This is a genomic window from Parafilimonas terrae (genome assembly GCF_900115755.1).
Lineage (GTDB): Bacteria > Bacteroidota > Bacteroidia > Chitinophagales > Chitinophagaceae > Parafilimonas > Parafilimonas terrae.
Genome location: NZ_FOXQ01000017.1, coordinates 1 through 57,671, shown reverse-complemented (window position 1 = coordinate 57,671; position 57,671 = coordinate 1). Strand labels below are relative to the sequence as shown.

55 protein-coding genes and 1 other RNA gene (1 of these 56 running past the window's edge) are annotated in these 57,671 nt (G+C 39.8%); 35 read left to right on the top strand and 21 right to left on the bottom strand.

Annotation, left to right across the window (positions count from 1 at the left end):
- The 5 genes from BM015_RS19755 to BM015_RS19735 form a co-directional block, all read left to right on the top strand.
- On the top strand, positions 1–116 hold the 3' end of the coding sequence (locus BM015_RS19755; protein WP_090662818.1) for a beta-ketoacyl-[acyl-carrier-protein] synthase family protein. Its footprint begins 1,012 nt before the window's first position; 116 of the gene's 1,128 nt are visible here — the last part of the coding sequence; its start codon lies off the left edge, out of view; it ends in the stop codon at positions 114–116.
- Positions 117–122: 6 nt separating this feature from the next.
- Positions 123–752 (top strand): hypothetical protein, encoded by a 630-nt coding sequence (locus tag BM015_RS19750; RefSeq protein ID WP_090662815.1) that lies wholly within the window; start codon positions 123–125, stop codon positions 750–752.
- 116 nt (positions 753–868) lie between these two features.
- The gene (locus BM015_RS19745) at positions 869–2,065 is read left to right on the top strand and encodes a beta-ketoacyl-[acyl-carrier-protein] synthase family protein (protein ID WP_090662813.1); all 1,197 of its coding nucleotides are present in this window, start codon (positions 869–871) and stop codon (positions 2,063–2,065) included.
- A 1-nt stretch (position 2,066) separates the two neighbouring features.
- Positions 2,067–3,134 (top strand): beta-ketoacyl synthase chain length factor, encoded by a 1,068-nt coding sequence (locus tag BM015_RS19740; RefSeq protein WP_090662811.1) that lies wholly within the window; start codon positions 2,067–2,069, stop codon positions 3,132–3,134.
- A gap of 4 nt (positions 3,135–3,138) precedes the next feature.
- Positions 3,139–3,513 (top strand): ApeI family dehydratase, encoded by a 375-nt coding sequence (locus BM015_RS19735; RefSeq protein WP_090662809.1) that lies wholly within the window; start codon positions 3,139–3,141, stop codon positions 3,511–3,513.
- A 54-nt stretch (positions 3,514–3,567) separates the two neighbouring features.
- On the opposite strand, the gene BM015_RS19730 is transcribed toward BM015_RS19735, so the two are convergent.
- From BM015_RS19730 to BM015_RS19715, 4 genes are all read right to left on the bottom strand, one after another.
- A complete protein-coding gene (locus BM015_RS19730; protein ID WP_090662807.1) occupies positions 3,568–4,797 on the bottom strand; it encodes an RNA polymerase sigma factor in 1,230 nt (409 codons plus the stop codon).
- Positions 4,797–5,144, bottom strand: a complete 348-nt coding sequence (locus tag BM015_RS19725; RefSeq protein WP_090662805.1) for a YciI family protein — start codon at positions 5,142–5,144, stop codon at positions 4,797–4,799. Before BM015_RS19725 ends, BM015_RS19730 begins: the two co-directional genes overlap by 1 nt.
- 192 nt (positions 5,145–5,336) lie before the next feature.
- The gene (locus tag BM015_RS19720) at positions 5,337–5,633 is read right to left on the bottom strand and encodes a hypothetical protein (protein WP_143075929.1); all 297 of its coding nucleotides are present in this window, start codon (positions 5,631–5,633) and stop codon (positions 5,337–5,339) included.
- 1 nt (position 5,634) lies between these two features.
- On the bottom strand, positions 5,635–6,456 hold the full coding sequence (locus BM015_RS19715) for a DUF899 domain-containing protein (protein ID WP_218148575.1): 822 nt from the start codon (positions 6,454–6,456) through the stop codon (positions 5,635–5,637).
- An 82-nt stretch (positions 6,457–6,538) separates the two neighbouring features.
- Here BM015_RS19715 and BM015_RS19710 point away from each other — a divergent pair, with 82 nt between their 5' ends.
- Both BM015_RS19710 and BM015_RS19705 read left to right on the top strand, forming a co-directional pair.
- Positions 6,539–7,129 (top strand): Crp/Fnr family transcriptional regulator, encoded by a 591-nt coding sequence (locus BM015_RS19710; RefSeq protein WP_090662801.1) that lies wholly within the window; start codon positions 6,539–6,541, stop codon positions 7,127–7,129.
- 78 nt (positions 7,130–7,207) lie between these two features.
- On the top strand, positions 7,208–7,843 hold the full coding sequence (locus BM015_RS19705) for a DinB family protein (protein ID WP_090662799.1): 636 nt from the start codon (positions 7,208–7,210) through the stop codon (positions 7,841–7,843).
- Positions 7,844–8,086: 243 nt separating this feature from the next.
- Here BM015_RS19705 and BM015_RS19700 read toward each other — a convergent pair whose 3' ends face one another.
- Positions 8,087–8,617 (bottom strand): hypothetical protein, encoded by a 531-nt coding sequence (locus BM015_RS19700; protein ID WP_143075928.1) that lies wholly within the window; start codon positions 8,615–8,617, stop codon positions 8,087–8,089.
- A 252-nt stretch (positions 8,618–8,869) separates the two neighbouring features.
- Here BM015_RS19700 and BM015_RS19695 point away from each other — a divergent pair, with 252 nt between their 5' ends.
- The 5 genes from BM015_RS19695 (at position 8,870) to BM015_RS19675 (ending at position 13,838) form a co-directional block, all read left to right on the top strand.
- A complete protein-coding gene (locus BM015_RS19695; protein WP_090662795.1) occupies positions 8,870–10,444 on the top strand; it encodes a flexirubin biosynthesis tyrosine ammonia-lyase FlxA in 1,575 nt (524 codons plus the stop codon).
- Positions 10,445–10,538: 94 nt separating this feature from the next.
- Positions 10,539–11,267, top strand: coding sequence for a flexirubin biosynthesis SDR family reductase FlxB (gene fabG, locus BM015_RS19690; protein WP_090662793.1), 729 nt, complete (start codon positions 10,539–10,541; stop codon positions 11,265–11,267).
- 198 nt (positions 11,268–11,465) lie between these two features.
- A complete protein-coding gene (locus BM015_RS19685) occupies positions 11,466–12,683 on the top strand; it encodes a beta-ketoacyl-[acyl-carrier-protein] synthase family protein (RefSeq protein ID WP_090662791.1) in 1,218 nt (405 codons plus the stop codon).
- A 19-nt stretch (positions 12,684–12,702) separates the two neighbouring features.
- Complete coding sequence (locus BM015_RS19680; protein ID WP_218148574.1) at positions 12,703–12,957, top strand: phosphopantetheine-binding protein; 255 nt, start codon at positions 12,703–12,705, stop codon at positions 12,955–12,957.
- Positions 12,957–13,838 carry an LpxL/LpxP family acyltransferase gene (locus BM015_RS19675; protein WP_090662787.1) on the top strand — a complete coding sequence of 294 codons (882 nt, stop codon included), beginning with the start codon at positions 12,957–12,959 and terminating at the stop codon, positions 13,836–13,838. Before BM015_RS19680 ends, BM015_RS19675 begins: the two co-directional genes overlap by 1 nt.
- A gap of 2 nt (positions 13,839–13,840) precedes the next feature.
- Here the strand turns inward: BM015_RS19675 and BM015_RS19670 are convergent, their stop codons facing one another.
- Positions 13,841–14,536, bottom strand: a complete 696-nt coding sequence (locus BM015_RS19670; protein WP_090662785.1) for an SIR2 family NAD-dependent protein deacylase — start codon at positions 14,534–14,536, stop codon at positions 13,841–13,843.
- Positions 14,537–14,789: 253 nt separating this feature from the next.
- Here BM015_RS19670 and BM015_RS19665 point away from each other — a divergent pair, with 253 nt between their 5' ends.
- From BM015_RS19665 to BM015_RS19635, 7 genes are all read left to right on the top strand, one after another.
- Positions 14,790–16,169: an alpha-L-fucosidase gene (locus BM015_RS19665; protein ID WP_090662783.1), complete on the top strand. Its 1,380-nt coding sequence runs from the start codon at positions 14,790–14,792 to the stop codon at positions 16,167–16,169.
- A 29-nt stretch (positions 16,170–16,198) separates the two neighbouring features.
- Complete coding sequence (gene bshB1, locus BM015_RS19660; protein ID WP_245751513.1) at positions 16,199–16,930, top strand: bacillithiol biosynthesis deacetylase BshB1; 732 nt, start codon at positions 16,199–16,201, stop codon at positions 16,928–16,930.
- A gap of 286 nt (positions 16,931–17,216) precedes the next feature.
- Positions 17,217–17,459, top strand: a complete 243-nt coding sequence (locus BM015_RS19655; protein WP_090662779.1) for a hypothetical protein — start codon at positions 17,217–17,219, stop codon at positions 17,457–17,459.
- 183 nt (positions 17,460–17,642) lie between these two features.
- Positions 17,643–18,992 (top strand): Gfo/Idh/MocA family protein, encoded by a 1,350-nt coding sequence (locus BM015_RS19650; protein WP_090662777.1) that lies wholly within the window; start codon positions 17,643–17,645, stop codon positions 18,990–18,992.
- A 771-nt stretch (positions 18,993–19,763) separates the two neighbouring features.
- Entirely contained in the window at positions 19,764–20,174 is a 411-nt protein-coding gene (locus BM015_RS19645) for a cytochrome c maturation protein CcmE domain-containing protein (protein WP_090662775.1), read from the top strand.
- Positions 20,175–20,263: 89 nt separating this feature from the next.
- A complete protein-coding gene (gene ccsA, locus BM015_RS19640; protein ID WP_090662774.1) occupies positions 20,264–22,708 on the top strand; it encodes a cytochrome c biogenesis protein CcsA in 2,445 nt (814 codons plus the stop codon).
- Positions 22,709–22,777: 69 nt separating this feature from the next.
- Positions 22,778–23,446 (top strand): DUF4294 domain-containing protein, encoded by a 669-nt coding sequence (locus tag BM015_RS19635; RefSeq protein WP_090662772.1) that lies wholly within the window; start codon positions 22,778–22,780, stop codon positions 23,444–23,446.
- A 123-nt stretch (positions 23,447–23,569) separates the two neighbouring features.
- Here the strand turns inward: BM015_RS19635 and BM015_RS19630 are convergent, their stop codons facing one another.
- Together BM015_RS19630 and BM015_RS19625 are read right to left on the bottom strand one after the other, a co-directional pair.
- Complete coding sequence (locus BM015_RS19630) at positions 23,570–24,091, bottom strand: thioredoxin family protein (RefSeq protein ID WP_090662771.1); 522 nt, start codon at positions 24,089–24,091, stop codon at positions 23,570–23,572.
- Positions 24,088–24,735: a MerR family transcriptional regulator gene (locus BM015_RS19625; RefSeq protein WP_090662769.1), complete on the bottom strand. Its 648-nt coding sequence runs from the start codon at positions 24,733–24,735 to the stop codon at positions 24,088–24,090. The genes BM015_RS19630 and BM015_RS19625 overlap by 4 nt, the downstream gene beginning before the upstream one ends.
- A gap of 122 nt (positions 24,736–24,857) precedes the next feature.
- Here BM015_RS19625 and BM015_RS19620 point away from each other — a divergent pair, with 122 nt between their 5' ends.
- The 4 genes from BM015_RS19620 (at position 24,858) to rnpB (ending at position 27,224) form a co-directional block, all read left to right on the top strand.
- Positions 24,858–25,700: a 3-hydroxyacyl-CoA dehydrogenase family protein gene (locus BM015_RS19620; RefSeq protein WP_245751516.1), complete on the top strand. Its 843-nt coding sequence runs from the start codon at positions 24,858–24,860 to the stop codon at positions 25,698–25,700.
- 81 nt (positions 25,701–25,781) lie between these two features.
- Positions 25,782–25,958: a hypothetical protein gene (locus BM015_RS21655; RefSeq protein ID WP_177191972.1), complete on the top strand. Its 177-nt coding sequence runs from the start codon at positions 25,782–25,784 to the stop codon at positions 25,956–25,958.
- A gap of 34 nt (positions 25,959–25,992) precedes the next feature.
- On the top strand, positions 25,993–26,751 hold the full coding sequence (locus BM015_RS19610) for a UDP-2,3-diacylglucosamine diphosphatase (RefSeq protein ID WP_090662764.1): 759 nt from the start codon (positions 25,993–25,995) through the stop codon (positions 26,749–26,751).
- 122 nt (positions 26,752–26,873) lie between these two features.
- An RNA gene (gene rnpB, locus BM015_RS19605) (RNase P RNA component class A) lies at positions 26,874–27,224 on the top strand.
- A 145-nt stretch (positions 27,225–27,369) separates the two neighbouring features.
- On the opposite strand, the gene BM015_RS21450 is transcribed toward rnpB, so the two are convergent.
- The 4 genes from BM015_RS21450 to BM015_RS19585 all read right to left on the bottom strand — a co-directional run bounded on the left by BM015_RS21450 (position 27,370) and on the right by BM015_RS19585 (position 31,374).
- Positions 27,370–28,818, bottom strand: a complete 1,449-nt coding sequence (locus BM015_RS21450) for a YitT family protein (protein WP_143075927.1) — start codon at positions 28,816–28,818, stop codon at positions 27,370–27,372.
- 42 nt (positions 28,819–28,860) lie between these two features.
- Positions 28,861–29,901 carry an adenylate/guanylate cyclase domain-containing protein gene (locus BM015_RS19595; protein WP_090662762.1) on the bottom strand — a complete coding sequence of 347 codons (1,041 nt, stop codon included), beginning with the start codon at positions 29,899–29,901 and terminating at the stop codon, positions 28,861–28,863.
- Positions 29,894–30,274: a response regulator gene (locus BM015_RS19590; protein WP_090662760.1), complete on the bottom strand. Its 381-nt coding sequence runs from the start codon at positions 30,272–30,274 to the stop codon at positions 29,894–29,896. Before BM015_RS19590 ends, BM015_RS19595 begins: the two co-directional genes overlap by 8 nt.
- Before the next feature lie 125 nt (positions 30,275–30,399).
- Positions 30,400–31,374 carry an NAD-dependent epimerase/dehydratase family protein gene (locus BM015_RS19585; RefSeq protein WP_090662758.1) on the bottom strand — a complete coding sequence of 325 codons (975 nt, stop codon included), beginning with the start codon at positions 31,372–31,374 and terminating at the stop codon, positions 30,400–30,402.
- Between the two features lie 198 nt (positions 31,375–31,572).
- Here BM015_RS19585 and BM015_RS19580 point away from each other — a divergent pair, with 198 nt between their 5' ends.
- The 5 genes from BM015_RS19580 (at position 31,573) to BM015_RS19560 (ending at position 38,477) form a co-directional block, all read left to right on the top strand.
- Complete coding sequence (locus BM015_RS19580; RefSeq protein WP_090662756.1) at positions 31,573–32,955, top strand: ATP-binding protein; 1,383 nt, start codon at positions 31,573–31,575, stop codon at positions 32,953–32,955.
- A gap of 105 nt (positions 32,956–33,060) precedes the next feature.
- Positions 33,061–35,310, top strand: a complete 2,250-nt coding sequence (locus BM015_RS19575) for a tetratricopeptide repeat protein (protein WP_090662754.1) — start codon at positions 33,061–33,063, stop codon at positions 35,308–35,310.
- A 106-nt stretch (positions 35,311–35,416) separates the two neighbouring features.
- Complete coding sequence (locus BM015_RS19570; protein ID WP_090662752.1) at positions 35,417–36,346, top strand: isoaspartyl peptidase/L-asparaginase family protein; 930 nt, start codon at positions 35,417–35,419, stop codon at positions 36,344–36,346.
- Positions 36,347–36,470: 124 nt separating this feature from the next.
- Entirely contained in the window at positions 36,471–37,835 is a 1,365-nt protein-coding gene (locus tag BM015_RS19565; protein ID WP_090662750.1) for a Gfo/Idh/MocA family protein, read from the top strand.
- A 180-nt stretch (positions 37,836–38,015) separates the two neighbouring features.
- On the top strand, positions 38,016–38,477 hold the full coding sequence (locus BM015_RS19560; RefSeq protein WP_090662747.1) for a lipocalin-like domain-containing protein: 462 nt from the start codon (positions 38,016–38,018) through the stop codon (positions 38,475–38,477).
- On the opposite strand, the gene BM015_RS19555 is transcribed toward BM015_RS19560, so the two are convergent.
- Positions 38,478–39,884, bottom strand: a complete 1,407-nt coding sequence (locus BM015_RS19555; protein ID WP_090662746.1) for an alpha/beta hydrolase family protein — start codon at positions 39,882–39,884, stop codon at positions 38,478–38,480.
- Between the two features lie 179 nt (positions 39,885–40,063).
- Between BM015_RS19555 and BM015_RS19550 the strand changes: the two genes are divergently transcribed.
- The 3 genes from BM015_RS19550 to paaI all read left to right on the top strand — a co-directional run bounded on the left by BM015_RS19550 (position 40,064) and on the right by paaI (position 43,279).
- Positions 40,064–40,591 (top strand): hypothetical protein, encoded by a 528-nt coding sequence (locus BM015_RS19550; RefSeq protein ID WP_218148572.1) that lies wholly within the window; start codon positions 40,064–40,066, stop codon positions 40,589–40,591.
- A 6-nt stretch (positions 40,592–40,597) separates the two neighbouring features.
- Positions 40,598–42,721, top strand: coding sequence for a cation:proton antiporter (locus BM015_RS19545; protein WP_090662742.1), 2,124 nt, complete (start codon positions 40,598–40,600; stop codon positions 42,719–42,721).
- Between the two features lie 141 nt (positions 42,722–42,862).
- Positions 42,863–43,279, top strand: coding sequence for a hydroxyphenylacetyl-CoA thioesterase PaaI (gene paaI / locus BM015_RS19540; protein WP_090662740.1), 417 nt, complete (start codon positions 42,863–42,865; stop codon positions 43,277–43,279).
- Between the two features lie 257 nt (positions 43,280–43,536).
- On the opposite strand, the gene BM015_RS19535 is transcribed toward paaI, so the two are convergent.
- Positions 43,537–45,084, bottom strand: coding sequence for a lipase maturation factor family protein (locus BM015_RS19535; RefSeq protein ID WP_090662738.1), 1,548 nt, complete (start codon positions 45,082–45,084; stop codon positions 43,537–43,539).
- Between the two features lie 95 nt (positions 45,085–45,179).
- Between BM015_RS19535 and BM015_RS19530 the strand changes: the two genes are divergently transcribed.
- Positions 45,180–46,619, top strand: coding sequence for a phytoene desaturase family protein (locus tag BM015_RS19530; RefSeq protein ID WP_090662737.1), 1,440 nt, complete (start codon positions 45,180–45,182; stop codon positions 46,617–46,619).
- Between the two features lie 181 nt (positions 46,620–46,800).
- Here the strand turns inward: BM015_RS19530 and BM015_RS19525 are convergent, their stop codons facing one another.
- The 3 genes from BM015_RS19525 to mrdA form a co-directional block, all read right to left on the bottom strand.
- Positions 46,801–47,409 (bottom strand): IMPACT family protein, encoded by a 609-nt coding sequence (locus tag BM015_RS19525; RefSeq protein WP_090662872.1) that lies wholly within the window; start codon positions 47,407–47,409, stop codon positions 46,801–46,803.
- A gap of 205 nt (positions 47,410–47,614) precedes the next feature.
- Positions 47,615–48,970 carry a rod shape-determining protein RodA gene (rodA, locus tag BM015_RS19520; RefSeq protein ID WP_090662734.1) on the bottom strand — a complete coding sequence of 452 codons (1,356 nt, stop codon included), beginning with the start codon at positions 48,968–48,970 and terminating at the stop codon, positions 47,615–47,617.
- A gap of 2 nt (positions 48,971–48,972) precedes the next feature.
- Positions 48,973–51,057 carry a penicillin-binding protein 2 gene (gene mrdA, locus BM015_RS19515; RefSeq protein WP_090662732.1) on the bottom strand — a complete coding sequence of 695 codons (2,085 nt, stop codon included), beginning with the start codon at positions 51,055–51,057 and terminating at the stop codon, positions 48,973–48,975.
- A gap of 235 nt (positions 51,058–51,292) precedes the next feature.
- Between mrdA and BM015_RS19510 the strand changes: the two genes are divergently transcribed.
- The 3 genes from BM015_RS19510 to BM015_RS19500 all read left to right on the top strand — a co-directional run bounded on the left by BM015_RS19510 (position 51,293) and on the right by BM015_RS19500 (position 53,557).
- Positions 51,293–52,267: a deoxyhypusine synthase family protein gene (locus BM015_RS19510; protein WP_090662730.1), complete on the top strand. Its 975-nt coding sequence runs from the start codon at positions 51,293–51,295 to the stop codon at positions 52,265–52,267.
- Between the two features lie 50 nt (positions 52,268–52,317).
- On the top strand, positions 52,318–52,851 hold the full coding sequence (locus BM015_RS19505; protein WP_090662728.1) for a hypothetical protein: 534 nt from the start codon (positions 52,318–52,320) through the stop codon (positions 52,849–52,851).
- 73 nt (positions 52,852–52,924) lie between these two features.
- Positions 52,925–53,557, top strand: coding sequence for a 4'-phosphopantetheinyl transferase family protein (locus tag BM015_RS19500; protein ID WP_090662726.1), 633 nt, complete (start codon positions 52,925–52,927; stop codon positions 53,555–53,557).
- A gap of 247 nt (positions 53,558–53,804) precedes the next feature.
- On the opposite strand, the gene BM015_RS19495 is transcribed toward BM015_RS19500, so the two are convergent.
- The 4 genes from BM015_RS19495 to BM015_RS19485 form a co-directional block, all read right to left on the bottom strand.
- Complete coding sequence (locus BM015_RS19495; protein WP_090662724.1) at positions 53,805–55,541, bottom strand: APC family permease; 1,737 nt, start codon at positions 55,539–55,541, stop codon at positions 53,805–53,807.
- 52 nt (positions 55,542–55,593) lie between these two features.
- Positions 55,594–55,743 (bottom strand): hypothetical protein, encoded by a 150-nt coding sequence (locus BM015_RS21650; protein ID WP_177191971.1) that lies wholly within the window; start codon positions 55,741–55,743, stop codon positions 55,594–55,596.
- A gap of 167 nt (positions 55,744–55,910) precedes the next feature.
- Positions 55,911–56,312: a hypothetical protein gene (locus BM015_RS19490; protein WP_090662722.1), complete on the bottom strand. Its 402-nt coding sequence runs from the start codon at positions 56,310–56,312 to the stop codon at positions 55,911–55,913.
- Between the two features lie 485 nt (positions 56,313–56,797).
- Positions 56,798–57,671 (bottom strand): hypothetical protein (locus BM015_RS19485; RefSeq protein ID WP_177191970.1); only part of this gene is annotated, 874 nt, incomplete at its 5' end.

Sequence of the window (57,671 nt, the reverse complement as noted above, 5' to 3'; positions counted from 1 at the left end):
GCGTTTCCCAACCCATAAATGTTTGCAAACAAATTATACATAAACAAATTAATACTTGCATTAAAACAGCATCGGGGTTTGGCGGTTGCAATGCGGCTATTATTTTCAGTAAATAATATATTTTGAAAGAACCATTACATATAATATCAAATTGTGTTATTGCTGATGAAAGCGTGATAAAAAACGGTGAAGTATTGTACAGCGATAAGAACGTTGGTCTTTCATCTTTCCTGGTACAGCTTTATAAATTCCTGCATATTGATTATCCAAAATTTTATAAAATGGATAATCTCAGCAAGCTTGGGTGGCTTGCTTCGGAAGTTTTATTAAAAGATGAGAACATTGTAAAACATTATAATCCTGAAGAAATTGGTTTGTTGCTTACAAACGCGAATTCAAGCCTTGAAGCGGATGTAAAATATTTTCAAACAATTGAAATGGCAAGCCCTGCTTTGTTTGTTTATACTTTGCCCAATATTTTAAACGGCGAAATCTGCATTCGCAACAATTTTAAAGGAGAGAATGCCTGTTTTATTTTCGAAACGTTTAATGCAGCCTTTATAAAAGAATATGTTGATGATCTTTTTGCAAACAATAAATTAAAGCTTTGCATTTGTGGCTGGGCTGATGTTATAGGTGAAACGTATAAAGCTGCATTGTTTTTAATTGGTAAGGATGTCGCGGCATCATCGATTGATTTTACAGAAGAAAATATGGATAAGATATTTGAAGGCTTGAATGCTCAATTGTGAAACGAAATGAGTGAGAGGTTTAGCAATACAATTAAATGTATTAAAACAATAATCAATCATTGAGTTTTCACGTTTGACAAATGATTTACAATTGACAAAAGCAGTGATTGAAATAAATGAGTGATAAAATTTACATAGCGGGATTAGGAATTATATCGGCCATCGGAAACAACGTACAGGAATGTTTATACGCATTGAAAACAGGACAGGCCGGTATGGCCAAGGCGGTGTTTTTAAAAACCGTGCATGCCAGCGAAATCCCTGTTGCTGAAGTGAAGCTGAGCAATGATGAGCTTGCTGAAAAAACAGGTTTGTCAAACAAGCTAAGCCGTACCGCATTATTAAGTATGGCTGCCGCAAAAGAAGCTTTAAACGATGCTGCTATTGAAAATATACATGCATTTCGCTGTGGTTTTATATCAGCAACAACTGCCGCAGGCATTGATAAAACAGAAAACTTTTTTACCGATGTTTTAAAAGGTTATGGGAAAGGCAACCTGCATGATGTAGTGTATCATGAATGTGGCAGCATAACACAGTTGGTTGCAGATAAACTTAGCATCAGCGGTTATACAACCACCATAAATACCGCATGCTCATCGTCAGCTAATTCAATTATGCTGGGTGCAAGATTAATAAAAGCGGGCATGCTTGATGTGGCTGTTGCAGGCGGCACAGACGCGTTGGCAAAATTCACCGTTAATGGTTTTAATACGCTAATGATTTTAGATAAAGAATTTTGCAAGCCTTTTGATGAGAACAGGAATGGATTGAATTTGGGTGAGGGTGCAGGTTACGTGGTGCTTGTATCTGAAGCGGTTGCCAATAGTTTAAACAAAAAAATGTATTGCGAGCTGAAAGGATATTCCAATACAAACGATGCCTATCATCAAACAGCTTCATCGCCCGATGGCATGGGTTCCTATCTTGCCATGCAGCAGGCGTTGGCGGCAGCGCATTTAAACACAAATAATATTGACTATATTAACCTGCATGGCACGGGCACTTATAATAACGATATGGCAGAAGGCGCTGCCATACAACGTTTGTTTAAAGCGCCTTACCCAAAAATGAGTTCCACAAAATCTTTTACGGGCCACACATTGGGTGCAAGCGGAGGCATAGAAGCCGTGTTTTCCTCATTGGCAATAAAGCATGGTTTCATCTATCCCAATCTAAGGTTGCAAACACCCATCCCTGAATTTCCCTTTGTTGTTGAAACTGGCTTTTCAACACAGCCTGTGCAGCATGTGCTGTCAAATTCATTTGGTTTTGGCGGCAATTGTTCTTCATTAATTTTTTCAAAACTGTAAAATGAAGAAGATATTTATACGTTCCGCTTCATATATAAGTGCACAGGAAACTTTTAATAACGGTTTATTTACAGGTTCCCCAATTGAATACACGGAAACAATATTGCCTTTTGCAGAGCCATCTTATAAAGACTTCATGAACGCAAGGCAATTGCGCCGCATGAGCAAAGTGGTGCGTACCGGTGTTACCACAGCATTACGTTGTTTGAAAGATGCAGGCATTGAAACTGTTGATGCAATTGTTTCAGGCACCTCTTATGGGTGCATGGAAGATTCCGAAGCTTTTTTGAAGAGTATTGTTTTGCAGAATGAGCAGGCGCTTTCACCAACTTCATTTATTCAATCTACACATAATCTTGTAAGCGCACAAATTGCATTAACATTAAAATGCCATAATTATAATACAACGTATGCGCACCGGGGCTTTTCCTTTGAGCACGCATTAACCGATGCTGTGCTGCTGTTGAATGAGCAAAGCGCTGAAAATGCATTAGCCGGCAGTGCAGATGAAATGACAGGTTTTACCTGGAATGTGTTGCGCAGGTTTGGACTGTTTAAACAACAGGCTGTATCAAATCTTTCTTTATTTAATTCCAATACACGCGGAAGCATAGCAGGCCAGGGAAGTGGATTTTTTTTATTATCCGGCAATCATAATGAAAATGATTATGCGCAGATTGACGGCATAGAACTTATTTATAAAGCCGGTGGTGGTGATGTAAAAAATGAAGTTGCAAGGTTTTTATCGGCGCAAAAAATTAATGCTGGCGATATTGATTTAATTATTACAGGCAGGAATGGAGATATGCTGCAGGATAAGATGTTTGATGATATGCATAATACTGTTTTCGCAAATGTAGCTTCCATAAATTATAAGCATTTGTGCGGAGAATATCCAACATCTTCTTCCTTTGCGTTGTGGCTTGCTGCCAATATTATCAAACAAAAACAATTGCCGCCATGTTTTGAAGAAACAGGTATTGATGCTGAAAAGATAAACCGTATCTTAATTTATAATTGTTATCAATACAGGTATCACTCATTTATTTTAATTTCAAAATGTAACTAACCTGATGCTGAAAAATGCTCTTTATATTATCCAACATATCGAACAGGCAACCAATTCAATTACGGCATTGATTGGACTTAACAGCGCTCATGAGATATTCATGGGCCATTTTCCTGTGAGGGCTGTTTTGCCCGGGGCCTGTATGCTCCAAATAATAAAAGAACTTTTAGAAGAAGCGCTTCATTCCAAACTCCGGCTAATTAAGGCAGATGAAATAAAATTCCTGCGTATAATTGAACCGGAAGCAAATACTGTTATCAGTTTTTCCATTGATTTTGAGCAAGTGGAAGAAAGCGTTTTTAATGTGAATGCCAAAATCCTGAAAGCCGGTGAAGTTTGTTATAAAATGAAAGCATCTTATAAGCCCGCCAATATTTAAAAGCTTATACGAATTACGATCAGCCGCTTTTGAAATTTCTTATCATCAAAGCTTTTAGTCTTCATCAATCCTTCTCATTAATCGTTCAATAAAAATTTTCTCTGCCAGCATATTTGTTTGCGTTGCAGCCAATGCCAGGTATTTTTTTGCATTGAGCTTATCACCTTCCAGCAAATACAATTTTCCCAAAGCGGTATTTAATAAATGGTATTGATGCATAAATGCATTTTGTTCCAGCTTTTTTAAAATAGAAAATGCGTCTTCTTTTTTGCCTGCATAATATAAGGCGATGGCGTAATTCAATTCAATAAAAGGGTTTGAATTAAGTTGTAATAATTTTAAATAAAGCCCTTTGATCGTATTCCAGTCTGTAGATTTAAAACCCGCTGCATTGCAATGCAGGTAAGCAATGGAGGCCTCGTAATGATACGGTGATACAACATTATCTTTTGAATCGTGAAGATGTTTCCATCCCAGCATAATCAAATCCTCGTTCCATAAACGGCGGTCCTGCTCCTCCAGGTCGAGCAAAACCCCATCTGCAGAAAACCTCGATTTTAACCTTGCTGCATTAAACAGCATTAAGGCAAATAATGCCTGCGTTTCTTTATTGGCAAAACTGCTTTCCAATAATATTTTAGTCATTATCAACGCATCTTCACAAAGCTCTTCCCGTATTAATTGTTTGCCCCACGATGATTTATAGCCTTCATTAAAAACCAGGTAAAGAATTTTATGGACGATTGGTAAACGTTGTTCTAATGCCTCCGCTGTTAATTCTTTAAACAATATTTTTTCATCTTTTATTTTTTGCCTCGACCGCACAAGCAGCTTATCAATGCCATCAATGCTCATGGCAAGTATTTTGGCAATGGGTTCAACTTTTAAATTGATGACATATTTAAGTGTAATAACCACCTGCGCCTTTGGCGAAAGTTCAGGATGTGCGCATGCAAATAATAATTTCAGCCCCTGGTCTTTTATAAGCGATTCGGGAAATATGGTTTCATGAATGCTTAGGCTATTCATTGCATCTCCCGGCAAATGTTTTTTTTCTTTCAGCTTGTTAATGGCTTTATTCCTGCAAACCTTAAACAACCATCCTTCCATATTTTCCGGCATGTTACCGTGACTCCATGAAGTTAATGCAGATGAAAAAGTATCCTGCACCACATCTTCTGCAGTTTCCATATGCATGTCGCGAAAACAATACAACAGCATGGCAATCATTTTTCCATATTGCTTTTTATATAACTGGTCAACCTGTTGCTGCAAATTGTACATCAGCTCATCATTGTAGCCGTAAGCATCGGCCTTATTTCAAGTGCCATCGATCCATCCAAAACATAAGGGCATGTTTGTGCAATGGCAATGGCCTGTTCCATATTTTCGGCATGCAATAAAATAAAACCACTTATACATTCCTTTGCTTCAATAAAAGGCCCGTCAGAAAGCACATTGTCTTTTGTAATATAACTCCCGTTTGTTTTAAGCGGGTCGCCGCCTTTATAGTTGCCAGATTCCGCCAAACCTTCACACCATTTTGTCATTTCCTGTATGCGTTGCTGTTGCGCCCCGGTTTCCTTTAATCGTTGCAGGTCTTCCCTTACGATGAACAAAAAGTTTTCCATTGAAATATAGTATTGCTTTTTGGTGATGAATTTTTATGTTATCAGCTATCGTATTTCATGGCATCACGGTTGTGTCATCTATCCCGATTTTAATCGTGGACTCCCTTGTACAACAAATTTTCATGGCAGCTATAAATCCCCGGGTTATCTCAGCATTAATTATAACCTTTTCTGCATCGCAATTTACGTTCATCAGTTATGAAATAAATATTTACTCACCTGTTTAAAAACAAAATATACCAACGATGCAACGCATGCTATAATCAAACCAATTCTCATATAGGTGGCGGTGGTTAAAGATATACCGGCGCCAGTGGCCAGTGCAATATAACCGGCAAGGCAAACCGGGCATTTTGGTATAAGCATAAAAACAAATGCAGGCACAGCCATTTCTATAAAAGCTCTTCCGCGCCGGGCTGCCTTCTTTTTGCCTTGCTTGTTTTCGGTAATTTTTAATGGCGTTATATGCTTGTTACAATTGCATTGCATGTCACTTATGTTTATGTTCTTCATTATGGCAGCAACAGCCGTTTTCCTGTTCAGTTATATAACGCCCTTCTTTATTAACGTGCCCGCCGGCATTATACTTATCATGATGCCGAACCCAGCTTGTAAGGTTTTCGCCTTCTCCTTCATTGCGGCCTAACGGCGCCGTGTCAAGTATCATGTAAGTTGATATTTGATTTTCACCGCCACGCGCAAACGATGAATAGGTATGAAATATATTTCCATCTTCATCTTTAAAAAAAGAGCTGTCGCCCGGAGCTTCTTCACCCATATAAGGCTGCATGTCATAATTGTAATACACTTTGCCATCCACAATGTCCTGCGGTTTGAACGATACATGAAAATCGAAATTGAAATCGTTGTTTAATGATGAAACCCATGGAAATGTCCAGCCCATGCGCTTTTTAAATGCTTCAATTTTTTCAACCGGTGCACGGGAAACAGCCACATAACTTACATCATGATTGTTTAAATGTATTAACGCAGCCTGTGCATGATCGGCGCCGAAAGAGCAGCCCACACAACCTTCTTCCCAACCGGGGTCAAACATAAAATGCTGGATAATTAACTGGCTGCAGCCATCAAACAGGTTTGCCAATGATATTTTGCCATCAATGCTGTCGAACACATAATTTTTGGTCAGTTTTGTCCAGGGCAATGCAAGCCGCTCAGCCCTTAATTTATCATAAGCCCTGGTAAACTCTTTTTCTTTCTGTAATAATTCTTTGCGTGCTTTCAGCCATTCTTCAGGCTTTACAATTTGACGTTTGCTTTTTGCAGCAGGCTGCATAGTTTGTGTTTCCATAATTGTTATTGTTTTGGTTAAAGACAAACGGGGTTTTTAAATCCGTACACATCAAAAGGATTTTATTTTTTATTTTACAACAATGGAAACCATGCTGGCCTTGGATCATTTGAAGAAAATAATCTTAGCCATACAACCTTTGCAGGATAATGTTTGGAATGAATTTGCTTCGATATGGAAACCTTATGAAGCCAAACGCAAAACCCTGCTTACAAAAGCCGGTGAAACAGAACGTTATTTATATTTTGTTTTAGATGGCGTGCAGCGTGGTTTTTATGCGCATGATGATGGCCGCGAAGCAACCATTGTATTTACCTATGCCTTTTCCTTTTCAGGCATTGCAGATTCTTTTTTGCTGCAACAACCCTCGCGGTTTTTTCTGGAAACCCTCACGGCAAGCAGTTTTCTGCGAACCGAATACAAACAGGTGAATAATTTATTGCAGCGTTACCCGGATTTCCAGGCATGCATGTTTAAATCTTTGAGCTTTACGTTTGCAGGAGTTTTGGAAAGGCAGATAGAATTGCAATGTTTTTCTGCTGAAGAAAAATTCAGGGCACTTCTAAAACGCAGCCCGCATGTATTAAATCTTATTCCTCATAAATACCTTGCATCTTATCTTGGCATTGACGCCACCAATTTCAGTAAACTGCTCGGCACAGTACGTTTATAGCTGCTGTTTATAAATTCTTGGTTTTTACCAATATTTTACAACAGCGCAAATGCAAGCTTTGCATCATAAACAAAATATATGAAAACACACAATACACAAGAACTGATTGAACTGCTGGAAGAGCAAACTGAAAGTATTTTAAATATCGCTGTGCAGCAATGGCAAATGATGCCTTCGCCTGTTTTTAAACAACAGCCTTCGCAAGGCTCATGGAGCGCTATGCAATGCCTTGGCCATTTGAATGCTTATGGCCGTTATTACCTGCCTGCAATAGAAAGGGCTATTGATATGGCAAGGTTAAAGCATCAGCCGGCTGCTGAAATATTTACACCGGGATGGCTTGGCAATTATTTTACAAAACTTATGCTGCCCGGAGAAAATGGTACTGCTGTAAAAAAGATGAAGGCGCCAAAAGGTTATACCATAACAAATGAAGGTAACAGTGACGAAATAATTGCCACATTTATAAACCAGCAGGAAACATTATTGCTATTGCTTCAGCAGGCCAGGTATGTTAATTTGAATAAAATAAGGATACCTGTTTCTATTGCGAAGTTTATTAAATTAAAACTGGGCGATGTATTTATGTTTTTGATTGCACATAACCTTCGTCATGTAAAGCAGGCCGAAAGGGCTGTCAATACCGCAATGAATATATTAATAAAAAAGGATGAAAGAGATTTAAACCAGGTGCTTGCAAACGTGGGTTTGTAATTCGGACAATATACCTACTTTAATGTGAGTTCTGGATAAACATATGTGAGGCGTTATGCTATGAAATTGAAAATTTGTTACAAATACAGACATCTTCGAACGTCATTTCGACGATAGGATAAATCTCTTAGCTTTCAACCAGTCTGAATTTCAGAAAATGTCTCGTTTCCCCGACATGACGATACAAATCCCTGCTCAATTCGCAAACATCTTCATCATTGAAATGCTTATCCGAGACTCACGTTACTTTACTATTTTAAGGTAAAATTCCCCATCGGTAATATTGTATTTAATCCCCTTATAATCGCTTGTAAGCAGCTTCCCGGAAAAAGTGCCTTTAATATAAGTATCTGTGCGATCGCTGATAGAAACGGTAGTGCTTGCATCAGGATTAAGTATAGTTGAACCGGATGAATAACCGGTTGTGGTTTCATCTGTATAAGCTAATTGTGCCTGGGGCAGGGAAGCTGTTGATAAATAATCCTGCGTATAAGTTTTGCCGGCAGCCACAGGCGATGGATCGTATATTATCAATATCATGGTTGTTTTTCCATCGCTTGTAAAAGCTTCAAATGTGCCGTTGTATAACCCTATGGAAGAAACATCAGCAAAAAGAGCTTGCGGGGTGTATGTCATTTTAATTTCTTTCCCATCGCGCTTAAATTTCATGTAATAGTCGCCACCGCCGCTAATGCTGCCACTATCTTTCTTACATGCGGAAAAAGAAATAAGCGCAAATGCAAAAAATACAAAGTATGCAAATGTTCTTTTCATCAATAATGCTTTTGATTTCATACAATGCTGCAAATTGCTGCTGATGTTAATAAACCGGAATCAATACTTATTTTTTGCGGCAGTCCATTTATTATCTGCCTTGCTTTCTTTATTATGCGGATTAGCGTTTCATCTTTCGTCATAAAGCATTATTGCCCTGTAGCAGTTGCGCTGCCGTTTAAAAAAATTTGCTATTTGCTTATATTTTATTTGCTTTGTCACAATACATTGTAGCCCAAACTATTTACTGATATGACAGAAGTTGGCGGACGGATTCTTTCTTTAAAAGATTTTTTACAAATTCTTTTTGAAGAAAGTGAAATAGAGTTAAATAAAGAAGCGCTTGAAAAAATTGATAAGAATTTCGAATTTCTAAAGCAATTTTCAACCGAGAAAGTTATTTACGGAATTAACACCGGTTTTGGCCCAATGGCCCAATACAGGATTAGTGACGACAGAACGCTTCAGTTACAGTATAATTTAATAAGAAGCCATAGTTCCGGCAGCGGCAAACCCTTGCCCCCATTGCTTTGCAAGGCAGTAACCATTGCCCGTTTAAATAGTTTAATGCAGGGCTATTCGGGCATACATACAGAAACGGTTGAATTGCTGGCAACGCTTATCAATAAAAATATTGTTCCCTGCATTTACGAACACGGTGGTGTGGGCGCCAGTGGCGACCTGGTGCAGCTTGCCCATCTTGCACTTACTTTAATTGGTGAAGGCGAAGTGTATTTTGAAGATGAAATTCAGCCAACTGCTGAAGTGTTTAACCGCTTCAATATTCAACCACTTAACATTCATATACGCGAAGGGCTTGCTGTGCTAAACGGCACTTCTGCCATGACGGGCATCGGTATGATAAATATTCTCCAGGCCAATAAATTATTGCATTGGATAATTATTTTATCTGCAATAACCAATGAAGTAGTGGGTGCTTATTCCGATCATTTTTCTTATGAACTGAATATTGTAAAGCCGCATAAAGGACAAAACTGGGTAGCGGCTGCAATGCGGGATATTCTCAGCGACAGTAAACTTATCCGCAGCCGCAAAGAGCATTTATATGAATCTGATGCCATAAGACAAAAAGAAATTTTTGAAGATAAAGTGCAGGAATATTATTCACTGCGCTGCGTTACACAAATATTAGGGCCCATCTTCGATACCATTCAGCATGCAGAAAAAATTGTTACGGATGAATTGAATTCCGTGAACGATAACCCTGTTGTTGATCATGAAAACCATAATATTTTTCATGGCGGTAATTTTCATGGCGATTATGTTTCACTTGAAATGGATAAGCTGAAAATAGCGATAACAAAGCTTTCCATGCTTAGCGAACGCCAGTTGAATTATTTACTAAATGATAAACTTAACCAGAAGTTTCCGCCGTTTGTAAACCTTGGTGTGCTTGGTTATAATTTTGGTATGCAGGGCGTGCAGTTTACGGCTGTTTCTACTGTTGCGGAGAACCAAACCCTGTCTTTTCCCATGTATGTGCATAGCATACCTAACAATAATGATAACCAGGATATGGTAAGCATGGGCACAAACGCGGCCTTAATAACCAAAAAAGTAATCGATAATTCTTTCGAGGTTTTAGCTATCCAAATGATGACTGTACTGCAGGCTGTGGATTATCTTGATTGTTCTGCACAGCTCTCTTCAAAAACCAATGCTGTTTATACAGCAATAAGGAAAATATTTCCTAAGTTTATTAACGATATGCCGAGGTATAAAGAGCTTGCAAAAGTTAAGGATTACTTTGAAACATCGGATCCTTTGGCGTTAATAAACGCAGAATTACCGGTGGCCAATAATTAAAATATCTTTGCACGAAATACAGTATTGATGAAACGCCTGTGTAAAATATTTTTCACACAGGCGTTACATCTGACCAGATAAAAACAAAAAACAGATGAAATCTGCATTGGTTACAGGCGGTTCAAGAGGTATTGGAAAAGCTGTTTGCATTAAGCTCGCAGAAATGGGTTATCATGTTATTATTAATTACAGGAGTAATGAGGACGAAGCCCGTAAAACCTTGCAGGCTGTGGAAGAAAAAAATGCAACCGGCGAATTATTGCAATTTGATGTGGCAGACAAGGAAGCTATAAAAAATATATTGGGCGAATGGATTGAAAAGAACACGGATAAATCAATAGAAGTATTGGTAAACAATGCCGGCATAAGGGATGATGCTTTAATGTTCTGGATGAATGATGCTCAGTGGGACAATGTAGTAAATACAAGCCTCGGTGGCTTTTTTTATGTAACGCGTATTGTATTGAACAGCATGCTGCAAAAACGTTATGGGCGCATCATCAATATCGTTTCACTTTCAGGTATAAAAGGCATGCCGGGCCAGGTAAATTATTCTGCTGCTAAAGCAGGTATCATCGGCGCCACAAAAGCCCTGGCGCAGGAAGTTGGCAAAAGAAATATAACCGTTAATGCCATTGCCCCGGGTTTTATTAAAACAGATATGACACAGGATCTCGATGAAAGCCAGCTAAAATCATTAATCCCGGTTAACCGTTTTGGAACACCTGAAGAAGTAGCCTATACAGTTGGTTTCCTGGCTGCGCCCCAGGCCGCTTATATTACGGGCGAAGTAATTTCTGTAAACGGCGGTTTGCACACATAATTTATATTGCAGCCTGAAGGCTGTTTTATTTTTTTATGTGACCGGCAGCAGTATTTCAATTAAACATTTGTTGTGTCACTCCCTTGTACTAAAGTTTTTCATGGCAGCCAAAAAACTTTTACCATAAAGTGCAGCAAATAATTAAATTATATAGAATTATAAACGCACATTAAAACTCCCTTTTAGGGGTTGGGGCTTATGAACAGAGTTGTAATAACAGGTTTGGGTATTTATTCATGTATCGGTAAAAACCTTGATGAAGTAAAAGATTCTTTATTTAAAGGCAGGTCGGGTATTGTGCTCGATCCTGTGCGTAAAGAATTTGGTTACCGTTCCGGCCTCACCGGCTGGGTTGACAAACCAAACCTGAAAGAGTTGCTCGACAGGCGTTCAAGAATAATGTTGCCTGAACAAGGTGAATATGCTTATGTGTCCACGCTCGAAGCTTTAAAAAATGCAAGGCTTGATGAAGATTATATGCATGAACATGAAGTGGGTATTCTGTTTGGCAACGATAGTTCTGCACAGCCTGTTATAGAAGGTGTTGACATTATGCGGCAGAAAAAAGATACCATGATGGTGGGTTCGGCTTCGGTGTTCAAAACCATGAATTCTACCGTTACCATGAACCTCTCAACCATCTTTAAATTGAAGGGTATCAATTTTACGGTAAGTGCCGCCTGCGCCAGCGGATCGCATGCTATCGGCCTTGCTTATCTTTTTATAAAAACAGGTTTGCAGGATTGTGTTATTGCCGGCGGTGCACAGGAGATCAACCATCTTTCCATGGGTAATTTTGATGCACTGGGCGCATTCTCCACGCATGAATCCGAACCCATAAAAGCTTCCCGCCCTTTTGACCGCACCCGCGATGGCCTTGTGCCAAGCGGTGGCGCTGCAACCGTTATTTTAGAAAGCCTTGAATCGGCTCAAAAACGCGGCGCACCTATTTTGGGCGAAGTAATAGGGTATGGGTTTTCATCCAACGGGGAACATATTTCTAACCCAACCGTAAGCGGACCTGTCCGTTCTCTGCAAATGGCCCTGAAAGATGCCGGTTTGCTGGCTGCGGAAATTGATTATATCAATGCGCATGCAACTTCTACACAGGCTGGTGATGCGAGTGAAGCCAGGGCTATTAACGAGGTATTTGGCGATAGCAAACCTTTTGTAAGTTCTACCAAATCCATGACAGGGCATGAGTGCTGGATGGCCGGCGCCAGCGAGATAGTTTATTCAATGCTTATGATGCAAAATAATTTTATTGCACCCAATATTAATTTTGAAAACCCTGATGAAGATTCGGTTAAACTGAATCTTGTAAAAAATACGCTGGAAAAAAATATAAATGTATTTTTGAGCAATTCCTTTGGGTTTGGAGGAACGAATTCATCAATTATTGTAATAAAACACTGAACCTAAGACTGCCATGAACATGAATGGAGAAATAGTAGCGAAGATTAACAGTTTTCTTGCTGAAGAGTTTGAAGTGGAACCGGAGAAAATTGTTGCTGAGGGCAATTTAAAAGAAACACTCGATTTAGATAGCCTCGATTATATAGACCTTGTTGTTGTAATTGAAAACAACTTTCACTTTAAGGTAAAGCCGGGCGATTTCCTGCACATTCATACCTTCAGCGATTTTTATGATTATATAATTTCGCGGGTAAATTCAAAACAGCTTGTATAATGCCATCATGGCAAGGCAGTAGCAAGGGCACCACTTTAGGATACAGCATTTTTGTAACGGTCATTAAAAAATTTGGCGTAAGGCCTGCTTATGCATTGCTTGCAATTGTTGCATTTTATTATTTTCTCTTCTCATTTAAAACATCCAAAATTATTTACGGCTTTTACCGGGAGCGGCTGCATTGCGGGCGCTTAACCTCCCTGCTTAAACTATACAAAAACTATTACCGGCTTGGCCAAACGCTGATTGATAAAATCGCCATCATGTCGGGCGCAGCCGTAAATTTTACTTTTAATTTTGATGGGGAAGAAAACCTGCGCAGCATTACAGCTTTGCAAAAAGGCGGGCTGCTGTTAAGCGCTCATATTGGCAACTGGGAAATTGCCGGTTATTTATTAAAGCGCCTGAATACCCGCATTAATATTGTAATGTTTGATGGCGAACATCAGAAAATAAAAGAATACCTCAAAAGCGTTACCGGCGAAACAACGGCTAAGATCATCGTTATAAAAAATGACCTCTCCCACATTTTCGAAATAAATGAAGCGCTGAAAAACAATGAGCTGGTGTGCATGCATGCCGACCGTTTTGTGGAAGGTAACAAAACCGTTGAAACCGGTTTTTTGGGCAGCCCTGCAAAATTTCCGTTTGGCCCTTTTTTATTGGCGGCAAAATTTAAAGTACCGGTTGCCTTTGTATTTGCATTGAAGGAAACCACGTTTCATTATCATTTTTTCTCCACCGGAGCCAAAGATTATTCAATATATGAGAAGGATGAATCTATTGCCCGCATGTTGAAAGATTTTGCTGAAGCAATGGAAGAAAAAGTGAAGGCTTACCCGGAACAATGGTTTAATTATTATGATTTCTGGAAAGAATAATATTATAGCTGGGCCTTGCTTGCATTCAACAATCGCGTTAATTCAATAACTCCTTCAGTTGCCGGTTTTTCAATAGCTGTAAGATTATACAAGGAAGCATACGGAACATGCTTGTCAACAATAAATTTTGGTATGGCGCGGGGCGCATAATTAATTAAACCGGCGGCGGGATAAACAGCCAGCGATGTGCCTATCACTACAAAAATATCTGCTATGGCAGCAACTTCTGCAGCGCGTTCAATCATGGGCACCGGCTCTTCAAACCAAACAATATGCGGGCGTAATTGTGCGCCGTCTTCAGCCACATCGCCCGGTAAAATATCATTTCTTATTTCATAAATCAATGCTTCATTACGTTCGCTGCGCATCTTAAAAATTTCGCCGTGCAAATGCAAAACATTGGTGCTGCCGGCGCGTTCATGCAAATCATCAATATTCTGTGTGATGATATGCACGTTAAAATCTTTCTCTAATTCCGCAAGGCCTATATGCGCCGCATTCGGCTGTGCATTGGCAACATCGCGGCGGCGCAGGTTATAAAAGTCAAGCACCAGTTGCTGGTTCTTTTTCCAGGCACGCGGCGTGGCCACATCTTCTACGTTATAACCATTCCATAAACCATCGCTGTCGCGGAATGTTTTTAAGCCACTTTCAGCGCTTATGCCGGCGCCTGTAAGCACTACTAAATTCTTCTTCATGTTTATTAATAAATTAATACCGCTTATTAAAATTTAAACACTCAATATTCAATATGCAATACGCAATGTTCAATTGTAATAACGGCAAAAATGAGTATTGAATATTGAGCATTGATTATTTTTTTACTGAACGACATTGAACGAAAGTAAACAACCGGTACGCTTAAATATTTCAAAGTGCGGTTACCAAATTGATAGAGAATAGTTGGTTAATCAATCGTTTTATTATTTTTAGTGCAATTATTTATAACGAATGAAAAAATATTTATTGCTGCTATTACTGGCTTGCCTTGCAACGCAATTCGCTTTTTCACAGGATAAAAAAATTTTCAACGAAACACCGGCACAAAAAGCCGAGCGCCTGAAATGGTGGACAGATGCACGTTTCGGCATGTTTATACACTGGGGCTTATATTCTTTGCCCGCCCGCCACGAATGGGTGAAAAGCCATGAAAGGATTACTGATGCTGCTTATCAGAAATATTTTGACAATTTTAATCCCGATGAATTTGACCCCGTAAAATGGGCAAAGGAAGCAAAAGCCGCAGGCATGAAATATGCCGTGCTCACCACAAAACATCATGAAGGTTTTTGCCTCTTCGATTCAAAATACACGGATTATAAAGCAACCAACACTCCGGCGCACCGCGACCTTGTAAAAGAATTTGTGGATGCTTTTCGTGCGGAAGGAATTAAAATAGGTTTTTATTATTCTTTGCTGGATTGGCATTTTCCCGATTATACAGTAGATGATGTGCACCCGCAACGCCCGCCGGATAGTTTAAAGGGCCAGCAAAAAGATGATGCCTATGCTAAATTGAATAAGGGCCGGGACATGAATAAATACAGGCAATACCTGAAAGACCAGGTAACAGAACTGCTGACTAATTATGGCAAAATAGATATTCTCTGGCTTGACTGGACATGGGGCAAGGATGATAAATATGGTAAACATTCAGATGATTGGGATGCCATAAATTTAATAAAACTGGTACGGAAATTACAGCCCGGTATTATTGTAAATAACCGCCTGGGGCTTGAGAATGAAGGCTATGCCGATGGCGGCGATTTTGTAACGCCCGAACAGGTAAAGCCAAAAGAACTGCTGGCGTATAAAGGAAAATATTGGGAAACCTGCCAGACATTCTCCGGCTCGTGGGGATATTACCGCGACGAAAATACCTGGAAAGACCAGAAACAATTGCTTGACCTGTTAGTAACATCCACAGCCAATGGCGGCAACCTTATTTTAAATGTAGGCCCAACGGCAAGAGGGGAATTTGATTACCGCGCCACAAGGGCGCTGGATAGTTTGGCTTATTGGATGCATGAAAATAATGAGGCCATTCACAACTGCACCTATCCGCCGGATGAATACAATATCCCCGATTCTGCACAGCGGCTTACTTACAATCCTTCAACAAAAAAATTATACCTGCACTTTTTTAATTACCCGGCAAACGGAAAATATGTGCTGCCAAATTATAAAGGCAAAATAACGTATGCGCAATTTTTGAACGATGATTCTGAAGTGCCGTTTACGGTATCGGATAATGGTACAGATTTAATATTAAAGCTTCCTGAAACAAAACCACCTTATGAAGTGCCTGTTGTGGAATTGATATTAAAATAAGCTTTGCTTTTTCTCAATTATTTTTGGCCATGATGAAAACAGATATACTCGCCTTTGGCGTACACCCCGATGATGTGGAACTTGGTTGCTCAGGCACCTTAATTGCTGCCGTGGCGCAAGGAAAGAAAGTAGCGGTTGTTGACCTTACCCGCGGTGAATTAGGCACCCGCGGCACTGCCGAAACCCGGGACATTGAAGCCGCCAATGCTGCCAAAGCCATGGGCATTCATGCAAGGGAAAACCTGGCGATGCCCGATGGGTTTTTTCAGAAAGATGAAGCCAATACCAGGAAGGTAATTGCAGCTATAAGAAAATATAAACCTGAAATTGTTTTATGCAATGCACCTGAAGACAGGCACCCGGATCACGGCAGAAGTTCGGAACTTGTGGCCGATGCTGCTTTTCTCTCCGGCCTGCGGAAAATTAAAACAGAGTATGAAGGCAAAGAACAGGAGCACTGGCGGCCATCATACGTTTTTCACTACATACAGGACCGTTATTTAAAACCTGATTTTTTGTTTGATATTTCTGATACATACGAGCAAAAAATAAAAGCCGTGTTGTGTTATACCACGCAGTTTAATACAACAGATGCCAGTGAGCCTGCAACTTATATTTCCAACCCTGATTTTTTAGACGTTATAAAAGCAAGGGCGCTGATGTTTGGCAAACGCATAGGCGTAAAATATGCGGAAGGATATTTAACCACAAAAATGATAGGCGTAAAAAGTTTTGATGCATTTATACAGCAGGTAACGTAAGAAGTTTGAAAATCTCCGGGGGTTTAAAACATAAGAGGCCGTTGTACAGAAACTATCGCCCCTGCGGGGCTTTTTTGAAAATTGAATTCCTGGTTTTCTGCCAAAGTTTCGCCTCTAACGAGGCTTAAGAGTGCCAGGAGGCATGCAAGTAGTATTTCTATAGAATACGCAAACCCAATTTGCGCAAACGTTTGAAATGCATATCTACATCATTGTGTATTAAATTTGGTAATTCTCAACGATGCCTGCAAAGCTTGATTGATACATTCTCATTTTTCAAAACCAAATGCAGAAGAAAAATTTGTTCAAAGCCGTCTATCTGATTATTGCTATTCTTATTTCGGTTTCCGCACAGGCGCAGCCAAAGCATGTGTTCAGTCATAACCTGGGAAGATATTGGAATGTGGGCCCGCAGCATAGTTTGTACTGCCCGGCATCGTGGCTGAAGAAAGGAGAGAATGAAATGGTGGTGTTTGATTTATTACAGGACGCTTCACCGGATGTGAGCGGGGGCAGGGAGCTGAATTAGTTTATTCGTCAAACGTCAGTCGTGAAACGTGAATGCAGCAGCGTGCGGGGTTTCAGTATAAAACTGGTTCAGCGAAATAAAAAGTATTAAGCATATTACAATCAATAATCAAACTTAAAAGATTTCACGTTTTACTATTCACCATTCATGTAAACAATCATTTCATGCTATAAAACCTTACAAATGGAAAGAAGAAAATTTATTCAAAACACGGCAATGTCCACGGCGGCTTTTGCAATGGCTTCTAAAACTGCATTTGCCGCACCGGCAGACGGTAACGTAAAAATCGGGCTGATAGGCACCGGCCTGCGCGGGGAAAGCCATTTATCGCTGCTGCTGCGCAGGAACGATGTGGATGTGGTGGCCATGTGCGATATAGATGCCAAAATGCTGGACCGGGCAAAAGCCATCGTAAATAAAAGCAACAAGAAAATGCCGGAAATATTTACCGGCAATGTATATGCCTGGAAAGATATGCTCGCCAAAACACAGCTTGACGGTGTGGTAATTGCTACGCCCTGGGAATGGCATAACCCCATGATGCTTGGCGCTATGGATGCCGGCATAAAATATATAGGCTGCGAAGTGGTTATGGGCATTACGCTGGAAGACCACTGGAACCTGGTGCGGGCCGCTGAAAAGCATAATGCGCATGTAATGATGCTGGAAAATGTTTGTTATCGCCGCGATGTAATGGCCGTGCTGAACATGGTGCGCCAGAATATGTTTGGCGAGCTTATTCATTTGCAGGGCGGTTACCAGCACGACCTGCGCGGGATAAAATTAAACGACGGCAAAAACGGCGGTGTGGGCGCTGAATTTGGCGAAAAGGGTTTCAGCGAGGCTAAATGGAGAACAAACCATTCTGTTTTTCGCAACGGCGACATGTATCCCACGCATGGCATCGGCCCCATTGCCAATTATATCAATATTAATCATGGCAACCGCTTTCTTTCTCTATGTTCTTACGCCACTAAAACAAGGGGGCTGCATAATTACATTGTAAAAGTGTGCGGCGAAAACCATCCCAACGCTAAAGTGCGTTTTAAACTGGGCGATATTGTTACCACCATGATCCATTGCAACAATGGTGAAACCATTTTATTGCAGCACGATACCAATTTGCCCCGTCCTTACTCGCTCGGTTTCCGGGTGCAGGGCACAGAAGGTTTATGGATGGATGTAAACCACAGCATTTACATACAAGGCAAGTCGAAAGAAGAAGATGTGTGGGACGATGCAAAAGAATGGCTGGATAAATACGATCATCCGTTGTGGGTTAAGTATAGTAACGATGCGCAAGGCGCCGGTCATGGCGGTATGGACTTTTTTGTGGTGAATGCGTTTATTGAAAGCATTAAACGCAAGAAGCCAACGCCCATTGATGTGTACGATTCGGCCGCATGGAGCGCCATTACGCCCTTAAGTGAACAATCTATTGAGCTGGGCCAGCAAACAGTGGAGTTTCCTGACTTTACCGGCGGCCAATGGATGTATCGCCAGCCGGTTTTTGCTTTGAATGATGTTTATTAATACTCAACTATAGTATAAAGGCTTTTGTTCGGACTTTTTATTGTTAGCAAAGGCAGCTGTCCCGGGTTTGCGGGGCAGCTTTTTTATTTAATAACGGGTGTTTATACCTGATAAATGAATGAAATGGCCGGAAAAAAGAGTAAAATATTAAAGTAAAAGAGGGAAACAATCAGAAAAAAGAGTAGAACAGTGAATAAAGCGAGTAGAATAATCAGAAAAAAGAGTAAAGCATTCAGAATAAAGCATAAATAAGCCGGTTAAAAGAGTAAGATGATGACAAAAACGAGTAAAAAAATGAGAATAAAGCGTAAAGCAATCAATTAAATGGTCAGTTTTTTTGAAAATATGGTCAGAATACTGAATAATGTGGTCAGAATATTCAATTAAATGGTCAAAACATTCAATAATATGGTCAGAATATTTGATAATATGGTCAAAACATTGAATAATATGGTCAGAATACCCGGTGTTATGGTCAAATATTCCGGGCAAATGGTCAAAATAATGAGTTAAAAAGATGAGCTGCTTACGGTTTTATAATCATTTGATTAAACATTGCGCAGGAAACCCGGGCCTGGCAAGGCTTATTGTTCATCCTGTTTGATAACAGCTAAAATATATTTCAAAATATAAACAAGCTCAAAACGGGCAGCCTGTCAACTTATCAACCCGTTCAGCTATTCAACTAATCCACCACATTAAACATTCCTTTACAATCTTTAAAGCCTTCACATGCAGTTTTAGATTAATTTCGCATCGAATTTTTTTTGCATGAAAAAGACGCACATCATAGCGCTGGTGCTTATTGCTGTAGCCATTGCAACGCTTATAAGTTTTATGGGTAATGTTACCACGTATGAAACCATCGCTTCCGCCAAACAGAAACCGGGAAAATTTGTAAACCTTATTGCGAAAATGGATAAAAGCCATCCGCTGAATTACGATCCCGTAAAAAACCCCAATTACTTAACCTTTATGGCTTTAGATACGCTGGGGCATTCCATACAGGTGGTGTATCATAATTCAAAACCCACCGATATGGAAAAAAGTGAAAGGCTGGTGCTGAAAGGCAAGGTAGAAAACGGGGTTTTTGAATGCAAGGAAATCTTGTTGAAATGCCCTTCAAAATATAAAGATGATGCGGAAAACAATTCTAAGAATGTAAGCGCATCAGTACAATAATGAATAAGTTGATTGGTTGAGTAGTTGATAAGAAAGCATAATACACATATCAGCTAAGCAGCAATTCACTAAATGAGCTACAATAAAAAATGAAATACAACGGTGAGCACCTCTTTTATGGTGAGTTAGGACATTTTTTAGCAATACTTTCCCTGATTGCTTCGCTTATAGCCACTATCGCTTATTTTAAAGCTTCACGAAATAAATTACTGGAAGAACAACGCGGCTGGATAAAATTTGCCCGCCTTGCTTTTGCCGTGGAAACGGTGAGCGTGCTTGGCATTTTCGTGCTCATGTACCTTATTATTGCTAATCACTACCACGAATATTATTATGCCTGGAACCATTCATCGCGCAGCCTGGAAAAGCAATATTTATTTGCCAGTTTCTGGGAAGGACAGGAAGGGAGTTTTATGCTTTGGAACACCTGGCATTGCCTGCTGGGCTGGATTTTAATATGGCGCAGCAAAAAATGGGAAGCCCCGGTAATGACGGTGGTGAGCTTTGCCCAGTTTTGCATTGCCACCATGCTGCTGGGCATTTATGTGGGCAGTTTGAAAATTGGCAGCAACCCGTTTGCCTTGTTAAGGCATGAATTAGATGCGCCAATGCTTGTAAGCAATCCCGATTACCTGCAGTTTCCAAAGGTTTTTGAAGGCAACGATTTAAATGCCGCCCTGCAGAATTACTGGATGGTGATACATCCGCCCATTCTTTTCCTGGGATTTGCCTCAACCGTGGTGCCGTTTGCTTACGCCATGGGCGGATTAATAAAGAACGATCATACCTGGGTTAAAGCATCCATTCCCTGGGCTGCATTTTCCGGCGCAGTTTTAGGCACCGGCATTATGATGGGCGCTGCCTGGGCGTATGAAGCTTTAAACTTTGGCGGTTACTGGGCCTGGGACCCTGTGGAAAATGCGTCGCTGGTGCCCTGGCTTGTAATGATTGCCGGCCTGCATACCAATATTGTGTACAAAAGCAGCGGGTATTCTTTAAAAAGCACATATCTCTTTTACATACTTTCTTTTTCGCTGGTTTTATATTCATCGTTTTTAACCAAGAGCGGCATACTGGGCGATACATCGGTGCACGCATTTACCGAAAAAGACACCTCGGCACAGCTTATTAGTTTCGTGCTTGTATGTTTTATTCCTGCAATGGTTTTGTTTTTTTACAGGAGTAAATCCATTCCAACCATTAAAAAAGAAGAAAGCACTTACAGCCGCGAATTCTGGATGTTCATTGGCGCACTGGTATTGTTTTTAGCGGCCATTATTATCATAGCAAAAACTTCTATACCTGTTTACAATAAAGTGCTTGGAACAAATGTGGCCATGCCGGAAGACACGTTGTTTTCTTACAACCAGGTGCAGATATTCATTGCCATCATTCTCGGCATTCTTACGGCCGTAACGCAATATTTTAAATATAAGAATACAGACAGTAAAACCTTTTACAAAAAGATTTCAGTACCCACAATTATAGCACTTGTTATAAGCCTTTGCATAAGCTTTATCGGCAATATTAATTATACTGATAAGGGCGCCGGCTTTATGGTAGCTATTCATGTGGCCATGTTTGCTGCGGTATATGCGGTGGTGGCCAATGCCGCTTATATATGGATAGGGCTGAAAGGAAAGATGAAATCGGCAGGTGCGTCTATTGCGCATATAGGTTTTGGACTGGCGCTGGTTGGCATTCTTATTTCTTCGAGCAGGAAAGCAGTGCTCAGCCAGAATACAACCGGCATTGCATTGTTGCCTAAATCCAAAGATTATGACCCGCAGGAAAATATAACGCTGTTTAAAGGTGTGAAAACAGATATGGGAAAATATGATGTTACCTATACACGTGACACCCTGAACACCTCAAACCGTAAGCAATATTTTGAATTGCAGTTTGTGAGCAAAGACGGCAAAGAAAACTTCAGCATATATCCCGACCTGATTAATAACAATAAGGGAATGGAAGGCCGTTCCGCCAATCCTGATAACAAGCATTACTGGAACCGAGACATTTTTGTGTATGTATCTGCCGCGCAGGATGGGAAGAAGGATGATACCAGCCAGTTTAAACCTGTGGAAATGCAACCCGGCGATTCTGCGTTTTATTCAAACGGCATTATTGTAATGAACAGCGTGGTGAAGGACCTGGATTCACTTAAACAAAAACTGCTGCCGGGTGAAGTGGGTATTGGTATGAACATGACCGTAATTGCAAAAGATGGCATGCAGTATAAGGCTATGCCTGAAATTGCTTTAAAAGATAACCAGCTTCGCCAGATACCCGACACGGTAATTGCCCAAAGCCTTATTATTAAATTTAACAAATTAACCGATCCGGCCATCGGTAAAATTGAGCTGGGTATAAAGGAAGACCAAAGCATCCAGGATATCATCACCCTCAAGGTTTACCTGTTCCCGTTCATCGGCCTGCTGTGGATTGGAATTATAATAATGGTAGCCGGGTTTGTTATAAGCATAGTGCACAGGGTTCGTACCGGGCTTAAGCTATCTGCGTCTGTAAAATAACATTTTTATAAAGGTTACTTTCATTTACCATGCAGCATAAAATATGGGCAATCGTTCTATATTTACGTTATGCGCACAAAAAAAGATATTTTCTTTTTTCGCCTGCTTGCATGCTTCTTATGCACAGGTTTTGTGTTGCATGGTTTTGCCCAAACCCAGCCGCAAACTCCACCGCATATTGTAAACCGGGCTAATCTTGGTGTAAATGATACGATAATTGTTGAAGCGTGTGTTGAGCCAAATGGAGATACCATTCCCTGTTCCTGGCTTGAAGATGAATATGTGCTGGCGAAAATGACACGCGCCCAGCGAAAGCGTTATGTGGAATGGACGAGGCTGCGCAATGCGGTTTACGTAACTTATCCCTATGCTATAAAGGCATCTAAAGTAATGAATGAAATAAATGCACAACTGGTAAATGTGGACGATAAAAAGAAGCGTAAGGCAATTATTATGTCGCGTGAAAAAGAGCTGAAAAAAGAATTCGCCGATAAGCTTACACAGCTTTCTGTTTACCAGGGCAAGGTATTAATGAAACTGATTTATCGCCAAACCGGCAATAACTGCTATGAAATAATTGAAAGCTACAAGGGTAAATTCAATGCGGGTTTCTGGCAAACTGTTGCTTTGATTTTCGGTTCCAACCTACGGCAGAATTACGACCCTTCAGGCTCTGATCATGATATGGAAACAATTGTGCAGGACGTGGAGAGAATGTATGGTGTGCGGCGGGGATAGGAAGTTGACGGATGATAGGTGGCAGATGACGGTTGACTATTGAATATTGAGCATTGATTGTTGGTTATTTGCAATTTTATTAGCCTTAAGTGTACAAAATCAAACTGCTTAGTTGAACTACCACTAAAGCCCTTCCACAATTTTGCCCAGTTCCTTCATGGCTTCGCCACTTTCTCCATATTCAACTATGCGCCCCACTTCTTTACCGTCTTTCATAACAATGAATGTGGGCACTTCTGTAACGTTAAATGTTTTTTCAAGATTATCGAACGTGGTCTTGTTATAATCAACACCAATAAGGGAAATATTATTGTCGGGGTAACCTGCAGCATCAGCAAGGCGATAAAATTCCGGTAAAAGGTTGTGGGTATCGGGACACCAGGTGCCGGCAAAAATCAACATCTTAAAATCGCCGGCATGCTTTTTAAAAGCTGCAACGGCTTTGGCATCGGGCCTGCCAAGATTATAATTTTTTTTAAACCATGCAAAGACTGTATCGGTTTCAATATCGCTGCGTGAAACCAGGCCTCTTAAAATCTTTCCGTGAGTTGAGTCGTAACTTATTTCATAAGGATGAAATGGCTGCTGCGCTTTAGCTGTAACAATTATAACCAGGCTGAATAAGAACAGGAAAAATTTTTTCATGCGCCTAAATTAGCGCGCATTTCCAAAAGAAAGGATCGGAATTTTGTTAAGCTTTCTACCAGTTGCACCTGCATGGCGGCTTTCTTCTGGTTGTCTTTTAAATACTGCCTTGCACCTTCAACAGAATATTTTTGCTGCCGCAATAAATAATAAATAAGCCGCAGGTTTTTTACATCTTCCGGCCTGAAAAGGCGGTCGCCTTTTTTGTTTTTTCGCGGCTTAAGAATATCAAATTCGTTCTCCCAGAATCTCAGCAATGAAGGTTTCATATTAAACCATTGCGCCACTTCGCTTATGGAATAATATTGCTTTTGAAACAGTACTTCATCATCAGGAATATCAAGCAGCGCAACATCAAGATTAATTTCTTTTAAAGACTTACGGCCACGCTTTGATGGCTGCTCTGCATTTTTAGAAAGCGGCTTAATAAGCTGAACAGGTTTTGCTTTCTCTTTGGGCTTATTGTCTTCCTTTGGTTCAGGTTCTTCATTCAACTGGATAATAACCGGAGGTTTTACCGGTGTTACATCAGCTTTTCTTTCAGCGGGAGTTGCAGTTTCAACCGCTTTCTTTTCCGGTTGTTTCTTAGGACGGATAACAGCAATCTTATCATTGTTGTTATTAAATAGATCTAACTGTTGCATGTTGTAAAACTACAAATAATTAAATGGCAATGCCTGTGTAAAAGATAAAGGAATAATCGTGCGTTTTCCTGAATAAATCAGCATCTTTATAACGCATAAATTTAAAATAAATTTTCTTGCCAGTGATTAAAACTATTTGTGTTTGCGGGGCCGGAACCATGGGCAGCGGAATTGCACAGGTTATTGCATCAAACAACATCAATGTAATTCAGTTTGATGTGAATGAAAACATGCTTGAAAAAAGCAAAACTTCCATTGAAAATAACCTTCAAAAACTTGTTGAAAAAGGCAGGCTTCAGCAAGCGCAAAAAAACGATACACTGCAACGTATTGCATTTATATCTTCTATAAAAAACTGTGTAGGCGAATTGATTATAGAAGCGGTTGTGGAAGATAAGCTTATCAAACAAAATTTATTTGATGAACTCGCCGAAATAAACACCGATGCTGCCATTTTTGCAACCAATACATCATCTATTTCCATTACGGCATTAAGCAGTGGAAAAAAGTATGCTTCACGTTTTGCAGGCTTGCATTTTTTTAATCCTGCACCGTTAATGAAGCTGGTGGAAATCATCCGCACGGAGCATACAACTGAGGAAGTTACTGATACATTAAAAAAGTTTACTGAGCAATTAGGTAAAACAGCAGTTGTGTGTAATGATGCGCCTGGATTTATTGTAAACCGCGTGGCAAGACATTATTATCTTGAAGCAATGCGATTGGTTGAAAGTGGTATTGCAGATGTAAAAACTATCGATACAATTATGGAAGCTACCGGTTTTAAAATGGGCCCTTTTAAATTGATGGACCTGATTGGGCTTGATGTAAATTATGCAGTAAGCAATATTGTTTGGAATGAACTGGGCAGGCCTGAACGTTTAGAACCTTCGCGTTTGCAAAAAGCCAAAGTAGATGCAAATGAGCTTGGCAAAAAAAGTGGTAAAGGGTTTTATGAATATTGAACAGAACAATTCCCGCTGCTGTTAAAAGATAAACGATTTATTTTCCAGGAATTAAATTTGCTTTCGTTTGAAATAAAAAATATGCAGGAACTTATTAATAAATTGATAAATGAAGCCGGCCTTACCGAAAAGCAGGCATTACAGGCCATAACCATTGTAAAAGATTTTGCCAAAAGCAAATTTCCTATGTTTGGCGGCGCTATAGAAAAGGCCTTTGCCAAACACAGTAAAAAAGAAGATGAAGATTTTCTTGATTAATCTTCCATTATTTCCACCTAATGTTTAAGCTTTAATGGAGTTATTGCCCGGTAAAAAAATTTATTTTCTCTCCGATTTTCATCTGGGTGCTCCTGATTTTGCTGCAAGCTTGGTAAGAGAAAAAAAGATTGTTGCTTTTTTAGAAAGTATTCGTTGCGATGCTGCTGCCATAATTGTTGATGGCGATGTGTTTGACTTTTGGTATGAATATAAAACCGTTGTTCCAAAACATTTTGTAAGGCTGCTTGGCAAACTGGCGGAGATTACTGATAGCGGCATTCCCGTTATGCTGTTTGCTGGTAATCATGATATGTGGATGCGGGATTATTTTCAAACTGAATTAAACATACCTGTTTATTTTGAGCCCAGGACTTTTACATGGAATAATAAAAAATTTTTCATCGGCCATGGCGATGGTTTGGGGCCGGGCGATCATGGCTATAAATTTCTTAAAAAGATATTCAGAAATAAATTCTGCCAATGGGCGTTTGGGCAATTGCATCCCACCTGGGGCATGCGCCTTGCTAATTATTTCAGCAGGAAAAGCAGGCAAAAAACAGGATCATCCGATGCCGTTTTTTTAGGCGAGGATAATGAATGGCTGGTTATTTTTTGCCGGGAAGTACTGGCAAAAGAACATTTTGGTTATTTCATTTTCGGCCATCGCCACCTGCCCTTAAAAATTAAGCTTAACGATAACGCTGAATATATTAATCTCGGCGACTGGATCACGCATTTTACTTATGCCGTATTTGATGGCAACACCGTTGAATTGAAAAAATGGGAAGATTAAAATTTAATTCTTTCACAGTTTTTTTCAAATGAAATTAATTTTTTCGCATGAAGTAAAAGAGTTACAAGGCATCTGCTGGCTCTGCAACCTATGTGCGATAACTTCTTAGTAATTTTGCGATGCTACAAACCCGCGCTATCGTTCCGAATTATATTTGGAAAGGAAAGTCCGGACAGCACAGGGCAGCCCACCATGTGTTAAACATGGCTTTCCCGGTTTCCGGGAAAAGAGAAAGTGCCACAGAAAATAACAGCCTCTCCCTAACCCTCTCCTAAGGAAAGGGAATGGCAAGGCTACGGTGAAAATGTGAGGTAAGAGCTCACGTTCTGTTGCAGTGATGCAACAGGAGGGTAAACCTTGGGCGCTGCAATGCCACGTAAAGAAGCTATAGAGTTGCCCGCTCTGTTTCTGGGTAGGCAGCACAGATAAATGATAGCTTAAAACAGAATCCGGCTTATGGGGTTTGTAGTTCTTTTTCAATCAGCAATGGTGGGCCAAATACATTAAACAAATGAAACCGGCATTACAGCCTGCTGCCCGGAGACTTAAAGAAAGACCCTGCACAAAAAAGAAAATTTTGGCCGGGGTTGAAAACCTATGTATTGTGGCTGATTCTTTTTAATGCGGGGGCCGGCGTTTTAATACGCCGCCTGCCGTTTCCTTTATAGTACCGGCAAATACAAATGCCTTCGGGTCTTCAGCATATACAAGATTTTTAAGCTTGCGCATTTCGAGCCTGCTTATTACGGTAAAGATGATATCAACGTCAGTATGCACTTCGTATTTTCCTGGAAGAAAGCCGCGTTCACCTTTGTAAATAGTTATGCCGCGTCCCATTTCGTTCACCAGCTTTTCTTTTATGCGCTCACTGTTGCCCGAAATAATAGTTACCCCGGTATAAGCTTCAATGCCTTCCACTACATAATCAACTGTTTTGGATGCGGTAAAATAAGTGAGCATAGAATAAAGTGAAGTTTCAATGCCAAACTTAAATGCAGCAATACTGAAAATAATAATGTTTAAGCCAAGTACAATTTCGCTAATAGTAAAACTTGTATGCCTTAATGTATATAGTGCCAGCACTTCAATTCCATCCACAGCACAGCCGCCACGCATGGTAAGGCCAATGCCTACACCAAGAAAGAACCCGCCGAAAATGGATATCAGTAAAGTATCTTTCGTAATTGGAGGATAAGGAACGAGGTAGAGGCAGAGGCCAAGTAAGATAATACAGATAAACGTTTTAATCGCAAAGTTTTTGCTTGCAATAAAGGAGCTCATAATTATAAGCGGTGCATTCACTGCTATAATTGCTACTGCAAGGTTTACATGATATATCTCATGAATAAGCAGTGATATACCCGTCATGCCGCCATCAAAGAAATGATTGGGAACAAGAAACCCTTTTAAGGCAAAACCCGCAGTGGCCACGCCAAATATCATTAAGAGTATATCTGCAAAGCTGAAATCTTTCTGCGTTTTTGTTTTTGTATGATGCTGGCGGCTGAGTTTTTTCAAGTTGGCCTCTTTGCGCGCAGTAAGTTTTTCCTTTGCACTTTCCGTAAAAAAATTATGCGACTTTAAAAAATCAACCTGCTTTTTTAACCATTCTTCATTACTGAGATTAGGGTCGCGGTATTTTAATTCACGGTAAAGCCTGTTTGAGAAAACGTTGTAATCATCCGTGCCTATATAATAAACATCAGCATCGCAAAGAATTCTTGAAAGGTGGTTCTTTGGCTGCTGCGGCACTTTTGTGGACATGATTATTTCGCAAATAGTTTCAACCTGTGAAGGAGTGTAACCATATTGCGGTAGTAACTCCCTTGAAAGATTACAGGATGCTTCTTCGTGGGTTTTATAAGCTGATAAAAAACCTGCATCGTGCATAAGGGCAGCCGTTTGCAGAAGCTGCAGTTCTTCAGTGCCCAATCCTTCCAGCTCGCCTAATTCAATAGCATTTCTTATTACAATTTCCGTATGTTCTGCATTGTGATAAGTGAGCCACTCAGGCAATTCCCGGTGCAGTTTTTCCAGTATGTACGACTGTATTTTTTGTACTTCCATTAAGGAAATTTTGCGCTCCAATAAATTATATAGGAAGCTTTGTTAATTCAATACTTCAAACACTTCAAGTATTTCCTTTTTATTCTTTACTTCAAGCTGGCCTACGGGCCTGCAATTAAATGATTCTTTTATTTTATCGTACGATTTTGCTTCAATTAAAATTTGCCCGGGCTGCGCTTTGCTTTGCAGGCGCTGGGCTGTATTTACCGCATCGCCAATAACGGTATAATCAAGCCTGCGCAAACCTGCGGCGCCAATATTGCCCGATATCATTTCACCACTGTTTGCGCCTATAGAAACTTCCGGCAAAAAGCCTGCTATGCCTTTCTCCGGCGGCATATTGTGAATGGCATTGCGCACGGCAAGGCAGGCTTCTATGGCGCGGTCGAGATGATATTCTCCATGAAATACCGCCATTACAGCATCGCCGATAAACTTATCAACATAACCATTTTGCGCGGTTATCTCTTTTACAATAACGTCAAAATAAGTATTGAGCAGGTGCACAACCACATCGGGCTTTTCTTTTTCTGTTATGGATGTGAAACCACATATATCAATGAATATAACAGTTGCTTCAATATTTTCATTGATGGTAAGTGATTGCTCAAATTCTTTTTTCTCCATAAACTTCAGCACCGATTCATCCACATACATTTTTAAAATGTTGTTTTCTTTAATGGCCTGCAGTGTTTGTTTTAACTGTGTAACATACTCAATGGTTTTTTTAAGCGTGAGCTCAAAATCTGCAAAATTTACGGGCTTGGTTATAAAATCAAAAGCGCCGCGGTTCATAGCGGTGCGTATATTTTCCATATCGCCGTAAGCAGAAACAATTACTGTTTTAATGATGGGGCTTACATCTTGCAATTTTTCAAGCAGCGTTAAGCCATCCATTTCCGGCATATTAATATCGCTGAAAACAAGTTCAATGTTTGGGTCTTGCTGCAGTTTTTCAAGCGCTTCGCGACCGGTTAATGCAAATACAAATTCGTATTGGTGTTCCCTTATTTGTTTACGGAATTTTTGTTTGATTAATATTTCAAGATCAGTTTCGTCGTCTGCCACTAATATTTTAGTCATGTACCTGCTTTTTTAATTTATCTTTTAAAAGAGTAAAATCGAGTGGTTTGGTTAAGAAATCGTCTGCACCAAGACTTACAGACCGGTTGTAATTTTCTTCATCGCCATAAGCTGTAATCATCATTACAACAGGCGGCGGCACGGAATACATCTGCTTGATTTTTTGCAATAGTTCCAACCCGCTCATGCCAGGCATATTAATGTCTGAAAGAATAAGCACCACTTCATGCTCGTGATTGTTTAAATAGGTGAGCGCATCTTCGCCTGAATTAGCAAAAGCAAAAACAAACTCGCCATTCCTTATCTCTTTTCTAAAACGTTGTTCAAATAAAACTTTTACGTCGGCTTCATCATCCACAACCAAAATCTTCATATAAATATTTTTATTGCCAAATGTAATTTAAAGCAGTTTAGCCTAAGTTCCCTCTGTAGTTATAAAGACAGTTTTCTCATTTAAACTTGCTGTTACAAATTTGCTTAATTGTTTCAAATACAATTTTATAATTTGATATTATTTATTGCCAGTAATTCATTGCAAATTCTTTCCACGCTTTTTTGCAAAGGTGTATAACTGAAAGAAGGCATTGCTTTTAATAATTTGCTGTTGTCAAAATATACTTTAGCCAACGCCGTACGTGCCGTTTCTTTTGTAATGAATGGCGTCTTGCCGGTAATAAAACTCTTTAATGCTTCAAGCCGCCAAACAATGCCCGCCATAAAAGGCGTTATTTTTTTCGACGGCGCCTTTTTATGAAACGCCTCGGCAATAAGATTGAATAAATCTTTATAGCCTGTGTTTTCTGCACTTAATATAAACCGCTCCCTGCAAATATTGCTTTGCATTAAAGCTATCATGGCTTTTGCAACATCTTCCACATCCACAAAGCCGGTTACGCCATCCGAGTAATAAGGAAACTCTTTATAAATGGTTTTAAAAATTTCGGATGAACCTGTATTCCAGTTGCCCGGGCCGAGAATAATGGATGGATTAACAATCACCGCATTTAATCCTTCTGCCATGCCGCGCCACACTTCCATTTCCGCCAGGTATTTACTTTCTCCATACACGCTGTTGCTTGTTTCTGCAGTCCATTGCATTTCTTCGGTAATAATTGTATTCTCCCGTATCCTTCCTAAAGCTGCAACAGAACTTACATGTAATAGTTTGCGTACACCGGCATTTAAAGCCGCATTTACAATATTCGCTGTTCCTTCAGCATTGGTTTTAAAAAGCTGTCTTTTATCTTTTGGATTATAAGAAATTTTACCGGCACAATGATATACTTCATCAACGCCCTGCATTATTTCTTCCAGTAAAATCACATCAAACAAATCGCCCTGCACCCATTCTATGGCGGGGTGATGAAAAGGAATTTCTTTCCGGTATAAAGCCTTAATGCCAGGTTCATGCCCTGCAAGCATTTTTGTTAAACATGAACCAAGCAACCCGGTTGCACCGGTAATAAAAATCATTGCAGCACTTTTAAAATTTATAGTTTTTGCACGTCGTAAAAACCATATTGATTATAAAAGCTGTAAATGTAAAGTGAAGTTGCCGGAAATAGAGTTGTAAATAATCGGCTATTACTGTATAATAATTATTTTTCTGATTGTACATTTATTATTTTGAATGCCCCATACTTTAAAAGGGCTAATAGTTAAGATATGAACATGAGCCTGCAATTTGCGCTTATAGTTATAATAATTACCTATTTGCGCAGGACGCTGCAAACAAAAACTACCATGCCCGAATGGCACAGGCGGTTATCAATAATAATGTTTGCGGCTATCGGTAGCATGGTGCTTCAGTTATCGGTGGCTTCTTTCAGTGCTACTTTTAATATAATTTTTGCCATAGTTGAAGATTTGCTGGTTGGCCTGCTGCTGTATATAATTTATAAGCAGGAAGAATTTAAACCTGTAAAATTTTTGCTGATAGCTTTATTGCCTTATGCAATCGTATCGGTTTTGGATGATATTCTGCACCTTCCCGGAAAAAATTTCTATTCCAAAATAGATGACATTGCCGGTACCATTTCGCTGTTTGCTGTAATATGGGGATTTGGCGTTTGGATGGTTAGCCGCAGGCAACAGAAAGAATTAACAAAAGCCCGCCAGAAAGCACTGGACGAACAGGAAAACAACAGGATTATAACTGCTATGAAAGCGGAGCTTGAAGTGCAGGTGGCCGAACGCACGGCAGAGCTTACGCAGCAGAAAGAAGCCCTTGAAAATACATTAAGTGAACTAAAATCAACACAGGCGCAACTTATACAATCTGAAAAAATGGCCTCGCTGGGCGAGCTTACCGCGGGCATTGCACATGAAATTCAAAACCCGCTCAACTTTATCAATAATTTTTCTGAAGTAAATAATGAACTGATTGATGAATTAAAACAGGAATGGCTGAAGCCCGATGAACAAAAAGATAAAACACTGGAAGATGAATTATTAGCTGATATTATTGCCAACAACGAAAAAATTGCATTTCATGGCAAGCGTGCCGATGGCATTGTAAAGGGGATGTTGCAGCATTCAAGAAAAAGTTCAGGTACAAAAGAGCCAACTGATATTAATGCACTTTGCGATGAATATTTACGATTGAGTTATCACGGTTTGAGGGCGAAGGATAAAAGCTTTAACGCGGAGTTTAAAACAGACCTTGATGAAAGCATAGGCAAGATTAGCCTGGTTCCGCAGGATATTGGAAGGGTATTGCTTAACCTTTTAAACAACGCATTTTATGCAGTAAACGATAAGAAGAAAACCGCAGGCGCAGATTATAAACCAATGGTTATCATCCAGACAAAGAAAACTGGTGAAGAAGGCATTGAAATAAAAGTTATTGATAATGGAAAAGGCATTCCGCAAAATGTTATCAATAAAATATTCCAGCCTTTTTTTACAACGAAGCCAACGGGCGAAGGAACCGGTTTAGGCCTGAGCTTAACGTATGATATTATTACCAAGCAACATAACGGAAGTATAAATGTTGAAAGCAAAGAAGGTGAAGGCACTGCGTTTATTATCAATCTGCCTGTAACAGTTAGCTAAGTTTAAAACAAAAAAGGAAATATACATAAATAAGGAAGCGCAGGAGCCGCCATTTCACAATTGAATTATCTTTAAAGAATATTATTTACGCCTTAGCTTACTATTATGAGATATTACCTTGCCGTATCCTTCTGCTTGTTATTGCATTGTGGCTTCACCCAAAATACCAAAATTGACAGCATAAACAACCTGATTAGAAAAGAGCAATCTGATACCACCCGCATTAATCTTATCAACAGGAAAATAGATTTTCTTAGTTCAGTGAATCTTGATTCTGCTATTATTCTTGGTGAGCAAAACGCACAATCAGCACAAAAAATAAATTTTTATCAAGGCGAATTAGATGCAAGAGTAAAACTTTCTACGAACTATTGTTATAAAGGAAATTATGCGGCTGCTGAACAGCAATTTATTTTTCTTGCAGGATTTATTAAACCTCATGATTCGGTAAGCCTCGCTGACTTGTATACAAATCGTGGGTTAATGTATGGAATGCAAAGCAGGTACGATTCGTCAATTAAATTATCCGAAAAGGCTATTGGGATTTATGAAAGGCACAACATCTTAAACAGTTTGGCAGATGTATATACAAATATAGCAATCGGTTATCAGCAACTCTCTAACTTTCCCAAGGCGCTTGAGTATGAACAAAAGAGTTTAAAACTTGCAGAATCCTTAAATGATGAAACAAGCCAGGCTTATACACTTCTTAACCTTGCCAACACTTACCAGAATATTGGCGATTCTGCTAAAGCCGAACAAGCATTTCTAAAATCAGTTAACCTTGCCCTTAAAAAGGATTTAAAGAATGTTGAACTGTATGGATATTCCAACCTGTCGTCCTTATATTCTGCGTACGAACAATGGAATAAATCTTATCAATATGGTATGAAAGCAGCTAACCTCGCAACAGAATTCGGGGACCAGGGAATAAAGGCAGCCAGCCTCTCTAAGGCTGCATTAGCCCTTGCCAAATTAAATAAAATCAAAGAGGCAATAGCATTAAACAGGCAGGCAATTTTAGTTGCAGATTCATCCAATCAGCAACTTAATATTTCGCAGGCTCAATCAGCAATGGGTGAAATATATTATCTGGATAAAGATTACAAAACTGCCATCGTTCATTATGAAAAGAGCTTTGATGCGCTCAGTGGTTCTGATATTTATCTTGAGGCATATGCAGAAGCGTATAAAAATCTCTCAAGCTGTTATGAATTTACAGGTGATTATAAGAAAGCCCTGTTAAATCATAAATTATTCGCAAGTATTACAGATTCTGTTCGCCGTAAAGACAATGTTAGAAAAGCAACGGAGCTTTCCATGAACTATGATTTTGAAAAAAAACAGGCAATTGCAAAAGCAGAACAGGACAAAAAAGATGAGAAAGCAAAACGAATAAAAAACCAGCAGTTATTTATAATTTTTGCGCTGGCTATTGCAGTACTTGCAGTTGTGGTTATTGCAATCATACAATTCAGAAATAGCAGGCATAAACAAAAAGCAAATCTTTTATTACGAAGAGAAAAGCAAAAAGCAGAAAGTACTTTATCGGAATTGAAATCAACACAGGCGCAATTAATACAGAGCGAAAAAATGGCATCGCTTGGAGAGCTTACGGCAGGCATTGCACACGAAATTCAAAACCCTTTAAATTTTGTAAACAATTTTAGTGAAGTGAATGAAGAGTTGATAACTGAATTGATTGATGAAATTGACAATAATAATATTCCGGAAGTAAAAGCTATTGCAGCAGACTTACAGCAAAACCTTTCAAAAATAAATTATCATGGCAAACGTGCCGATGCCATTGTTAAAGGCATGTTGCAACACTCAAGAAAAAGTTCAGGTGCAAAAGAGCCAACTGATATTAATGCACTTTGCGATGAGTATTTGCGGTTGAGTTATCATGGCCTGCGTGCAAAAGATAAAAACTTTAATGCTGAATTTAAAACAAGCCTTGATGAAAATGCCGGTAAAATAAATATCATCCCGCAGGATATTGGAAGGGTATTGCTGAACCTTTTTAATAACGCATTTTATGCAGTGAATGAAAGGCGTAAGAATGAAGGTGAAAAATTCAAGGCTTTGATTTCCGTTGCCACACAAAGGGTACATAACTCTCCTTCCGGAAATGAAAGCATTGAAATAAAAGTTATTGATAATGGAAACGGCATTCCGCAAAATGTTATCAATAAAATATTCCAGCCTTTTTTTACAACAAAGCCAACCGGTGAAGGCACAGGCTTAGGCCTTAGCCTGACTTATGACATTATTACCAAACAACATAACGGAACAATAAACGTTGAAAGCAAAGAAGGCGAAGGCACAACGTTTATAATTACGCTTCCGGTATAAGTTTGCTGTTGTATTCTAATAATTTTTATGTTGTGAATAAGCTTCATATTTAAAATGTAATTACTGTTGCCGGTTATCTTTCTAAACAACTATTTTTATTCACAGAATGAAATACACAATTGCAGTGCATGGCGGCGCAGGCACTATTCTTCAAACGAATATGACACCTGGGCTCGAACAAAATTATAAGCGCGGTTTGCAACAGGCGCTGAACGCAGGCTATTCTATTTTGGAAAACGGCGGCACCGCAATGGACGCCGCTGTTGCGGCAGTTATTGTGCTGGAAGATGATATCTTATTTAATGCAGGCCGTGGTTCTGTGTTCACTAAAAAAGGCCTGCATGAAATGGATGCCGCGGTCATGAATGGCGCAGATCTTATGGCGGGCGCCGTGTGTGGAGTTCAGCACATACGTAATCCCATAAAACTTGCAGAAGCCGTTATGCTGAAAACAGAACATGTAATGTTATGCGGAGACGGCGCCGCCAACTTCGCTAAAGAGCAGGGTTTTGTGTTTGAGCCCGATGAATATTTCTTCTCAAAATTCAGGTACGATCAATGGAATGAAATGAAGGGTTCAGATGCTTACCAGCTTGATCATTCCGTAAAAAATACAGGTAAAAAATTTGGAACAGTTGGCGCTGTTGCCTGCGATATGCAGGGCAATATTGCCGCTGCAACAAGCACCGGCGGCATGACGAATAAAAATTATGGCCGCATTGGCGACAGCCCTTTAATTGGATGCGGCACGTATGCCAATAATAAAACCTGCGCTGTAAGCTGCACAGGCCACGGTGAGCTTTTTATTAAAGTCGTTGCAGCCTATGATGTAAGCTGCCTGATGGAATATGCCAATATGAATTTGCATGATGCCATGAATAAAGTGGTGAATGAAAAACTGGTTGCCATAAACGGGGAAGGCGGCATAATTGGCGTTGATGCAAAAGGAAATTTTGCCTTGTTATTTAACAGCGAAGGCATGTACCGCGGCGTAAAAACAAGTGATGGGTTAAACGAAGTTGCCATCTATAAATAAAAGAATTTATATTGCCGGTTGCTCTGTTCGATTGCAACATATTAATCAATTTACGGCCTGGGTGCCAGACTTTTTTAAAGCGTCAAACACCTTTGGCTGCAACTAAAAAGTTTCAAATAACATCATGAACGAACACAAAATTTATCGCCGGGATTTTTTACGTAACAGCGCTTCGCTGCTTGCTTTAAGTGCATTAAATATTGATAAGCTTAGCCTTCAAAATGCACCTTCAAAAAAAGTGGCATTAATTGGCGCCGGCTGGTATGGCAAAAGTGATTTATTCAGGTTAATACAAGTGGCGCCGGTTGATGTTGTGGCATTATCTGATGTGGATGAAAATATGCTGAACCACGCTGCACAAATGGTAAGTGAACGGCAGCAAAATCATCAAAAGCCCAGGCTGTATAAAGATTATCGTAAGCTTTTAGATGAAACAAAACCAGATGTTGTTTTGATCGGCTCGCCCGATCACTGGCATGCATTGCAGGCAATAGATTCGTTACGGTCAGGTGCACATGTTTATCTTCAAAAACCCATTAGTGTTGATGTGCAGGAAGGCGAAGCAATAGTTGCGGCAGCCAAAAAATATAACCGCGTGGTACAGGTGGGCACGCAACGCAGAAGCACCCCGCATTTGGTGGAAGCTAAACAAAAAATTATTGATACCGGCATGCTCGGTAAAATCCATCATGCGGAAATGTGTTGCTATTATCACATGCGGGCAACAGGCAATCCTACCGTGCAGCCAGTACCATCTTTTTTTGATTATGATATGTGGACAGGCCCGGCGCCCATGCGGCCTTTCACCGGTTTGCCGCACCGCCGCTGGCGTGCTTACATGGAATATGGCAATGGCATTATGGGCGATATGTGCATTCACATGTTTGATGCAGTGCGCTGGATGTTGGGCCTTGGCTGGCCAAAAAGCGTTACATCAACAGGCGGTATTTTTGTTGATAAAGAAAGCAGCAGCAACATCAGCGATACGCAAACCGCCATCTTTGCTTATGATGATATAGATTGTGTGTGGCAGCACCGCACCTGGGGCAGGCCTTCTGATCCCGATTATCCCTGGGCATTTAAAATTTATGGTGATAAGGGAACGCTTTGCTGCGATGTATGGAAATATGATTTTTTCCCCACGGATAATAAAGCGCAAAAGCTGCATGGCGATTTACTTTGGGAGAAAGAAAAATATCCTGAAGATTCAAAAGAGCCTGATATTGAATTGCACGTTGCTTCTGCCACAAGAAGGCACATGCAAAATTTTATGGAAGCGATAGATAAAGGCATAAAACCTGTTGCACCAATTGAAGAAGGGCATATTTCAACGGCGAGTTGCATTATGGCCAATCTTTCTATGCAGTTGCAAAGGCCGCTTAGTTATGATGCAGTAAAGCATGAAATTATTGGTGATAAAGAAGCAACCAAACTATTGCAAAGAAGTTACCGCGGGCCATGGAAACATCCGTTGATTGAAATCGTGTAATTAATGTTGTTTACTTAAGAAATAATCAATATTTAATTATAAACGTATTCAAAATGAATATTGAACATTGATTGTTGATTATTTACGATTTAAAAATTGGATTAATCCCCAGATGACAAATCACCTATTTCAGAAAAAATTAATTGCTTACGTTCAATAAAAATCTCAATAAAACAATCAATGAAAAGAATTCTAACTATCGCAACTATTACTATTTTAACTGCATGTAATAACCAGCAAACACAAACTGATAATACAACAATCAATTCCATACAGGGCACCTGGAAACTTATTTCAGGCACAACCATTGAAAAGAATGATACGGCTGTTACAGATTATACAAAAGACAAATCATTCATTAAAGTTATTAATGCAACACATTTTGCTTTTATGGGCCATGATCTTAATAAAGGCAAAGACTCCGCCACTACTTTCTTTTCATCAGGCGGCGGTGAATACGAATTAAACGACTGTAATTACACCGAGCACCTTGAATATTGCAATGCGCGGGAATGGGAAGGCAACGATTTTCATTTCACCATCACCATCAATAATGATACGCTTACGCAGCAAGGCATTGAAAAGATTGACAGCATTGGCGTGAACAGGATAAACATTGAAAAATATATCCGGCTGAAATAATTATGGGCCGGGAATGAGAGGCAGGTTTATTTGCGGCTGAAGCTTGATGAACTCAGGCTGCTGCACCATTCTTGCTTTATCATTAAAGCCATTTGCAACCGCTTTCACGAGATCATCATGCGCAGCGTTTGCATTGTTATTTCTTGCGTTTATTATGGCAGAAAAATACCATGCTTCACTATTAGTGGGATCTGCCATTTTATAAAGCGATACAAAATAACCGGCGCCTTCATTTTGATTTTGATTGATAAACTGGTTGCTGATTGAATAAAAAGCCAGCGACAAGTATGCAAGCAGCCGCTGGTTCATAGCCGCACCAGGCGTTGTGCCTTTTGCTTTTATATTTAAATCGTTAATTGTTTTATTCCAGTAATTCATATCGCCATTTTGAAACTGTGCATTGTATTCTGCTTTTTTGTTTTGTTCAATTGCAAATAGTTGTTGCTGTTGCTGCAATTGTTTTTTATAAGCAGCATCATTTACAATAGCATTATTTTTTTGTTTGAAGAAAGCAACATCAGCTAAACCATCAAGCATATTCATGGCAAGCATGCATTCATCAGATGCCTGTATATAATCATTCTTTTTTAATGATGCCTCAACACTTTTTTTGCTGTTACTGATAAATGTATTTATCAGTGAACCGTTTTTGGGAATAATGTTATTGCGCATTGCATCTAATTCCAATCCCGCAAAAGCAATGTCCATCGTGCTTCCAGGGCACCATTCATGTTTACCATCAAATAAGATAAGGCGATGACGCGTTTGTGTTTTATCAAGGCTGTTGTTTAGAGCAGCAAGGTCTGTCATATTCATATCACCTTTGCCGGCAATTCCAGTAAAACTAAAACTGAAGTTAGATGCTGGCGTTTCATCGGGCAGCCCTGCGCCGCCTGCAATCACGGCTTTTATCTCAGGATGATGTAAAGCAAGATAGCTTGCAACCTTTGCCCCGCCTGAAAACCCGCAAACGTAAATCCTGCTTTTGTTTAACTGCAACCTTGCTTGTGTATCATTAAATAAAACCTGCCAGATTTTTTCTGCTGTTTGAAAATCATTTCCGTTTTTTGAATTGTTGCTTCCAATCAAAACAAAATTATAAGCATCTGCAAGTTGTTTATAATTTGTTACAGGCAATGCACCGGCTGCATGCGGATCAAAAAAGTAAATAACCGCATTGGTTTTATAAGACGGAATGTATAATGTATATGATTGTGTCGCATCATTTCTGCAAACAACATTTTCAATAATTTTCTTTATAGGAAAAGAGTCCGGCGCAAATAATGATGTTTGTAATGCTGTGGCATCTGTTTGCACTAACTTTTTATCCGGCGGTGATTGTTTGTTAGCGCAGGCGGTTATATAAAAGCAGCAGATACTTAATAGAACAATTTGCGCAAATTTCATGATGCAAATTTATAAACGCTTTACTTCAGTTATAAAATACTATTATAACAACTGCAGATGAAAATACTTTAGCGTAAAAACTGTAACTTTAAAATAATCACATAAAATATTACTGCATATTGAAACAAAAATTTATTACACGAATGTTCGCCTGCCTGTTTTTCATTGCAATTTTTTTTATGGCTGGCTGCAGGGATGATGTGCGTGAACAGGAACTAAATAAACGGGAACAAATATTACTTGAAAAAGAAAATCAGTTTGCACTCAGGGAGGCCGATTACCAGTCGCTATTAAAAATGCGTGACAGCCTGCTTGCAAAAAAAGATACTATCGCCCCGCCCGGTTGGCCAACACAGATTGAAGGCCTCTGGAACAGTAAGGTTGTTTGCACAGAATCTAACTGCAGCGATTATATTGTTGGCGACCAGCGCTCCGATCTTTGGGATTTTAGCAGTGATTCTTCACAAATGGTAACTAAAGTTATCAGTAATAATAAGCTTGTACGTATTTACCTGGCCGAATATTCCAATAATCAAATTAATCTTGATTTTTCAACAGATTCCACTGCGCCTAAAAAAGTAACGATGCATGTGCTGTTAAATGAAACCGCTCCCGATAAATTAAAGGGCACACGCACCATTGCAATAGACAGCGCCTGCACAGCTAAATTTTCAGTAGAACTAAACAGAGTTTCAAACAAAGAATAATAACGAATGATCTTATTGAATGTCCTGGATATATCGCTGCCAATAGAAGAGCCGGTATTAAAATTTTTGGTAGAGTTAATTATTATTCTTTTTGCGCCTATCCTGCTTAATAAAATAAAAGTGCCGCATTTAATCGGGCTTATTATTGCCGGCGCTGTTATTGGCCCAAACGGTTTTAACTTACTGGCACGCGACAGCAGCGTTGTGGTAATTGGTACCACCGGTTTATTGTATATCATGTTCCTGGCCGGCCTTGAGATAGACATGGGCGACTTTAAAAGAAACAAATGGAAAAGCCTTGCATTCGGCGGATACACTTTTTTTCTTCCCTTGGTTTTAGGCTATCTCGGCGGGTATTACCTGCTTGGTTTTTCTGTACTAACTTCCTTGCTGTTTGCAAGTCTTTTTTCTTCCCACACTTTAATTGCATACCCGCTTTTAGGCAAGCTTGGCGTTGTTAAAAACAAAGCTGTGAATATCACAGTTGGCGGAACAATGATTACAGATATTTTAGCCCTGCTTGTGCTGGCTGCCACAGTAGGTATGGCCAAGGGTGAAACAGGCAGCAGTTTTTGGGTCATGCTTTCTATATCGTTAGTTGTTTTTGGATTAACCGTGCTGGTGGTTTTTCCGGTAATAGCCCGGTGGTTCTTTAAAAAGGTTGATGATAAAATATCACAATACATTTTTGTGTTGGTGATGATTTACCTCGCTGCAATGCTTGCGGAAATAGCGGGCATTGAAGCCATCATAGGCGCCTTTTTCGCAGGCCTTGCATTAAACCGGCTTATACCACGCACTTCTGCTTTAATGAACAGGGTTGAATTTGTAGGCAATGCTATTTTTATTCCTTTCTTTTTGATAAGTGTGGGCATGATCATCGACTTCAAGGTATTCTTCAGCAGTTGGGAAACACTTAAAGTAGCTGCATTTATGATGGCCGTATCATTTGGCGGCAAATACCTTGCAGCAAAAGCAACGCAAAAATCATTCAGGCTTACAAAGAATGAAGGCGGGCTAATCTTCGGCCTGAGTTCGGCATCTGCCGCTGCCACGCTGGCGTCTGTAATGGTGGGGTATAATATCATCATTGCAGAAAATGAAGCCGGTGAGCCGGTGCGTTTATTAAATGAACATGTATTGAACGGAAGCATCCTGCTCATTCTTGTTTCCTGTACTTTATCATCGTTTGTGTCTATGGCAAATGCAAGAAAAATTGCCGAAAGTGATCAGGAAGATACAATTGCAGACAATGCTGATAAAGAAGAAGCCATGCTGCTTGCTGTAAATTATCCGGAAACTGTGGAACGAATGGTAAACCTGGCAACAATGATAAAAGCAAAAGCCAATACCGACAGGATGTTTGCACTGAATGTTATTAATGAAGAAAAAAATGAATCTTCTGTAAAGAATGCAGAAAAAATATTAGATGAAGCCGTGCATACAGCTTCAGCATCAGATGTAACGCTTACGCCGCTTACACGTTATGATAATGATGTGATCAATGGCATCAACAATGTAGTGAAAGAAAAGAAGATCACTGATCTGCTTATAGGCCTGGAAGAAGATAAAGGGTTCTCTGCATCGTTTGCTTATAATTTATACAACGGCTATTTGCAAAATCAAACCATTAATGTATTAATCTATCATGCGGCGCAGCCCATCTCAACCATAAAAAGATATATTGTTTTTATTCCGCCAAAATTTGATACAGAACCTGGTTTCTTTTATGCCTTGCTGAGGGTTTGGAATATAGCGCGCAATTCAGGTGCGTTAATGGAATTCTATTCATCGGCTGATATTCTCAGCATTCTTAAGAATATTATTAAAAAGGCCAATATTGAAGCGGAATTTAATCCCGTGGAAAAGTGGTCTGATGTAGAAAAAATATCCAACAATGTTGATGATGATGAAGGCCTGATTGTATTAATGCCTAAGCGGGGCATGCGGTCGTACCTGCCGCAGATGCGCAGGTTTCCCGAATTACTCAACAGGTATTTTGCTGATAAAAATTACCTGCTTGTTTATCCTTATACTTTATCAACTGAGGATGATATGGAAGTAAGGCTGGTAAGTAACCACAGTGATTTTGTAGAGATTGGAAAATTAGTCAGCAGGATATTTAAATAAATTGAATTAATATAAGATAATGCTTAACGGTCTGACTTTAGTTAGCTGCATATAGTTATTTAATCACTGATAACCTAACAGCTTTTTTAATGTTTAAGAAATGCAATTGTTCTTTATATTCACTTTATAAATTACCACTGCATGCAAACAGCTACACCACAATCAATCATTAAACATATACTGCAAAAAGATGGCTTCAGCCAATGGCTGGGCATTGAATTAGTAGAAGTTGGCGAAGGGTACAGTAAAATAAAAATGCAGGTGCGACAGGAAATGATGAATGGCTTGAATGTAGTGCATGGCGGTATTGCCTTTTCGCTGGCCGACAGCGCTTTTGCCTTTGCCTGTAACAGTCGTAATAATTTATCACTGGCCTTAGAAACAGCCATCTCTTTTTTAAAACCTGTTTATGTTGATGATGTTTTAACTGCCGAGGCCAAAGAAATACGCAATGGAAAAAATACAGGCGTTTATCTTGTTGAAATAAAGAATCAGCATGAGCAATTGATCGGGTTATTTAAAGGAACCTGTTACAGAACAGGCAAAAATTTAATTTGAATTTTAAATCATGCAAAAGAATTAAGCTCTGTTCAGGATTGTGATTATAACTACCGGCAGGAACAATTGTTGATCCTTTTGGCCATCACCGGATTATTGAAAAGAAGCTTATGGAAAGTTGATTGCGTTGAATGATTTATAAGTGTTAAGTATTGAAATTTTCAATATTCAACAACACAATACTCAATTGTAAAAACATCCACTTACTGAGCTTTGAATATTGAATATTGCGTATTAAATATTTGTCTTTTTATGTGTTACTTCAACCAGCCTTCGCTTTTTAAATAATCAATTAACTGCTGGTTATTTACTGATAAAACAGGCAACCACAAACCTATTTCTTTCCTTGTCCACCAAAGCTTTTGTGCATTACCGGGTTTTGCAAAAGCATACTTATATAAAACAGCACGCACATATTTGGGAGGTCTATCTTTAAAAGGATTTTCAGCAAACAAACTCACTGCATTGGCATCATTATGCAATAATTTCCAGGCAAGATTATAGGTCCATGGATATTGGTCTGCAGTTGACATAGATGCAAACCACATCTGCCAGTCGAACCTTAAATGATAAGGCGCAATTTGCGGCGGCCGTTTATCTAACCCAACAGGAAGGCCTTTATAAATATATGGCTGCCAGTTAGCCTTATCAGTTGAATCATTATCCAATGTGCCTTCAAAGACTACATTATAACGTTCCTGTCCAACCGTACCAAAAGCGCCATACGTATTTACAAGATCAAACGGATCAAATGAAGTATTCATTATTTGTTTGGAAGAAAACAAATTAATTACCGGGCCAACACTAAGAAATATTACAATAACAGTTACAATCCACGCTGTTGTTTGCATGGGTTTGGATGGTTCGCAATTTGCTTCTGCAGCTTTGGCTTTTTCAACGAGTTTGCCTGGTAATATTCTGCTCCAGAACCCATCATCAAAACAAGCCAGCGCAGGAATAATGGTAAGCCAGTTTAAAAAAGAAAGATTGCCGCTGATAAAAATATTCAGTTGAAACAAAATAATGATTACACCCGCGATATGCCTTGCCGTTCCTGGCCAGAATGCAAACATCGGCGCTATCAATTCTGCAAGAAAATTAAACCATACGCCTATTTTCAAAATACTGTGTGGCAAAAAATGAAACCACCTGCTTAAAGGCCCTGGTATTGGCTGCGTTTCAAAATGATAATACAAAGCTGTGCCATTGCGCCATATTTCATCGCCACGTATTTTGATTAAGCCTGAGCCAAGCATAATACGAAATATCAGCCATCGAAACAGTATGATGATTTGTAACGGCGGCGCCTGTTTTGGAAAAGGCCGCATATTAATTAACGGGCAGAGAAAGATGGAAAGAAAACCTGTTTCAAGCAATTGTATTTCCCATCCGTAACCGTACCAATCCTGACCGAGATGCACAAACGACATATATGAAAACCAAAGCACAAAAAGTATAATAGCATTAGTATATCCTGCAATCATAATACAGGAAAGTATAAACCCAAGCCATGCAATAAAAAGCAACATGCCATCGGAATGATTGAACCAGAATATAGATGGCAAACGAATAAAACCTTCTGTTGAACCAATGGCTTTGCGGACCATTTCAACAGCATTGCTTATTGGCAGCAAGCCATCCTCACCAATTAATGGAATTATTTGATTGATGGCAACAAGGAATGCAATAGCATAAATTAAACCCAGCAACCGCAGTATTACAAAGCGTGTAAGCCAATAGCTTTGCGCTGCGTTAAATACGGATGGAAAAGAAATTGGTTTATGATTTCTGTATGCTGGTTCCATCAATGGTTATTGCATTGCTGAATAATATATGAAGGTAGAATTTACCTTTTATCATTCTGCCAGTAACTTGCATATTAAATAGTTAACGAACCACTTTGATTAAAAGAGATTTTGATGCCGTAATTGTTGGCTCGGGCCCAAATGGTTTTGCTGCAGCTATTACTTTGCAGCAACAGGGCCTTTCCACGTTATTGCTTGAAGCCAAAGCAACTGTTGGTGGCGGCATGCGGTCTGCAGAACTTACGTTGCCCGGCTTCGTGCACGATGTGTGTTCCGCTATTCATCCCATGGCATTAAGTTCGCCCTTCTTCAGCCGTTTGCCCTTGCATGAATTTGGTTTACGTTTTATTGAACCAGCAATTGCTGCTGCACATCCTTTTGATAATGGCAAAGCTGCAGTGCTGTATCAATCCATACAAAAAACAATTAATGATTTAGGTATTGATGGAAGTGTTTATGAAAAACTGGTAATGCCTTTATATAAAAATTGTGATAAGATATTACCGTTTATTTTAGGCCCGTTTACATTTCCCAAACATCCTTTAATCATGGCGGGTTTTGGATTGAAGGCGCTTCAGCCTGCTGCTGTGCTGTCAAAAGCATTTAAAACAGAAGCAGCTAAAGGATTGTTTGCAGGAATGGCCGCGCATTCAATGCTGCCTTTTTCAAAAACAGCAACATCAGCTATTGCATTGGTGCTGATGATGGCCGCACATTATAAAGGATGGCCTTTGGTGAAAGGCGGCTCACAGCAATTTGCCAATGCACTCGCTGCATATTATATTTCGATTGGCGGCAAAATTGAAACGGGTTTTAATGTTAGTTCTTTGCAGCAGCTTCCTTCAAGCCATGCTGTTTTATTTGATGTATCGCCAAAACAATTATTGCAGATAGCGCGTAACAAATTTTCATCTTTATACACAAAGCAATTAAACAACTATAAATATGGAATGGGCGTTTATAAAATTGATTTCGCTTTGTCAGAGCCTATACCATTTATAGCACCCGAATGCAGGCAGGCAGGCACTGTTCATATCGGTAATACAATAAAAGAAATTGCTTTAAGTGAAACACTTGCATGGAATGGCAAACATGCTGACAAACCTTTTGTATTGCTGGCGCAGCAAAGTTTGTTTGATGCATCGAGGGCGCCGGAAGGTAAACATACGGCATGGGCTTACTGCCATGTGCCCAATGGATCAACACAAAATATGGCTGATATAATTGAACAACAGGTTGAACGTTTTGCGCCTGGATTCAAAGATTGCATTCTCGCTAAACATGAAATGAATGCAGCAGGCATGCAGGCGTATAATGCGAATTATATTGGTGGCGATATTAACGGCGGCGCACCTTTACTATCACAATTATTTACAAGGCCTGCATTACGTATGTCGCCTTATAAAACATCTGCAAAAGGTTTATATATCTGTTCAGCATCCACACCGCCGGGCGGGGGCGTACATGGTATGGGCGGCTATCATGCTGCTAAGAAAGCATTGAAAGATGTGTTTGGGGTGAGGTTGGCTGAGTAGTTGATTGGTTGAAATGTTGAGGGGTTAGGAATTTGTAATTGGGAATTGGAAACTTATGAACGGGCGTGCAAATAGGTGCCTGAGACCTTGTGCGCTGATTGTGAAGTAAACAAGTGAACAAATGAACCCGTCAACTTTTGAACAATTAAATACAAGTTGATTGGTTGACAAGCGAGAAGCATTATTGATTAATCCTGTTTATTTCCAGCCCTCTTATATCTTCCATTATCTTCAGCATTTCTTCATGTTTGTTTTTTGGAATGCCAACTTCTATCAGGCAAAACAATTGCAGTTCCTGTTTAAATATTGCACAATCGTATTGCTTTATCAATTTCATTACATCATTTATCAGCATATAATCAAACTGTAAACGATAAGAAATTAAAACTGGTTTTTGGATGATAGCGGATTGTTCCAATGCAAGCGCCGCAGATGTTTTATACGCATTGATCAAACCGGGTACGCCTAATAACGTACCGCCAAAATATCGTACCACAATAATCAATATATTGGTTAATTCACGGCTGTCTATCTGCCCGAGAATTGGCCTGCCTGCAGAGCCGGAAGGTTCGCCATCATCGCTTACGCGGAAATTATTTCCATCTGTTCCAATTCTGTAAGCAAAACAATGATGGTTGGCTTTTGGATGATCTTTCTTTAACTGTGCACGATAATTTTTAAAATCATCAATAACATTAATTGGATAAGCAAAGGCAAGAAATTTACTGCCCCGGTCTTTAAATTCTGCGGTTGATGGTTCCTTTATCGTGTTGTAAAAATCGGCATTCATTGTAATTATCCTGGTTAAAACTGAATATTGAGTGTTGGATATTGTGTATTGAATATTTGTTGCAAGCACCCAAAAAATACTCAACATTCAACAAAACAATATGCAATGTTCAATTGTGCAACTTCTGCGAATGAGTATTGTGTATTTCAACAATTAAACCTTAAGCAAACGACATTGAATTCTCAATAATCAATATTCATGAAAATTATCGCAATACCATCTGCCTGTCGGCATCAAGCCTTATCATAATAAAGATCATAATGGTAAATGTGAGCAGCGATGAGCCGCCATAGCTTATCAGCGGCAATGGAATACCAATAACCGGGAAGAGTCCAATGGTCATGCAAACATTCACCACAATATGAAAAAATAAAATGCTGGCCACGCTGTAAGCATAAATACGGCTGAAGCCACTGCGCTGCCGTTCTGCAAGAAATATGATACGCAGCAGCAGTATAAAATATACAGCGAGAAAAAGAAATGAGCCCACAAAACCAAATGCTTCTCCAAGAGAAGTAAAAATAAAATCGGTGGATTGTTCGGGCACATACCTGCCACGTGTTTGCGTGCCTTTTAAAAAACCTTTACCAAGAAAGCCGCCCGAACCAATGGCAATTTTACTTTGGCGCACATTATAATCATCGGGTTTGATGGAAGCCTTGCCGGTAGCTTCTTCCTGCCTTATGGAGTGTATATTCTGACTGCAATCATAGTCTTTGCCCACAGCACTGTAAATGCGCTGGCTTTGGTAACACTCAAAAACATTATTAAAAATATAAGGCACAATAAAACGCTGTATGCCCACGCAAACAAACCATATTGAAACAATAAGGATTAAAATATTCCAGCGCTTTCTTGTAAAGATCTGGCGGCGGAAAATGAACACGATCAGCGCAGCGATCAGCGTTAATAATATAGCCAGCAGGTTTTTTTCAACGAGTAAAGTGGCTACCACCAATGCACCGAAGGAAAAACCGATAACAAGAATAATTCCGGGCAAACCTTCGCGGTACATCACTATAAAAAAACTAAGGTATACCAATGCTAAACCTGTTTCATTTTGCAGCACAGAAATGGCTGCAGGCAACATGGCAATTGCGCCGGCAATAACCTGCGATTGCAGCTTGCTGAAATCCATGTTTAACTGGGAAAGATATTTGGAAAGGGCAAGCGCTGTAAATATTTTACACAATTCTGCAGGCTGAAGGTTAAAGCCGCCGCCTAAGGGAATCCAGCTTTTGGAACCATTCACATCTTTGCCTAAAACAAATACGGAAAGCATTAGCAGAATGCCAAATACATACAGCAAATTGGCAAATGCAGGATAGAGCTTGCTGTCACTTAATATGATAAAAGTGGCCACCATTACAGAGAGGCCTGCAAAAAGCAATTGCTTGCTATAATTTGTCTGGCCCTGGAAAAAGGAAGATGATGTATAGGTTGCCGGGTTATATTCAGCCATGAAAATGCAAAGAATCCCAATGCACACCAATACGGCATATAGCCACACCGTAAGCCAGTCAACACCTTTGGAAACCGATTTTGGGATTGCCCTGCTCATGATTAATTTTTAGGTTTAGCTTTTCGTTTGTCGTCCGGCGTTTGAATGGCCGGTTTATTTTTCACCGGTATGGTATCACCATTGCCTTTGCGGTTGGGCTCAGCTTCAGGATCATACTGCACCTGCCTGCTTGTTTCAAGGTTATTCTGGAAAACAGGCGCTGCATCCGCATTTATTTTCTGGGCCTGTTTTGCCAGCTTGATAGAATCCTTTTTATGATACCATTGTTTTATGGCAGTTGGAATAAGATCAGCACTGGCTATTCTTTCTACTTCCGGTTTGCGCTTTTCAGAAATAGAATCTTTTAAATACTGTTCCATCATAAGCGATGCAATTGGCGCTGCCCAGGTGGCGCCAAAACCTGCATTTTCCACCACCACACAAATAGCTATTTTGGGATCTTCCATTGGTGCAAAGGCAACAAATAGGGAGTGGTCTTTACCATGCGGATTTTGTGCCGTGCCCGTTTTAGCGCAAATGTTGACGCCTTCAATCTGGGCCCTTCTTGCCGTTCCAAATTCGGCCACATCGTGCATGCCTAACTGCACCACACTAAACGAAGCATCGGAAATATGTTCAAGCGGCGTATGCTTAATCCTGTACTTACCAACAAACTGGGAATCTGCCACTGTTTCGTTTTCTATGCTGTCAACAAAATGCGGCGTATAGTAATAGCCTTTATTGGCAATGATGCACATGGCATTAGCCATCTGAAGAGGTGTGGCCAGCATCCTGTCTTGCCCAATGCCTAAGGTAACCATGTTGCAACTGTTCCACCTGTTGCCGCCAAAGTCGCGGTTGTAACCGGATGTATCGGGAATATTTCCGTCATCCTCACTTGGTATATCAATATTCAGGTCAACGCCGTAACCAAAAGCATTCATGTAATGTTTCCACTGCGTATAGCCCATGCGCACATTTGGGTATTTTTTGTTGTCAACAATAAGCCTGAAAACATTGCTGAAATATGAATTGCACGACCAGGCAATTGCAGTACGCAGGTCTTTGGAATGGCCGCTCCAATGCTCGGTGCATCTTACAGGTCTGCCGCAGGCATAGTAAGCGCCGCTGCACGGGTAACCATAAGACGGCGTAATTACGCCTTCATCCAGGGCTATTAACGCATCTAACGGTTTAAAAGTTGAGCCAGGCGGGTACTGCCCTTTTATAGCCCTGTTTAATAGCGGGCGGGCTGTATCTAAAATCAGCCTTCCAAAATTTTTACGGCGCTGGGAGCCGGTGAGCATAACCGGGTCGTAAGATGGCGCTGTAGCCATGGCCAGTATGCCACCGGTTTTAGGATTGATGGCAACCGCGCTGCCTATTTTATTCTGCAATAATTTTTCGGCAAGTATTTGCAGGTTAACGTCCATGCTGGTATATAGGTTGCGCCCGGCTATTGCGGCTGTATCAAAAATGCCATTGTTGTAAGAACCTTGTATCCTGTTTTTATTGTCGCGTATAAACCGCTTCACACCGCGCTGTCCCATCAATACTTTTTCGTAGCTCCGTTCAAGGCCCGTCATGCCTGCATAATCGCCTGCTTCGTATCCTTCTGTTGAATGTCTTTTTAAAAAGCTGCTGTCAACTTCACCAAGATAACCCAGAACGTTTGCTGCCGAATGAAAGGGATAAGCCCTTACCGGTCTTTCAACAATATTAAACCCGGGAAATTTATACATGTTCTCATTCAGCCGGGCAAAGGCCTCATCGCTTATAAGCGGTTCAAAAATGCCCGGTTTATAACGCGAATTCCTGATAATGGCGGTAATAATACGTTTATGATATTCCGCCGTATCAATACCAAGTATATCGCAAAGCGCCATTGTATCAATGCCTTTGGTTTCATAAGGCGTTACCATCAGGTCGTACATAATGGTGTTTTCAAGAATGGCCTTGCCGCGGCGGTCATAAATAATGCCGCGGTCGGGATAAATTACCTTCCGGTAAATAGCATTGTTTTCCGCCTGCAGCTTATATTCTGTTGAGAATATCTGCAGGTTGAGCAACTGAAATACGATGAGCAGGAAAATAATGATAAAGATAACCTGTATTATCCTGCTCCTGGACTGATTATAAACGGGCATGTATTATTGGTAGATACTTTATGTTCTGCTGCAAATTTTATAATAAGAAAATGATAAACAAGGTGAATGAAAGCAAAAATTTTGCACAAAAGAATGATTGATATAATTAATTCTGCCCGGTATGTGGATAACAGCGTATTTAATCTGATTCTCAATGAAGCAGTATATTTAAAATTCTCATCTTTAACGCATACTTCTTTGTAAAAAATTACTTTTGCTTTCTTAAATTTTAAAGATGAATAAAGGACCTGTTTCGCAATTTATACAGCATCACTACCGCCATTTTAATGCAGCCGCTTTAATGGATGCAGCAAAAGGTTATGAGACACATTTAAACGAAGGTGGTAAAATGATGGTTACGCTTGCCGGCGCCATGAGCACTGCCGAACTTGGCATTTCTCTGGCTGAAATGATACGGCAGGGAAAGATTGATATTATCAGTTGCACCGGTGCTAACCTGGAAGAAGATGTGATGAACCTTGTGGCGCATAACAGTTATAAACGCGTGCCCAATTACCGCGATTTAACGCCGCAGGAAGAATGGGATTTGCTGGAAAATCATTACAATCGCGTAACAGATACCTGTATTCCCGAAGAAGAAGCTTTTCGCCGTTTGCAAAAGCACCTTGTGAAACAATGGAAAGATGCAGAAGCAAAGGGGGAACGTTATTTTCCGCATGAATTTTTATACAAAACCGTTTTAAGCGGCGAGCTTGACCAGTATTTTGAAATTGACAGGAAGGATAGCTGGATTATAGCGGCTGCTGAAAAAAATATACCCATCATTGTGCCGGGATGGGAAGACAGCACAACAGGCAACATTTTTGCCAGCTATGTTATAAAAAGTGAACTGAAGGCAAGCACCGTGAAAACCGGTATTGAATACATGGTGTATTTAACCGAATGGTACCGGGCCAACAGTGGCGGTAAAGGCGTTGGCTTCTTCCAGATAGGCGGCGGTATTGCCGGAGATTTTCCCATTTGCGTTGTACCGATGATGTACCAGGACCTGGAATGGCACGATGTGCCTTTCTGGAGTTATTTCTGCCAGATAAGCGACAGCACCACATCATACGGTTCTTATTCAGGCGCTGTGCCAAACGAAAAAATAACCTGGGGCAAATTAGATATCCATACGCCAAAGTTTATTGTGGAAAGCGATGCCACCATTGTTGCGCCTTTAATATTTGCGTGGATATTAGGATGGTAAAACGGTTGACGGTTAACAGATAAAACTTAGAGCTTTTTAAACCTGACTGTATGAATATAGAAGAATTATTCCTGGAAGCTGAAGCAGATATTAAGAAAAACGCTCACGTGGATGCGTTGCGCAAATATGAAACCATTTTATATGACGAGCCCAATCATGCGCCCACACATAACTCACTTGGCTGGATTTATAAAACGCAGTTTGACGATTATAAAAAAGCGGAAATGCATTTTCGTGCTGCCATAAGAAGTGAACCGAATTACCCGCATCCGTATTTTCATTATGCGGTATTGTTAACTGACATGGAGCGATATGATGAACTGAAAAAGCACCTGGATAAATCCCTTACTATTCCAACCATTGAGAAGTCGTGGGTTTATTACCGCTTTGCCATTGCCGAAGAACTGAAAATGAATTTTGATGCAGCAATCAATTACTTTGAAAAAGCCATTCTTAATTCGCTGAACGATGATAAAATAAAAGATTATCATGCAGACATTGAACGTTGCAGAAAGAAGATAGAGATAATGGTTAACCATAAAGAATGGCAAAACGAAAAGGAAGAGACGGGAAATGAAGTTTAATTAAACGGCATTGCCAATCGGCTATGTTGTTATCAAATTTCACATCCGGAATTAAAAAATCAGAAATTCGCCTGTGCCTTTATTTTATCAGCATACCATAAATGAAACCACAAAGCTTGGAATCTGGCATATTGAAGAGGGAGAAGATTTTTTTCTTGCAAAAGTTCCGCTGCAAAAAAGCATAACACACCCGCATAAACGTTTGCAGCATTTGGCGGGAAGATATTTGCTTCAGTATTTATTTCCTGATTTTCCATATTCTGAAATTTTAATTGCCGATACAAAGAAGCCTTATTTACCTGGCGACCGTTATCATTTTTCTATTTCGCATTGCGGTAATTATGCTGCTGCTATAGTAAGCTCCACACATCGCGTGGGAATTGACATTGAAATTCCAACAGAAAAAATTGAACGTGTTGCACACAAGTTTATAAACGAGGGAGAGTGGGTGTTTTTGTCCATTGAAGAAAATCCGTCAACTGTCAGCCGTCAACTGTTAACTGTATTGTGGAGCGCCAAAGAATCTTTGTTTAAATGGTATAGTTTAGGCAAGGTTGATTTCAGGGAGAATATGCAGCTTGTTCAACCCATTCAAAAAAACGGGGAGCGTTTATTGCTGCCCTTTGTATTCAAAAAAAGCGAACCTGTTTACTTAACTATAATTGCCAAAACTTTTGATGAGATTGTATTAAGCTGGGTTATATAAATTCTGAACCAAAAAAAAGCCGGTGTAAAACCGGCATTTAGTTTTCTGCAAGGGCGGACTTGTATTGTTAGCAACGGACCATACTTTCCAGCGCAGAATAAGTTTGCTGTAAATCTATCATACGCCTGAGGCAAGTATAAAATGTAATTATTAAATGGTTGAAGTTGCTTATTAAACGGTGTTTTCAGATGTATGGAAACACATATCTGAAAAATTTTTATCAAGAATTTAATAAAAAAAAAGCCTGTTAGGCGGCAGCAAGCCTGCTTTTGCGGTAACCGTAAGAAAAATAAATAATAAGGCCAATGGCGAGCCATCCGCCAAACCACGCCCAGTTCATGCCCGTCATGCCGGTAAGCAGGTACATGCAGGTGGATAACCCAAGCAGGGGAATAAGCGACCAGTTTTTGAAAAAACTTACAATGGCAAGTACTATCATAATACACCAAAAAACAATGCTTGAAATATTGAATGAAGCATTGTCTTCTGTTATATTAAAAAGCTGGGTGAAATAATTATCCGCTGCAAAATGCGCAATAATTATAGCGGCTGCAACAATCAGCGGGAATAAAATTTTTGAATTGATATATGGCATATTGAATTTGCCCGGCAACTTTTCTTTCACAGGGATCAGTAATACGCCACCGCAAACCAAAACAAATGCAAACAAGGTGGCGATGCTGGTAAAATCGAGCACAAAATCTTTATCAGTAAATAAAATAGGAGCGCCCACAGCTACGCCGGTTAAAATGGTGGCGAATGAAGGTGTTTTATATTTTGGGTGTATTTTTTGAAATACCGGCGGCAATAAACCATCACGGCTCATGCTCATCCAAATTCTCGGCTGCCCCATCTGGAATACAAGCAATACACTCGTCATGGCAATTACTGCACAAATTGCAACAAGCATCTGCATCCAGCCGATATTAAGGTTTTGCGGTTCAAAAATATAAGCCAGCGGATCACCCACATTTTCAAATTTTGAATACACCACAGTTCCGGTGAGCACCAATGCAAGCACGATATAAATAGTTGTGCAAATAATTAAAGAGAGTATCATACCGCGGGGCAAATCGCGTTGCGGGTTTTTACTTTCTTCAGCCAGCACACTTACGGCATCAAAACCAATATAGGCAAAGAAAACACCGCTCACGGCAGCCATTACACCGCTGAAACCATTTGGCATAAATGCATGTACGCCTTCGCTGTTTACCGGGTGCCAGTTGGCAGTAAGATCATCATGAAATATCATATAACCGCCCACCATAATCACCAGTAATACAATAGAGAGTTTAAGCACCACCATTGCGTTGCTGAAGTTGCGGCTTTCTTTTATACCGCGATACACCAGGCATGTTATCAGCAGGTTGATAATGATGGCGGGCAGGTCGAAAATTATTCTTAACCCGGCAATAACCGGTGCGGTATTCCATGCATTCAATAATTCTTTGGTGGAGCCGGTTGCCTGGCCAGGGTTATTTGCAGTAGCTATGGCTATATTATGCGCTTCCCTGTAGCTGCAGGTTAAATAATCCGGGATATGAATATTTATTTTATGAAGAAAGCTGGTAAAATAATCGCTCCATGAAAAAGCTACATAGATATTGCCGATGGAATATTCCATAATTAAAGCCCAGCCTATTATCCAGGCAAATAGTTCACCGAAGGACGCATAAGCATACGTGTAAGCGCTGCCGGCAACAGGTATGCGGCTTGCAAATTCAGAATAACATAAAGCCGTAAAACCGCAGGCAATACCGCAGATAATAAAAAGCACTACAACGCCCGGCCCGCCCGAAAAAACCGCCATGCCCAAACTGCTGAAACTGCCGGCGCCAATAATGGCTGCAATACCAAAAAAAGTAAGGTCGCGCATGGTGAGCACCCGCTTTAGGCCTGCACCGCCATGATGATCGTCGGCCATGGTTTTGGCATCGTGCAAAATTTTGTCAATCTTTTTTGTACGGAAAAGCGGATGGCTCATGCAATTGATTTTGTACGGTGAAAATAAGGAATTGACAATTATTAAAGTAAACCTATTCTTTGGTTTTGCTGCCCAGGCTGCCTGCAAAAAGGCCGAGTATAAGCCCGATGATCAAACCGATCTTTACATTTTTAATGGCAAAGCCAATTACAACACCAATAACGATGAGCATTAAAAAACCAATCTTCCTTCTTGAATGCATGTATGGTTTATTGTTTTGAAGCTGCGTTTTAAAACCGGAAAAATTTGCAGCATGACTGAACCCGGCAAAGATGCTGTGAAAAATTTATACATGCAATAGCCAATATTATTGAACAGTATTCAGTGCTTACAGGTGCTTTATTTCATGTGGTGATCTGCACTGTTAATTCAATCGTTAATACGTTCATAGGTGGCAATACTGCCATCAGCCGGTATGGAGCCGTAATACAGTTTTAGATTATTATGGCTGATTGAACAAGGAACGGTGTAACGGAAATCAAACAATATGGCATCTATACTTTCTCCCGTATCAGGATTTTTCCCTTTTGTAATGCTGTAACTGCCGCTATCATTCAATACATTATTTACATAGTGGCGATATTTGTCTGAAGTAAAAAAATATATGTTCCCGTTACCAGGTTCATAATTGCCTCCCCCGGAACCGTAACCGCCATAAACAGATCGCAATTCCCAGCGCCCTTGTAAAGCATCTGCTGAAGAAACATTTTTATGGCAGGCAGTTACAATTATTGCAAGCGATGCTATAGTAATAAGAACCCGGGATTTCATAATTATATTTTATATAAAGACTGTTTAAAAGATTAAACCGTTGTAAAAAGCAAGTAAAAAGTAAGGCTCTCTAAATCCCTTCAATTTAATTATTGACTATGTAGGCTTGCCAGAAGGGGCCGATAAAACAATTTGTAAAAGAGGCAGCCTCTTTTTAAAAAGAGCACTCTGAATGAAAATTAAAAATAGGAAATTGCAACATGTATATGCCTGCCGTAAACAAACCTGTCCGGCAGGAGAGGTTTATTTACTGTTAAATGCAACTGCTTTCAAAAGATAAATCGAAAAGGGTTTTAAAACTATTTTAATGAAAACGAATTTTATTCTTTTCCTCTTCCTCTTCATTCTGTTCGCTAAATCTTTATGCGCCCCGCAAATCGGCAACTCCATAAGGCAACACCGGCAACCGTAGGTTCCGTTCAACAGCGCTTTCATTGTTCGTCCTGCGGACGCAACGAAAGCTTAGTTATTGGCGGTATGTGCTTTTAATGTGTCCAATTTTTAATTTTCCCGTTGTCCTCAATCCAAGTTTCAATGTAAATTTCCTCTGATATTGGTTTCCCTTTGTCTTTGATAATATCAAATTTTAAATCTTTCAAAGCGTTGAACATTTTGTTGATGCAAAAATTATACTCGTCTTTCTCGTAATACTTTTCAATTTCCTCGTCAGTATAAAGCATTCTAACCTTCGATACGCTTCCGTTTTCGTCTATTGTCACTAAATACTTTTCGCCACAGTCATAATCACTTTTGTTTTTCCATTTTGTTTTTTTGAGTTTTTTGAATAAGATGTTAGAAACCTTACTTTTATCTCGTCTGTCAATTCTTTTTTTGTCGTCAATATAGTTGTCAAAATCTTCTATTTTTCCAACAAGTCCATTTGAAATGGTAATAACTTTTTCTCGCTCAAATATTTTGTAAAAAACACCATCCCACCTCAATACTTTATCGGTCAAAGGAAAGTTTACGTAGCCGTCAAACCAATCAATAAAAACTTTTTCGTTTTTGAACTTGTCCCCAAAAATGGATTTGATTTTGTCAACAGATTGAGCTTTATCAATTTTTCCATTTCTTAATTCGCCACAATTTATGATGTCAACAAGGAATAAGCTGTCGTTCTCAATTTTATAGATTGCTTGATAACCTCTCCAACAATTAAAAGATGCTCCGTCCCTAAATGCAAGTCCGAAAAGTTGCTCTCTTTTTGCGGTGTCTTGTCTTTGTAAATATTGTTCAAGAATAAGGTTGTATGTGGCAATAGTATTGTAAGCTTCCCCAAAAACAGTACGTTTTGAAAGTAGACAGTAAAGTTTAATTTTAAAACGTAAGAAATGAAAAAAAGCACATTCAGTCCTGCGC

What these genes read in the sequence shown, in the direction of transcription:
- BM015_RS19745 (WP_090662813.1), top strand. Translation starts at nt 869, where the DNA reads ATGAGTGATAAAATTTACATAGCGGGATTAGGAATTATATCGGCCATC.
- BM015_RS19595 (WP_090662762.1), bottom strand. Translation starts at nt 29,901, where the DNA reads ATGACTAAAATATTAGTGGCAGACGACGAAACTGATCTTGAAATATTA.
- BM015_RS19535 (WP_090662738.1), bottom strand. Translation starts at nt 45,084, where the DNA reads ATGGAACCAGCATACAGAAATCATAAACCAATTTCTTTTCCATCCGTA.
- BM015_RS19510 (WP_090662730.1), top strand. Translation starts at nt 51,293, where the DNA reads ATGAATAAAGGACCTGTTTCGCAATTTATACAGCATCACTACCGCCAT.
- BM015_RS19625 (WP_090662769.1), bottom strand. Translation starts at nt 24,735, where the DNA reads ATGCAACAGTTAGATCTATTTAATAACAACAATGATAAGATTGCTGTT.
- BM015_RS19570 (WP_090662752.1), top strand. Translation starts at nt 35,417, where the DNA reads ATGAAATACACAATTGCAGTGCATGGCGGCGCAGGCACTATTCTTCAA.
- BM015_RS19580 (WP_090662756.1), top strand. Translation starts at nt 31,573, where the DNA reads ATGAGCCTGCAATTTGCGCTTATAGTTATAATAATTACCTATTTGCGC.
- BM015_RS19610 (WP_090662764.1), top strand. Translation starts at nt 25,993, where the DNA reads ATGGAGTTATTGCCCGGTAAAAAAATTTATTTTCTCTCCGATTTTCAT.
- BM015_RS19735 (WP_090662809.1), top strand. Translation starts at nt 3,139, where the DNA reads ATGCTGAAAAATGCTCTTTATATTATCCAACATATCGAACAGGCAACC.
- BM015_RS19740 (WP_090662811.1), top strand. Translation starts at nt 2,067, where the DNA reads ATGAAGAAGATATTTATACGTTCCGCTTCATATATAAGTGCACAGGAA.
- BM015_RS19555 (WP_090662746.1), bottom strand. Translation starts at nt 39,884, where the DNA reads ATGAAATTTGCGCAAATTGTTCTATTAAGTATCTGCTGCTTTTATATA.
- BM015_RS19710 (WP_090662801.1), top strand. Translation starts at nt 6,539, where the DNA reads ATGGAAACCATGCTGGCCTTGGATCATTTGAAGAAAATAATCTTAGCC.
- BM015_RS19635 (WP_090662772.1), top strand. Translation starts at nt 22,778, where the DNA reads ATGCGCACAAAAAAAGATATTTTCTTTTTTCGCCTGCTTGCATGCTTC.
- bshB1 (WP_245751513.1), top strand. Translation starts at nt 16,199, where the DNA reads ATGATGAAAACAGATATACTCGCCTTTGGCGTACACCCCGATGATGTG.
- BM015_RS19705 (WP_090662799.1), top strand. Translation starts at nt 7,208, where the DNA reads ATGAAAACACACAATACACAAGAACTGATTGAACTGCTGGAAGAGCAA.
- BM015_RS19545 (WP_090662742.1), top strand. Translation starts at nt 40,598, where the DNA reads ATGATCTTATTGAATGTCCTGGATATATCGCTGCCAATAGAAGAGCCG.
- fabG (WP_090662793.1), top strand. Translation starts at nt 10,539, where the DNA reads ATGAAATCTGCATTGGTTACAGGCGGTTCAAGAGGTATTGGAAAAGCT.
- BM015_RS19655 (WP_090662779.1), top strand. Translation starts at nt 17,217, where the DNA reads ATGCAGAAGAAAAATTTGTTCAAAGCCGTCTATCTGATTATTGCTATT.
- BM015_RS19565 (WP_090662750.1), top strand. Translation starts at nt 36,471, where the DNA reads ATGAACGAACACAAAATTTATCGCCGGGATTTTTTACGTAACAGCGCT.
- ccsA (WP_090662774.1), top strand. Translation starts at nt 20,264, where the DNA reads ATGAAATACAACGGTGAGCACCTCTTTTATGGTGAGTTAGGACATTTT.
- BM015_RS19590 (WP_090662760.1), bottom strand. Translation starts at nt 30,274, where the DNA reads ATGAAGATTTTGGTTGTGGATGATGAAGCCGACGTAAAAGTTTTATTT.
- BM015_RS19665 (WP_090662783.1), top strand. Translation starts at nt 14,790, where the DNA reads ATGAAAAAATATTTATTGCTGCTATTACTGGCTTGCCTTGCAACGCAA.
- BM015_RS19730 (WP_090662807.1), bottom strand. Translation starts at nt 4,797, where the DNA reads ATGTACAATTTGCAGCAACAGGTTGACCAGTTATATAAAAAGCAATAT.
- BM015_RS19585 (WP_090662758.1), bottom strand. Translation starts at nt 31,374, where the DNA reads ATGATTTTTATTACCGGTGCAACCGGGTTGCTTGGTTCATGTTTAACA.
- BM015_RS19490 (WP_090662722.1), bottom strand. Translation starts at nt 56,312, where the DNA reads ATGAAATCCCGGGTTCTTATTACTATAGCATCGCTTGCAATAATTGTA.
- BM015_RS21450 (WP_143075927.1), bottom strand. Translation starts at nt 28,818, where the DNA reads ATGGAAGTACAAAAAATACAGTCGTACATACTGGAAAAACTGCACCGG.
- BM015_RS19680 (WP_218148574.1), top strand. Translation starts at nt 12,703, where the DNA reads ATGAATGGAGAAATAGTAGCGAAGATTAACAGTTTTCTTGCTGAAGAG.
- BM015_RS19700 (WP_143075928.1), bottom strand. Translation starts at nt 8,617, where the DNA reads ATGAAAAGAACATTTGCATACTTTGTATTTTTTGCATTTGCGCTTATT.
- BM015_RS19630 (WP_090662771.1), bottom strand. Translation starts at nt 24,091, where the DNA reads ATGAAAAAATTTTTCCTGTTCTTATTCAGCCTGGTTATAATTGTTACA.
- BM015_RS19675 (WP_090662787.1), top strand. Translation starts at nt 12,957, where the DNA reads ATGCCATCATGGCAAGGCAGTAGCAAGGGCACCACTTTAGGATACAGC.
- BM015_RS19720 (WP_143075929.1), bottom strand. Translation starts at nt 5,633, where the DNA reads ATGCAATGCAATTGTAACAAGCATATAACGCCATTAAAAATTACCGAA.
- BM015_RS21650 (WP_177191971.1), bottom strand. Translation starts at nt 55,743, where the DNA reads ATGCATTCAAGAAGGAAGATTGGTTTTTTAATGCTCATCGTTATTGGT.
- BM015_RS19560 (WP_090662747.1), top strand. Translation starts at nt 38,016, where the DNA reads ATGAAAAGAATTCTAACTATCGCAACTATTACTATTTTAACTGCATGT.
- paaI (WP_090662740.1), top strand. Translation starts at nt 42,863, where the DNA reads ATGCAAACAGCTACACCACAATCAATCATTAAACATATACTGCAAAAA.
- BM015_RS19670 (WP_090662785.1), bottom strand. Translation starts at nt 14,536, where the DNA reads ATGAAGAAGAATTTAGTAGTGCTTACAGGCGCCGGCATAAGCGCTGAA.
- mrdA (WP_090662732.1), bottom strand. Translation starts at nt 51,057, where the DNA reads ATGCCCGTTTATAATCAGTCCAGGAGCAGGATAATACAGGTTATCTTT.
- BM015_RS19550 (WP_218148572.1), top strand. Translation starts at nt 40,064, where the DNA reads ATGGCTGGCTGCAGGGATGATGTGCGTGAACAGGAACTAAATAAACGG.
- BM015_RS19685 (WP_090662791.1), top strand. Translation starts at nt 11,466, where the DNA reads ATGAACAGAGTTGTAATAACAGGTTTGGGTATTTATTCATGTATCGGT.
- BM015_RS19525 (WP_090662872.1), bottom strand. Translation starts at nt 47,409, where the DNA reads ATGAATGCCGATTTTTACAACACGATAAAGGAACCATCAACCGCAGAA.
- BM015_RS19575 (WP_090662754.1), top strand. Translation starts at nt 33,061, where the DNA reads ATGAGATATTACCTTGCCGTATCCTTCTGCTTGTTATTGCATTGTGGC.
- BM015_RS19495 (WP_090662724.1), bottom strand. Translation starts at nt 55,541, where the DNA reads ATGAGCCATCCGCTTTTCCGTACAAAAAAGATTGACAAAATTTTGCAC.
- BM015_RS19645 (WP_090662775.1), top strand. Translation starts at nt 19,764, where the DNA reads ATGAAAAAGACGCACATCATAGCGCTGGTGCTTATTGCTGTAGCCATT.
- BM015_RS19505 (WP_090662728.1), top strand. Translation starts at nt 52,318, where the DNA reads ATGAATATAGAAGAATTATTCCTGGAAGCTGAAGCAGATATTAAGAAA.
- rodA (WP_090662734.1), bottom strand. Translation starts at nt 48,970, where the DNA reads ATGAGCAGGGCAATCCCAAAATCGGTTTCCAAAGGTGTTGACTGGCTT.
- BM015_RS19715 (WP_218148575.1), bottom strand. Translation starts at nt 6,456, where the DNA reads ATGGAAACACAAACTATGCAGCCTGCTGCAAAAAGCAAACGTCAAATT.
- BM015_RS19725 (WP_090662805.1), bottom strand. Translation starts at nt 5,144, where the DNA reads ATGGAAAACTTTTTGTTCATCGTAAGGGAAGACCTGCAACGATTAAAG.
- BM015_RS21655 (WP_177191972.1), top strand. Translation starts at nt 25,782, where the DNA reads ATGCAGGAACTTATTAATAAATTGATAAATGAAGCCGGCCTTACCGAA.
- BM015_RS19695 (WP_090662795.1), top strand. Translation starts at nt 8,870, where the DNA reads ATGACAGAAGTTGGCGGACGGATTCTTTCTTTAAAAGATTTTTTACAA.
- BM015_RS19650 (WP_090662777.1), top strand. Translation starts at nt 17,643, where the DNA reads ATGGAAAGAAGAAAATTTATTCAAAACACGGCAATGTCCACGGCGGCT.